The organism is Paucilactobacillus suebicus DSM 5007 = KCTC 3549 (assembly GCF_001434475.1).
GTDB lineage: Bacteria > Bacillota > Bacilli > Lactobacillales > Lactobacillaceae > Paucilactobacillus > Paucilactobacillus suebicus.
This window is the reverse complement of sequence record NZ_AZGF01000004.1, coordinates 1-57,671: the sequence shown is the minus strand read 5'-3', so window position 1 is coordinate 57,671 and position 57,671 is coordinate 1. Positions and strand designations below refer to the sequence as shown.

At 39.9% G+C, this 57,671-nt stretch carries 58 protein-coding genes and 1 riboswitch; of the genes, 18 read left to right on the top strand and 40 right to left on the bottom strand.

The features are described from left to right. Nucleotides 1–548: 548 nt before the first annotated feature. The 3 genes from trpX to FD16_RS02755 are packed head-to-tail and all read left to right on the top strand — an operon-like array spanning nt 549 to nt 3,197. On the top strand, nt 549–1,541 hold the full coding sequence (gene trpX / locus FD16_RS02765) for a tryptophan ABC transporter substrate-binding protein (protein ID WP_010621500.1): 993 nt from the start codon (nt 549–551) through the stop codon (nt 1,539–1,541). Next, complete coding sequence (locus FD16_RS02760) at nt 1,541–2,440, top strand: ABC transporter permease (protein ID WP_010621499.1); 900 nt, start codon at nt 1,541–1,543, stop codon at nt 2,438–2,440. The genes trpX and FD16_RS02760 overlap by 1 nt, the downstream gene beginning before the upstream one ends. Beyond that, entirely contained in the window at nt 2,433–3,197 is a 765-nt protein-coding gene (locus FD16_RS02755; RefSeq protein ID WP_010621498.1) for an ABC transporter ATP-binding protein, read from the top strand. The genes FD16_RS02760 and FD16_RS02755 overlap by 8 nt, the downstream gene beginning before the upstream one ends. Nucleotides 3,198–3,378: 181 nt before the next feature. Here FD16_RS02755 and FD16_RS13235 read toward each other — a convergent pair whose 3' ends face one another. The 7 genes from FD16_RS13235 to FD16_RS02725 form a co-directional block, all read right to left on the bottom strand. Further along, complete coding sequence (locus FD16_RS13235) at nt 3,379–3,513, bottom strand: hypothetical protein (protein WP_268869678.1); 135 nt, start codon at nt 3,511–3,513, stop codon at nt 3,379–3,381. 314 nt (nt 3,514–3,827) lie between these two features. Beyond that, nucleotides 3,828–4,694, bottom strand: coding sequence for an NAD(P)-dependent oxidoreductase (locus tag FD16_RS02750; protein ID WP_010621497.1), 867 nt, complete (start codon nt 4,692–4,694; stop codon nt 3,828–3,830). A 12-nt stretch (nt 4,695–4,706) separates the two neighbouring features. Then, a complete protein-coding gene (locus FD16_RS02745; RefSeq protein ID WP_010621496.1) occupies nt 4,707–5,348 on the bottom strand; it encodes a carbonic anhydrase family protein in 642 nt (213 codons plus the stop codon). 152 nt (nt 5,349–5,500) lie between these two features. After that, entirely contained in the window at nt 5,501–5,824 is a 324-nt protein-coding gene (trxA, locus tag FD16_RS02740; protein ID WP_010621495.1) for a thioredoxin, read from the bottom strand. A 4-nt stretch (nt 5,825–5,828) separates the two neighbouring features. Then, nucleotides 5,829–6,578 (bottom strand): TerC family protein, encoded by a 750-nt coding sequence (locus FD16_RS02735; RefSeq protein ID WP_010621494.1) that lies wholly within the window; start codon nt 6,576–6,578, stop codon nt 5,829–5,831. 22 nt (nt 6,579–6,600) lie between these two features. Beyond that, a complete protein-coding gene (locus FD16_RS02730; RefSeq protein ID WP_010621493.1) occupies nt 6,601–7,509 on the bottom strand; it encodes an RluA family pseudouridine synthase in 909 nt (302 codons plus the stop codon). Then, on the bottom strand, nt 7,509–8,504 hold the full coding sequence (locus tag FD16_RS02725) for a choloylglycine hydrolase family protein (RefSeq protein ID WP_010621492.1): 996 nt from the start codon (nt 8,502–8,504) through the stop codon (nt 7,509–7,511). Before FD16_RS02725 ends, FD16_RS02730 begins: the two co-directional genes overlap by 1 nt. 108 nt (nt 8,505–8,612) lie before the next feature. Between FD16_RS02725 and FD16_RS02720 the strand changes: the two genes are divergently transcribed. Then, nucleotides 8,613–9,530: a magnesium transporter CorA family protein gene (locus FD16_RS02720; RefSeq protein WP_010621491.1), complete on the top strand. Its 918-nt coding sequence runs from the start codon at nt 8,613–8,615 to the stop codon at nt 9,528–9,530. Between the two features lie 143 nt (nt 9,531–9,673). Here the strand turns inward: FD16_RS02720 and FD16_RS02715 are convergent, their stop codons facing one another. Genes FD16_RS02715 through FD16_RS02705 form a run of 3 tightly spaced genes read right to left on the bottom strand, consistent with a single transcriptional unit; the run spans nt 9,674 to nt 11,684 of the window. Further along, nucleotides 9,674–10,735 carry an aspartate-semialdehyde dehydrogenase gene (locus FD16_RS02715; RefSeq protein ID WP_010621490.1) on the bottom strand — a complete coding sequence of 354 codons (1,062 nt, stop codon included), beginning with the start codon at nt 10,733–10,735 and terminating at the stop codon, nt 9,674–9,676. Nucleotides 10,736–10,771: 36 nt separating this feature from the next. After that, nucleotides 10,772–11,239: a MerR family transcriptional regulator gene (locus FD16_RS02710; protein ID WP_010621489.1), complete on the bottom strand. Its 468-nt coding sequence runs from the start codon at nt 11,237–11,239 to the stop codon at nt 10,772–10,774. Between the two features lie 10 nt (nt 11,240–11,249). After that, a complete protein-coding gene (locus FD16_RS02705; protein WP_010621488.1) occupies nt 11,250–11,684 on the bottom strand; it encodes a GNAT family N-acetyltransferase in 435 nt (144 codons plus the stop codon). Nucleotides 11,685–11,799: 115 nt separating this feature from the next. Here FD16_RS02705 and FD16_RS02700 point away from each other — a divergent pair, with 115 nt between their 5' ends. Continuing rightward, on the top strand, nt 11,800–12,681 hold the full coding sequence (locus FD16_RS02700; RefSeq protein WP_076625527.1) for a VOC family protein: 882 nt from the start codon (nt 11,800–11,802) through the stop codon (nt 12,679–12,681). A gap of 1 nt (nt 12,682) precedes the next feature. On the opposite strand, the gene FD16_RS02695 is transcribed toward FD16_RS02700, so the two are convergent. Continuing rightward, nucleotides 12,683–13,342: a histidine phosphatase family protein gene (locus FD16_RS02695; RefSeq protein WP_010621486.1), complete on the bottom strand. Its 660-nt coding sequence runs from the start codon at nt 13,340–13,342 to the stop codon at nt 12,683–12,685. A gap of 237 nt (nt 13,343–13,579) precedes the next feature. Here FD16_RS02695 and FD16_RS02690 point away from each other — a divergent pair, with 237 nt between their 5' ends. Then, nucleotides 13,580–15,712 carry an LTA synthase family protein gene (locus FD16_RS02690; RefSeq protein ID WP_010621485.1) on the top strand — a complete coding sequence of 711 codons (2,133 nt, stop codon included), beginning with the start codon at nt 13,580–13,582 and terminating at the stop codon, nt 15,710–15,712. A 505-nt stretch (nt 15,713–16,217) separates the two neighbouring features. Here the strand turns inward: FD16_RS02690 and FD16_RS02685 are convergent. Next, nucleotides 16,218–17,216 (bottom strand): NAD(P)/FAD-dependent oxidoreductase, encoded by a 999-nt coding sequence (locus tag FD16_RS02685; RefSeq protein WP_029508317.1) that lies wholly within the window; start codon nt 17,214–17,216, stop codon nt 16,218–16,220. Nucleotides 17,217–17,379: 163 nt separating this feature from the next. Between FD16_RS02685 and FD16_RS02680 the strand changes: the two genes are divergently transcribed. Further along, nucleotides 17,380–18,339, top strand: a complete 960-nt coding sequence (locus tag FD16_RS02680; protein WP_010621483.1) for a nucleoside hydrolase — start codon at nt 17,380–17,382, stop codon at nt 18,337–18,339. Nucleotides 18,340–18,831: 492 nt separating this feature from the next. Here the strand turns inward: FD16_RS02680 and FD16_RS02675 are convergent, their stop codons facing one another. Both FD16_RS02675 and FD16_RS02670 read right to left on the bottom strand, forming a co-directional pair. Next, nucleotides 18,832–19,461: a L,D-transpeptidase gene (locus FD16_RS02675; protein ID WP_010621482.1), complete on the bottom strand. Its 630-nt coding sequence runs from the start codon at nt 19,459–19,461 to the stop codon at nt 18,832–18,834. 21 nt (nt 19,462–19,482) lie between these two features. Next, a complete protein-coding gene (locus FD16_RS02670; protein ID WP_010621481.1) occupies nt 19,483–20,130 on the bottom strand; it encodes a hypothetical protein in 648 nt (215 codons plus the stop codon). 134 nt (nt 20,131–20,264) lie between these two features. Next, a riboswitch (TPP riboswitch) is annotated at nt 20,265–20,353 on the top strand. 112 nt (nt 20,354–20,465) lie between these two features. Here FD16_RS02670 and FD16_RS02665 point away from each other — a divergent pair. The 3 genes from FD16_RS02665 to FD16_RS02655 are packed head-to-tail and all read left to right on the top strand — an operon-like array spanning nt 20,466 to nt 23,086. Further along, on the top strand, nt 20,466–21,032 hold the full coding sequence (locus FD16_RS02665) for an ECF transporter S component (RefSeq protein ID WP_010621480.1): 567 nt from the start codon (nt 20,466–20,468) through the stop codon (nt 21,030–21,032). A 9-nt stretch (nt 21,033–21,041) separates the two neighbouring features. Further along, nucleotides 21,042–22,427, top strand: a complete 1,386-nt coding sequence (locus tag FD16_RS02660; protein WP_010621479.1) for an ATP-binding cassette domain-containing protein — start codon at nt 21,042–21,044, stop codon at nt 22,425–22,427. Beyond that, nucleotides 22,427–23,086 (top strand): energy-coupling factor transporter transmembrane component T family protein, encoded by a 660-nt coding sequence (locus FD16_RS02655; RefSeq protein WP_010621478.1) that lies wholly within the window; start codon nt 22,427–22,429, stop codon nt 23,084–23,086. Before FD16_RS02660 ends, FD16_RS02655 begins: the two co-directional genes overlap by 1 nt. 198 nt (nt 23,087–23,284) lie before the next feature. On the opposite strand, the gene FD16_RS02650 is transcribed toward FD16_RS02655, so the two are convergent. Beyond that, nucleotides 23,285–23,953, bottom strand: coding sequence for a YczE/YyaS/YitT family protein (locus FD16_RS02650; RefSeq protein ID WP_010621477.1), 669 nt, complete (start codon nt 23,951–23,953; stop codon nt 23,285–23,287). A gap of 157 nt (nt 23,954–24,110) precedes the next feature. On the opposite strand from FD16_RS02650, the gene FD16_RS02645 reads away from it, so the two are divergent. Continuing rightward, a complete protein-coding gene (locus FD16_RS02645) occupies nt 24,111–25,115 on the top strand; it encodes a LacI family DNA-binding transcriptional regulator (RefSeq protein WP_235778154.1) in 1,005 nt (334 codons plus the stop codon). Between the two features lie 4 nt (nt 25,116–25,119). Here the strand turns inward: FD16_RS02645 and FD16_RS02640 are convergent, their stop codons facing one another. Further along, the gene (locus FD16_RS02640; protein ID WP_010621475.1) at nt 25,120–26,154 is read right to left on the bottom strand and encodes an SDR family NAD(P)-dependent oxidoreductase; all 1,035 of its coding nucleotides are present in this window, start codon (nt 26,152–26,154) and stop codon (nt 25,120–25,122) included. A gap of 114 nt (nt 26,155–26,268) precedes the next feature. Between FD16_RS02640 and FD16_RS02635 the strand changes: the two genes are divergently transcribed. Further along, a complete protein-coding gene (locus FD16_RS02635) occupies nt 26,269–26,805 on the top strand; it encodes a TetR/AcrR family transcriptional regulator (RefSeq protein WP_010621474.1) in 537 nt (178 codons plus the stop codon). 94 nt (nt 26,806–26,899) lie between these two features. After that, nucleotides 26,900–28,876: a cation:proton antiporter gene (locus FD16_RS02630; RefSeq protein ID WP_010621473.1), complete on the top strand. Its 1,977-nt coding sequence runs from the start codon at nt 26,900–26,902 to the stop codon at nt 28,874–28,876. 582 nt (nt 28,877–29,458) lie between these two features. Here the strand turns inward: FD16_RS02630 and FD16_RS02625 are convergent. The 6 genes from FD16_RS02625 to FD16_RS02600 all read right to left on the bottom strand — a co-directional run bounded on the left by FD16_RS02625 (nt 29,459) and on the right by FD16_RS02600 (nt 35,003). Further along, the gene (locus tag FD16_RS02625; RefSeq protein ID WP_010621472.1) at nt 29,459–30,397 is read right to left on the bottom strand and encodes an ABC transporter substrate-binding protein; all 939 of its coding nucleotides are present in this window, start codon (nt 30,395–30,397) and stop codon (nt 29,459–29,461) included. 62 nt (nt 30,398–30,459) lie between these two features. Further along, the gene (locus tag FD16_RS02620; protein ID WP_010621471.1) at nt 30,460–31,449 is read right to left on the bottom strand and encodes a FecCD family ABC transporter permease; all 990 of its coding nucleotides are present in this window, start codon (nt 31,447–31,449) and stop codon (nt 30,460–30,462) included. Then, complete coding sequence (locus FD16_RS02615; RefSeq protein ID WP_010621470.1) at nt 31,446–32,429, bottom strand: FecCD family ABC transporter permease; 984 nt, start codon at nt 32,427–32,429, stop codon at nt 31,446–31,448. Before FD16_RS02615 ends, FD16_RS02620 begins: the two co-directional genes overlap by 4 nt. Then, nucleotides 32,426–33,217 carry an ABC transporter ATP-binding protein gene (locus FD16_RS02610; protein WP_010621469.1) on the bottom strand — a complete coding sequence of 264 codons (792 nt, stop codon included), beginning with the start codon at nt 33,215–33,217 and terminating at the stop codon, nt 32,426–32,428. The genes FD16_RS02615 and FD16_RS02610 overlap by 4 nt, the downstream gene beginning before the upstream one ends. 5 nt (nt 33,218–33,222) lie before the next feature. Beyond that, complete coding sequence (locus tag FD16_RS02605; protein ID WP_010621468.1) at nt 33,223–33,732, bottom strand: flavodoxin family protein; 510 nt, start codon at nt 33,730–33,732, stop codon at nt 33,223–33,225. Between the two features lie 386 nt (nt 33,733–34,118). Then, nucleotides 34,119–35,003, bottom strand: a complete 885-nt coding sequence (locus FD16_RS02600) for an alpha/beta hydrolase (RefSeq protein ID WP_081479599.1) — start codon at nt 35,001–35,003, stop codon at nt 34,119–34,121. A 73-nt stretch (nt 35,004–35,076) separates the two neighbouring features. Here FD16_RS02600 and FD16_RS02595 point away from each other — a divergent pair, with 73 nt between their 5' ends. The 3 genes from FD16_RS02595 to FD16_RS02585 are packed head-to-tail and all read left to right on the top strand — an operon-like array spanning nt 35,077 to nt 37,291. Continuing rightward, nucleotides 35,077–35,994: an alpha/beta fold hydrolase gene (locus FD16_RS02595; RefSeq protein WP_010621466.1), complete on the top strand. Its 918-nt coding sequence runs from the start codon at nt 35,077–35,079 to the stop codon at nt 35,992–35,994. A gap of 14 nt (nt 35,995–36,008) precedes the next feature. Then, complete coding sequence (locus FD16_RS02590) at nt 36,009–36,425, top strand: helix-turn-helix domain-containing protein (RefSeq protein ID WP_010621465.1); 417 nt, start codon at nt 36,009–36,011, stop codon at nt 36,423–36,425. An 11-nt stretch (nt 36,426–36,436) separates the two neighbouring features. After that, on the top strand, nt 36,437–37,291 hold the full coding sequence (locus tag FD16_RS02585; RefSeq protein WP_010621464.1) for a hypothetical protein: 855 nt from the start codon (nt 36,437–36,439) through the stop codon (nt 37,289–37,291). A 513-nt stretch (nt 37,292–37,804) separates the two neighbouring features. On the opposite strand, the gene FD16_RS02580 is transcribed toward FD16_RS02585, so the two are convergent. The 3 genes from FD16_RS02580 to FD16_RS02570 form a co-directional block, all read right to left on the bottom strand. Then, nucleotides 37,805–38,278 carry a hypothetical protein gene (locus tag FD16_RS02580; protein ID WP_010621463.1) on the bottom strand — a complete coding sequence of 158 codons (474 nt, stop codon included), beginning with the start codon at nt 38,276–38,278 and terminating at the stop codon, nt 37,805–37,807. 3 nt (nt 38,279–38,281) lie between these two features. Continuing rightward, a complete protein-coding gene (locus FD16_RS02575) occupies nt 38,282–38,680 on the bottom strand; it encodes a hypothetical protein (protein WP_010621462.1) in 399 nt (132 codons plus the stop codon). Between the two features lie 73 nt (nt 38,681–38,753). Further along, on the bottom strand, nt 38,754–39,764 hold the full coding sequence (locus FD16_RS02570) for a lipoate--protein ligase (protein WP_010621461.1): 1,011 nt from the start codon (nt 39,762–39,764) through the stop codon (nt 38,754–38,756). 350 nt (nt 39,765–40,114) lie between these two features. Here FD16_RS02570 and FD16_RS02565 point away from each other — a divergent pair, with 350 nt between their 5' ends. Further along, nucleotides 40,115–40,561 (top strand): universal stress protein, encoded by a 447-nt coding sequence (locus tag FD16_RS02565; protein ID WP_010621460.1) that lies wholly within the window; start codon nt 40,115–40,117, stop codon nt 40,559–40,561. A gap of 341 nt (nt 40,562–40,902) precedes the next feature. Here FD16_RS02565 and purD read toward each other — a convergent pair whose 3' ends face one another. From purD to FD16_RS02490, 15 genes are all read right to left on the bottom strand, one after another. Continuing rightward, the gene (gene purD, locus FD16_RS02560; RefSeq protein ID WP_010621459.1) at nt 40,903–42,165 is read right to left on the bottom strand and encodes a phosphoribosylamine--glycine ligase; all 1,263 of its coding nucleotides are present in this window, start codon (nt 42,163–42,165) and stop codon (nt 40,903–40,905) included. A gap of 18 nt (nt 42,166–42,183) precedes the next feature. Then, the gene (gene purH, locus FD16_RS02555; protein ID WP_010621458.1) at nt 42,184–43,722 is read right to left on the bottom strand and encodes a bifunctional phosphoribosylaminoimidazolecarboxamide formyltransferase/IMP cyclohydrolase; all 1,539 of its coding nucleotides are present in this window, start codon (nt 43,720–43,722) and stop codon (nt 42,184–42,186) included. Nucleotides 43,723–43,760: 38 nt separating this feature from the next. Next, a complete protein-coding gene (gene purN / locus FD16_RS02550; protein ID WP_010621457.1) occupies nt 43,761–44,345 on the bottom strand; it encodes a phosphoribosylglycinamide formyltransferase in 585 nt (194 codons plus the stop codon). Beyond that, nucleotides 44,338–45,390, bottom strand: a complete 1,053-nt coding sequence (gene purM, locus FD16_RS02545; protein ID WP_010621456.1) for a phosphoribosylformylglycinamidine cyclo-ligase — start codon at nt 45,388–45,390, stop codon at nt 44,338–44,340. Before purM ends, purN begins: the two co-directional genes overlap by 8 nt. Before the next feature lie 20 nt (nt 45,391–45,410). After that, nucleotides 45,411–46,883 (bottom strand): amidophosphoribosyltransferase, encoded by a 1,473-nt coding sequence (purF, locus tag FD16_RS02540; RefSeq protein WP_010621455.1) that lies wholly within the window; start codon nt 46,881–46,883, stop codon nt 45,411–45,413. After that, nucleotides 46,868–49,072, bottom strand: a complete 2,205-nt coding sequence (gene purL, locus FD16_RS02535; protein ID WP_010621454.1) for a phosphoribosylformylglycinamidine synthase subunit PurL — start codon at nt 49,070–49,072, stop codon at nt 46,868–46,870. Before purL ends, purF begins: the two co-directional genes overlap by 16 nt. A gap of 304 nt (nt 49,073–49,376) precedes the next feature. Further along, complete coding sequence (purQ, locus tag FD16_RS02530; RefSeq protein ID WP_010621453.1) at nt 49,377–50,054, bottom strand: phosphoribosylformylglycinamidine synthase subunit PurQ; 678 nt, start codon at nt 50,052–50,054, stop codon at nt 49,377–49,379. A gap of 2 nt (nt 50,055–50,056) precedes the next feature. Further along, nucleotides 50,057–50,320 (bottom strand): phosphoribosylformylglycinamidine synthase subunit PurS, encoded by a 264-nt coding sequence (gene purS / locus FD16_RS02525; protein WP_010621452.1) that lies wholly within the window; start codon nt 50,318–50,320, stop codon nt 50,057–50,059. Next, a complete protein-coding gene (purC, locus tag FD16_RS02520; protein WP_010621451.1) occupies nt 50,320–51,042 on the bottom strand; it encodes a phosphoribosylaminoimidazolesuccinocarboxamide synthase in 723 nt (240 codons plus the stop codon). Before purC ends, purS begins: the two co-directional genes overlap by 1 nt. After that, a complete protein-coding gene (purK, locus tag FD16_RS02515) occupies nt 51,042–52,181 on the bottom strand; it encodes a 5-(carboxyamino)imidazole ribonucleotide synthase (RefSeq protein WP_010621450.1) in 1,140 nt (379 codons plus the stop codon). Before purK ends, purC begins: the two co-directional genes overlap by 1 nt. Then, a complete protein-coding gene (gene purE / locus FD16_RS02510; RefSeq protein ID WP_010621449.1) occupies nt 52,165–52,647 on the bottom strand; it encodes a 5-(carboxyamino)imidazole ribonucleotide mutase in 483 nt (160 codons plus the stop codon). Before purE ends, purK begins: the two co-directional genes overlap by 17 nt. 435 nt (nt 52,648–53,082) lie before the next feature. Continuing rightward, a complete protein-coding gene (locus FD16_RS02505) occupies nt 53,083–53,466 on the bottom strand; it encodes a RidA family protein (protein WP_010621448.1) in 384 nt (127 codons plus the stop codon). Between the two features lie 93 nt (nt 53,467–53,559). Further along, nucleotides 53,560–54,504, bottom strand: coding sequence for a 2-hydroxyacid dehydrogenase (locus FD16_RS02500; protein ID WP_010621447.1), 945 nt, complete (start codon nt 54,502–54,504; stop codon nt 53,560–53,562). An 81-nt stretch (nt 54,505–54,585) separates the two neighbouring features. Then, complete coding sequence (locus FD16_RS02495) at nt 54,586–55,299, bottom strand: DUF4811 domain-containing protein (protein WP_010621446.1); 714 nt, start codon at nt 55,297–55,299, stop codon at nt 54,586–54,588. Continuing rightward, the gene (locus tag FD16_RS02490) at nt 55,296–56,777 is read right to left on the bottom strand and encodes an MDR family MFS transporter (protein ID WP_010621445.1); all 1,482 of its coding nucleotides are present in this window, start codon (nt 56,775–56,777) and stop codon (nt 55,296–55,298) included. The genes FD16_RS02495 and FD16_RS02490 overlap by 4 nt, the downstream gene beginning before the upstream one ends. Nucleotides 56,778–56,995: 218 nt before the next feature. Between FD16_RS02490 and FD16_RS02485 the strand changes: the two genes are divergently transcribed. After that, complete coding sequence (locus FD16_RS02485) at nt 56,996–57,583, top strand: cadmium resistance transporter (RefSeq protein WP_010621444.1); 588 nt, start codon at nt 56,996–56,998, stop codon at nt 57,581–57,583. The last annotated feature ends 88 nt before the right edge of the window (nt 57,584–57,671 follow it).

Sequence of the window (57,671 nt, the reverse complement as noted above, 5' to 3'; positions counted from 1 at the left end):
CTTACAGTTAATAAAATTGATTGCAATGTACACAGCTATCTAAAATTTTCAAAAATCACCCTAATCACTGGCCACCAAAGCACTGATAATGTTTTGCACTAATTATCATAATTATTTTTATAATATTCCTCATCCTGTGAATTATCCACTTAGAGGCTTTATTTGTCAGTATTCTAAAGTATATAAAATAATTTATATAATTTTTTTATATTTATTGTTTTTATGATTCATCTATTGAGTAAATCTTAAAAACGCGTTGACAAGGTTTCTGACTTTCCTTATACTAAAAATCATTAAGACGACATAGGAGAATGGTCAGATGAGTTATCCAACACAACAACTGAATATTTGGTGGCAAAGTCGGTAATTCAGGTTGTGTACTCATCGCGGATACAACCTGATGTTTCAGATTGTATCTGTGCTGACTTTAGCTTACTTTAGTCTGCATGGATTCTCTCATGCAGGCTTTTTTCTTTGAAATAAAGGAAGCCTCATGAGGCTTCCTTTATTTTTTGGGATTAGCAATTATTTCTACGAGGTGAAAAAGGATGAAACGAATGTACACGTTCATCGCGATTCTATTGGTATTTTTGGGATTCGCGTATTTTATGGAAGGCGGCGGTACCACTAAAACTAAAACCCCACACGTTGGGATTTTAACACTAATGCATCAACCGGCGTTAGACCAGATTCACAAAGGGGTTATTAAGGGACTTGCTGACGAAGGATATCATGAAGGCAAGAACGTTAAGGTTGACTACCAAAACGCACAGGGAGATCAAAGTAATCTAAAAACCATGGCCTCAAAATTGGTTAATGAGGATAATGATGTGCTGGTTGGTATCACTACCCCCGCTTCTCAGGCTTTAGCAAACGCCACAACTAAGATTCCAATCGTACTTGGTGCTGTTACAGATCCACACGGAGCCGGTTTAGTTAAGAATAATAAGAAGCCTGGTGGAAACATCACTGGTGTGTCTGATCAAGCACCACTGGCACGGGATCTTAAGTTAATTAAGGAATTTATGCCACATATGAAGACGTTAGGTATCATTTACACTTCGAGTGACAGTTCAGCCACCACTGAGCACAGATTATTTGTTGCACTTTGCAAAAAAGAACACGTCAATGTAAAGTCATATTCAATTTCTAACAGTAACGACTTGAACCAGGTTTCTCAAGAAGCTGTCTCACAATGTGATGCAATTTTCGTGCCAACAGATAATACAATTGCCGGCGCAATGAGTACATTAGTCGCCAATGCCGATGCTGCTAAGAAGCCAGTCTTCCCTGCTGTTGACACAATGGTTAAGGATGGTGGAGTTGCTACCTATAGTATCAACCAATACAAACTTGGTATTGAAGGTGGGAAGCTAGCTGGTCAAATTCTTAAAGGCAAAAAGAAAACGGCCACAACACCTGTTAAGTACATCAAAAATGGTGAACCTACTTTGAACTTGAAACAGGCTAAAAAATTAGGCTTACATGTACCAGCTAAGTTCTTGAAAGACGCTAAAGCAAACGGGGAGGTCTACAAATAATGAGCTTAATTGTTTCCGCAATCGGTCAAGGCCTCCTATGGGCAATCTTAGGCCTGGGACTATTTTTAACATTTAGAATTTTAAACATTGCTGATATGACGGTCGAAGGAACCTTTCCAATGGGTGCCGCAGTAGCGGTCACCGCCATTGTTCATGGCTATTCACCGATGACCGCCACGTTATTTGCCTTTCTTGCGGGCATGGCGGCCGGATTAGTTACTGGTTTGCTATACACCAAGGGTAAAATCGATATTTTATTAGCCGGAATTCTGGTAATGACGGCAGCCTACTCAGTGAACCTAGAAATTATGGGTAAATCAAACACGTCATTACTCGGTCACAAAACACTATTAAGTTCAAAGTTTTTTGAAGCAATGCCTAACTACTTTAACTCAGTATTTCTAGGAATGGTGGTTATTGCTGTAATTACTTTGATCCTGGTATTCTTCCTTCAAACTGATTTAGGACAGGCATTCATTGCCACTGGCGATAATGAAAAAATGGCTAAGTCATTGGGGATTCATACTGACAACATGAAAATTATGGGACTAATGGTTTCAAATGGTATGGTCGGTATCTGTGGAGCATTAGTTGCGCAAAGTAATGGTTACGCTGATATCAACATGGGGATCGGTACCATCGTTATTGCTCTTGCTTCCATCATCATTGGTGAAGTTGCCTTTGGCGAATTAACACTAAACCAACGACTAATTGCTGTGACTCTTGGTAGTATCATTTACCGATTGATCTTATTGGCTGTCCTTCAATTAGGTTTCAGTGCCAACGATCTCAACTTACTGTCGTCATTAGTTCTTGCAATCTGCATGATGCTGCCACAATTCCGTCGGGCGCTTCATTTGGATCGCATATTTAAAAAGGAGGTTAAGTCTCATGACTAAGCCAATTTTAGAATTAAAAGACATTGTAACTGTGGTTAATAAGGGTACCAGTAATGAAACAACCATTCTCAAGGAATTGAATTTGACGATTAATGAAGGAGATTTCATCACAATTGTTGGATCTAACGGCGCCGGCAAATCAACATTATTTAATGTCATTGGAGGCAACCTATCTGCTGATAGTGGTCAAATCTTGTTACACGGAGAAGATATCACGCACGAAAATGAGGAAGACCGAACTCACTTTTTAAGCCGTGTTTTCCAAGATCCAAAGCTTGGCACAGCACCACGGATGACCGTTGCAGAAAATATGTTGCTGGCAGAAAAGCGTGGTGAAAAGCGTCGTCTTGTCCCTCGTCACATGAAGCAACACATAGATAAGTTTACTAAGATTGCTACAACCATGAACAACGGTCTTGAAGAACGGATGTCAACAGCTACCGGTAATCTGTCTGGTGGGCAACGCCAGGCACTGAGTTTCCTAATGGCAACACTAAAGCGTCCTGACATCATATTACTAGATGAGCATACCGCAGCCTTGGACCCAAGAACCAGCAATAATCTTTTACACGCGACCAACGAAAGAATCACTCAAGATCACCTAACTGCTCTGATGATCACCCATCATCTAGAAGATGCTTTAAAGTTTGGTAATCGTTTAATTGTTTTGAATAACGGTACAATTAAGGCAGATTTACGTGGTGAAGAAAAGGATAAACTTACGGCTGAAAACTTATACGAGTATTTTGAAATGTAAATTACCTTTTTTATATTGACTGACGAAAAAAAGTGAAACCGCCTAAATTTTATAGATGAAACGTGATTCAGTAAACTGCTCCACATCAAATAAGGCAGGTAATCAAAATTCCCAAAACCGGAGATTTTCGATTACCTGCCTTATTTGAAACGGAGTAACCCATTTGCTGAATCACTCTTTGTTAGGTTAGTATCATAACCACCGTCACGACGGCCATAATCACAATCCAACAACTGATAATCAGCAGCGTATCTTTTGCTGATTGATGTAATTTAATTTTTTTCTTTTGCTTAACTTGTTTAATCATGGCTGCCATCTGGGATACCGCCTTTCTTGCCTGTGTCGACTTTATCTTATAGCGTAAGTCTACCCGATATATATGTGTTTCATAAGGAAGGTTTAAGAATTTTTTGTGTCCTTTTGATAGAGTCTTTGGATATTGAATATTCGAATGTCGGTTGATAAAAATTGTCAGATTAACTGGTATAATCAATTTTAGTTTTTTATTACTAAAACGCGTTTCAAGTGACTGCTCCACATCAAATAAGGCAGGTAATCAAAATTCCCAAAACCGAGGATTTTCGATTACCTGCCTTATTTGAAACGAAGCAACCCGTCACATGAAACGCTCTACTTTTGCCACCATAGCTTAACCAAGGCCTGGGTTCCATCATCCCCCAATCCCTTTTCATCTACCAACTGCTCATACAACTGTTTGGCCTGCATGGTCGCTGGTAATTCTATTTCCATTTTTTGAGCTTCATCAATCGCAATTCGTAGATCCTTCAAAAAATGTTTTGCAAAGAATCCTGGTGTGTAATCATTACGTAGAATTCTAGGAACGTAGGTCTCCATGCTCCAATTATCTGCACCACCTGAACTCAGTGTTTCCAAAACCATTGGTAAATTCAAATTAGCCTTCTTTGCGTAGACTAACATTTCGGTTAGGCCAGTCATTGTGCCAGCAATCATAATTTGATTAGCCATTTTGGCATGTTGTCCTGCACCATAAGTGCCAAAATAGTTATGTCGTTGGCCAATTGAATTGAAGACATCCTCAAGCTGGTTATAAGCGTCACGATTGCCTCCGACCATAATCGTCAAAGTTGCGTTCTGTGCACCTATATCACCACCGGAAACTGGGGCATCAATTACTTTTAGTCCTTGCTTTTCTGCGTAATGGCCAATTCTTTGTGCTAAGGACGGTGTGCTAGTTGTCATATCAACCAAAATTTGATCTCCAGTTGCCACAGACAAAATACCATTCTTACCAAAATATACTTCTTCTACATCCTGTGGGTAACCAACCATAGTAAAAACTGCTTCCTGGTTTTCAGTAGCTTGCGATGGTGTCTCCGCCCAAATCGCACCACTATCTAATACTGACTTGGCATGTTGTTTTGTTCGATTATAAACAGTCACCTGATTACCTTGCTTGAGCATGTTCTTTATAATTCCTGTTCCCATAACACCCGTGCCGATAAATCCAATTTTCATGATGCGTGCCTCCTAATTATCTAACTCAGTCAGCCAAACATTCCTGTCATTTAACTCTTGTAAATTGCGAGTATTTTTTTGTTCAAACAAGCCATTATATTGATCTAGTTGATTCTGAGAAACTGACAACGGTGTTTGATCTACATACCAACGAACACCTTCCGTTAGCGGCGGAGTGGTTAGTGATCCTAGGTAACGGAAAATAGGTCCTTGCGTGGGTAATAGTTTTTGAATCTCAATTGATTCATCAAAATTGGTCGTCTGTCCCGCTTGAAACGTTGCCAACATCTTATCAAAATCAGGATTTGAATCGCCAAGTTCAGCCATTCTAGCGACCACTACTAATTGGCCAATTTGATCCTGAAACACAAAATGCCATTCCATCGATGCCTTGTGACCATCAATTTGATGTTCCGATGGTGAATGAAAGTGTAGTTGTTGAAATTGATACAGATGATTTTCAATGACAACAAAGCCACTCCCGTTTACCTGAAAGTTGATCTCCATGTCACTAATACTGGTACCAGTCACTGGTTGCCAGTTAAACAGTGCTTCCGGTTCGGTTCGTCCAGATTCACGAGTATTTAATTCGATTGGTGATTGTTGTTTGCCAAATCCGTTTGTCCATTGATCCTGCTTTGAATAATCCAGCATAACTGTTCCCCTTTACTAATTATTATCCATAGTTTACGCCGTTTTAAGAACGTTGGCACAATAAAAAAGATTGCCAGAGATAATTTTCTCGCAATCTTTAGTGCAATTACATATTGATTAACTGTGTTCCAAAAGCTCTTGAGCCATGCTTCTTAAACACTCTCATTTATTTTTTTCTCAACATACCTCGCTAACTTATCTTTTGAAAAAAGACCTGTTAGTTTTTCTTTTGCCGTGCCATCCTTGAACACGACCAGACTGGGGATGCTCATTACTTTATATCTTTCTGCGATATCTTGTCCCTCATCAACGTTCATTTTGACGAAGTTAACTTGATCATTAAATTCTTCTTCTAACTGATCAAGCACCGGTTCCATCATCTTACATGGTGCACACCATGGCGCCCAAAAATCGACAATTGTTAGTTTACCAGTAGTTAAATCATCAAAATTTTTTTTATTGGCAATTTGCGCCATTATGTCACTTTCCTTTCTTTAAACTGCGACGAACAAAATGAATGATCATTGTCACAGCAAACATACATAGCATAAAGATGCCAAATGCCCCCGATGATATTTCGATATCAATCATTGGGATTGTCAAAAATAGCTTAATTGCGATCACAGCGATTAATATATAGGCCATCGGCTCTAGTTCGGGGATTTTTCTCATTAAATTCATAATAATTTCGGCAATCCCCCGCATACATAAAATACCAATCAGTCCACCAATTAGGACAATTACAGGATTTGATGAAATTGCCAATGATGCAAGTACTGAATCAACGGAAAAAATAATATCCATCATTTCAATCTGTACCACCACCGACCAGAACAACGGCAAAATACGTTTGCGTTTTAATTTGTGGGTTCGTATCACTGTTTTAGTGCCAAAAAATTTATGGCTAAAGAACCTGTACACTAGGTACATCAAATACAGTGCCCCAATTACTTTAATTTCCCACAAGTGAATCAGAAAAACTCCGACACCAATTATCAAAAATCGAAACAAATAGGCGCCCCACAGACCATAGAACAGTGATTTTTCCTGTTCTTTAAGCGTGGGTAGTGCTCGTGTTTGCGTTGCTAACACAATTGCATTATCTACCGACAAGAGACATTCAATCATGACCAACGAAAGAATAATCATCCAATCTTGTCCTGAGCTGATCACAGAGGCCCAATTGTTGAGATCAAAGAATGGTCCATAAAGCTTTTCAATTAGTGACAATTAATTCCCCCCTTTAACCAGTTTATATTAAGTGCCATTTTACTATATTTTGATTGAAATAGGTTGGATTTTTCACATTGATTATCTTGCTTTCACTTTCAAACGGAATTACAAGGTGCAACGTGGCTCCGTGTAACAGCATATGCTCCGCTGAAATATCATTATACAATGGATCACCAACAATTGGAGCACCTAGCGATTTTAAGTGCACCCGAATTTGATGAGTACGGCCAGTTTGTAAATTCAGACGTACGAGAGCATGCTGTCTTGACTGTGAAATCACTTTATACTCCGTTAAAGCTTGTTGAGGGGTATCTCCATTCACCTTTCGTTTCCGTTTATCATCTGGATCACGGCCAATCGGTGCACTGATGACACCTGCAATTTGAGGCAAAGTACCATCGGTGATGGCAAGATACTGGCGTTTAATCTGTTTACTACTGATTAAGCGATCTAAAATCGGAACTACCACCGGATTCTTCGCAATAATCACAGCTCCACTAGTTTGTTGATCAATCCGGTGAACCATGTATGGAACCTGATTGCTTTGGGACAAATAAGCAGCCGCAAAGTTCATCAAAGTCCCAGTTTCACCCTGCCAGTTAGGATGTGTCTTAATCCCCGCCGGCTTATTGACGACCATTAAATCACGGTTTTCAAAAAGCACCTGAACAGATTGATGATTATCAATAAGGTATCGTGATTCGTTAGTTCTAAACTCATCCCCTACAAATCTCATCTCAATCTTATCCCCGTTATTGACAGGCAAGTTCATTGTTCGATAACTGCCATTAACAAGCACATTTTTCCGAATTCGTAAGTAGTGCACAATTCGTCGTGGCAATAGCCAATTACCTTCTAACAGATTCCTTAAACTAATTGGCTGATTCAATAAGCTGACAGTTTGCTTGATTATCCATCTATAATTCATTACTCCAGGTCCCCACTATGGTTCAAATCTATAACATGCGGTTGGTTACTTACCTCATACATAATTGGTGTTGTGCGTTTTAACAAATTATCAGTTAATTGTAATTTAGTCACTGTCATTTGGTTGTATGCTTGAAAGTAAAATGAGCGGCTTTCAGAAGTTGTTGCAGATCTGTAAACCGAATACGTCGGTTGATGATCAGTATTTTTAGGAACAGTAACTCCGTCCAATAACCGCCAACTACTGACGAGTGATTCAGATTCATCAGCCGGCTGATTTGCACGTTCCTTAAAGTATGCTGCTCTGATAAAACGGGCACCAGGCGAGTATGAACCAGGTGGAATTGACTTGCCAGACAGACTACCAGTTGTCACCTTAGCAGTATTCAACGGTACATTACCTCTCAAAAATGCAGGTGAAAATTCAACATACTTTTTCAGACGATCTAATTGTTTTTCAAAATGAGGACTATTAGTTACAATCCCTAATGGATTATCAATTACCCGCATAGGGTTTTGAGTGGGTTCAATAACCACGATACGACCAGTTTTGTCAGCAAATGCAAAGTGTAGTTCCGGATATCCATATTTAGTATCGCTATTAGTGTCATCCATTAATTCTACTTGAGGTAATTTTTCAATTAGTTCATCCACACTACGACAATTGCCCAGTGCCCAAAGAACAAATTCAAAGGCCGCTAACTGAGTTTTATCCGCGTTGCGTTCACTCATTAAGCGTGCTCCGTTTGCAAAGGTCAGTTTTTGTCCACACAAACCATACTCATTCACGCCATCGGAAACGTTGGCTCGCATTCCTCTATAATTTCCACCACCGACAATCGCATATTCATTTGAATATGTGTGGTGATTGAAGCGTGTTTGCCACTTAAAATTTCTTGGTAAGTAGATTGGTGCATTTTCAAGTGAAGGCCAGTCCATGGTCCGAGACAACATGTGTGTGCCGTCAATTGCAATTTGATAAATACTGGTGCACATGCTGATCATCCTCCCGTCATTTATTGAATAAGTTAATTGTAAATCAGGCCTTTACTTTCGCCAAATGAAAGTGTTTAATTGATGGCGTCAAACAAGGAGAAAATTTATATGCTAACCATAACCAACGTTAACAACAATATTAAATGGATTAATGTTCAAAATCCTTCAAGTGATGAAACCATCAAACTAATCACTGAATACCAAGTCACTGATGAAATGCTGGCTTACGCAATTGACCCGGATGAACGTGCACGTGTTGAATCTGATCCACAAGCAAATATTACGTTACTGATTTTCGACGTTTATTGTGTGCCAGACGACGATGCATCTTCGCAGACAGCACCAGTCGGCATCATGTTCACAGGCGATAATTTAATCACATTTACAACCGAACAAACTAATTTTGTAACCGAGTTATTGCATGATGAAGTTGAATACCAAAAGAAAAATAAACAGGTTGTTGACCAAATCGACCTTGTGTTGCCACTACTATACCAACTTTCAACGGACTATTTTGCTCCGATTCGTCAAGCTGACTCTCAACGAGTTGAAATTCAACGTTCGTTGCAGCGCCGAACTGATAGAACTGCCATTAACAACTTCGTCAGTATTGAAACTAGTCTAGTTTACGTTCTAACATCTCTTCGTGGCAACGTTACGTTACTTCAAGATTTAAAACGGCGTTCTCGAGATTTAACCACCCAACAGACAAATGACTTAGACGACGTTTTAGTTGAAGCTCAACAAGGTTTGAAAATGGCTCAAATGACGTCTGACATTATTGAACGGGTATCCAACGCCTACTCAAAAGTCTTAGACAGTAATCTAAACAACACCATGCGTTTCTTAACCATTTATTCGATTGTACTGACAATTCCGTCAATCGTCTTTGGTTTCTTTGGTCAAAATGTCCATTTACCATTTGAAAAATCACCCATCGGTTGGGAATTAACGATTATTGTAATGCTCGTTCTTGCGGTCACTACCTTGTTCTTGTTGATGAACAATCATTGGTGGAAGAAGTAGTTTGCTGAGGTTGATACAGTAAACACTGGTAGTTTTAGAGACTGCTCCACATCAAATAAGCACCTTAATCAAAAGCCTCACAGTTCAGAGGCTTTCGATTAAGGTGCTTATTTGAAACGGAGCAACCCGTCTCTAAAAACACTCTATTTTACATGTAATAAATCCATTCTATCCAAGTACTCGGCAATTTCCACCGAATTCCATGCTGCACCCTTCAATAAATTATCCGACACATTCCAGAGGTGGAACGCGCCCTTATTTTCTTGATCAGGCCGGATGCGACCTACAAACGTATCTCGTTTGCCAGCAGCATTGATTGCCTGTGGATAGATTTGATGATCTGGATCATCTTGTAATACATCACCATCAAACTGTGAAATTGCCTCTTGAATACCAGCAACATTTGCATTTTTGTCTAGTACTTCAAAGTACACAGACTCACTATGGGCAATTGGAACTGGTACACGAGTACATGTAGCTGTCACCTGGATATCATTGCTATCCATATCGCCGCCGCACATAATCTTCTTGGTTTCATGGATCATCTTCCACTCTTCGTGGGTATATCCATCATCTTCAAAAACATCAATTTGTGGTAACACGTTAAACGCTTGTTGGTAATGTTTCTTATCACCCTTGACCGGTAGAACTTCTGGTTTATAATCTTCGCCATCCAAATAAGCACGACTTTCATCAAGTGTTTCTTTGATTGCACGGTTGCCAGCACCACTAACAGCTTGCATGGTAGTGACGATCACACGTGATAATCCATATCGTTCACGAATTGGTTCCAAAGACATCACCATTTGAATAGTTGAACAATTAGGATTTGCAATCAATCCATGATGTTCTGCTAAGGCCTCAGAGTTTACTTCTGGTACCACCAATGGAACTTCAGGATCCATTCGAAAGGCCGATGTGTTATCAACAACCACTGCCCCACGCTTGATTGCTTCAGGTGCGAACTTCTTAGACACCGAACCGCCAGCTGAAAACAGAGCCAGGTCGATTCCTGCAAACGAATCTGGGGTAGTTTCTTCAACCGTTAGTTCTTGATCCTTGTACTTTAGCTTAGTACCAGCTGATCGTTTTGAAGCTAATAATTTAAGCGATTTGACGTGCAGTTTAGACTCCGATACCATCTCAATCATTCGGGAACCGACCGCCCCCGTTGCACCGACAATTGCCACGTTGTATTCACTCACAGAAAAGGACCTCACTTATCTAAAATTTAACCTATTCTACCATTTTGTTGGCTTTGAGTCTTCCATTTCGCTTTTTGCGTCACGAACTTCGTAATGCACACCACTTTCATCATTAAAACCATACAAAACTTTAGTGTGATCGTCGTCAAAGTAGCCCATATTTACAGCTCGTTCACCATTAATTTTCTCAACACCACAGAATGATTTCCTAACAAATTCATGAAACCACTTAGAATCCTTAATCAACGATTTACTCTTCTCATTTGCGGCCGTGAGCGTATATCCTTCATCTAGCAAACGTTTAATTAACGCAACCTTAATATATGACTTAAATCCAAATACTCGTGCATCGTGATCATCTACGCGATCCATGGCAGATATAAATTCTTTTTTCTCCCAATAACGAAGCTGACGTGTTGATACTCCAGTCATCTTGCTTAATTCACCAATCTTGAACCTGAGCAAACTGGTATCAATCATATTTGCAATTTTGTTTTGTTCCATCTTTATTCCTCTATTTTAGCCGAAGTTCCATTCTTTTATGCTGAATACCTGCATCTAAAAAGATCGGTCCAACGGTTTCAAATCCCAACGTCTCATAAAAGCCTATGGCAGTGAGTTGCGCACCTAAATATACAAGTTCTGCCTCTCCATCTGCACTAATTTGGTGTAACACATCATTAAGCAGCTCAGCGGCGTAGCCATGGTGCCGAGAATTTTTAATAGTTGCGACACGCTGAACATGAACCTGGACGCCTTCTTTTATAATTCGAAGGGTGACAACCGGCAGTCCACCAACATAGCCAACATAATGAGTTGCAATCGCATCGCCGTCGTCTTTTTCCAACTCTTCTGGTACCTGCTGTTCTTTAACAAATACAGCCATTCTAATCGCTATTGCGTCATTAAACACTTGTCCATGTTTGCCAACCGTTTGCTTAATTTCCACGCCTTCACCCCTCAATTATTCCATCTACCATTGTATCATCAACTGAAACATATTTCGTGCATAAATCATTGATGAAAATTATACTTAGGAAAACGTTAACACAAGGGAAGCGATTATGATGAAAATTCACCATATTTCTACTTTGGCCAGTCAATTTAAGCCTAATTTGAACTTTTATACTAAGGTCTTAGGATTACGGCTCGTTAAAAATACAGTCAACCAAGAAAATCCGAGCATGCGTCACGTCTTCTACGGAGATTATCTCGGATCTCCAGGAACGGTTCTAACATTTTTTATCGTTCCTCTACTTGGGAAGCGCACAGATGGTAATCACTACATTAACAGTGTTACCATGCAAATTCCAAGGGGTAGTTTTCAATGGTGGGCAGCTTGGCTGACAAAAAATGACATTGTCTTCCATCAAACAAATTCCTTACTGACCTTTGATGATCCTGATCAGTTTACGATTACATTAACCGAAGGTCCTGCTATGTTGGCAGAAAAACAAATCAATTCACAATCGCTCGTCCCAGCTGACAAACAAATTGTCCAAATTCTTGGGACTTCTTGGGCTGGACCAGCCATCGTGAACAGTGCCACTTTCTTCCATGATTTTCTTAGCACGAACACTGACGACCAAAAAGTAGACCTTGATAATAACCAATTCATTAAATTAGTGCAAACAAATGAACCTACAAAGAGAACCAGATTTGGGCGGGGAAGTGTTGATCATTTGGCACTTCAAGTTGACAGTGAAGACGAACTATTTGCCTATTGGCAAAAAACAGTTCAACAAGGTTGGCAACTTGAAATTTATCGTGATCGTCATTGGTTTAAAAGTATCTACTTGAGAGACCCCAGCAATAACCGGCTGGAACTGGCTACCACTTCACCAGGTTTCACAATTGATGAGCAACTTGACGATCTTGGTACTAGTCTCGTATTGCCGCCTTGGTTAGAAAATAAGAGAGCGGTCATTGAAGACCAGCTCTCCTAGATTATGTTCGATTATAATATTCTACGGTAACATCATCATCAGTTAGATTCATCTTGGTAACACTGCCATTGGCTGGCCGCACGGTCAAATCATACTGACCTTGACCAAATCGTTCCATCATACTGAGCACTGTGTTGCCATGACTAATCAGTAAAATGTTATCACCATCTTTTAAGCTGTCATTACCTCTAATCAGCGCAAATCCTTGATCAAGGCGTTGCCAATACTCCGCATTATTTTCAGCATCGTGAAACGGGTCCGCATCTTTAAGAAAATCTTTAGCCTTACCAATCGAATACTTACCAACAATCTCCTTAAATGTGTTTAATCCATGTGGGGCACCTGCCATGTACCACGCTTCATCCATGTTAGTGCCTTCATAGTAGCCGTAGAATTCCTCGCGAAAATACGGTGCAACAATTGGTGACTTCACGGAGTCTGCTTGATTGGCAGTTAAAATCATATTGGCTGTATCCTGTGCTCTAGTCGTATCACTGCAATAAGCGGCCGCAAAATGGGTCGATGCTAACTTAGCACCGGCTTTTTTTGCATCATCAATTCCCTTTTGTGTCAGTGGAGAATTACTCCACCCCTGTAATTTATTGTATATATTAAAGTAGGTTTGTCCGTGGCGGACAACGTAGACGTTTAATTGTGTCAATGTAACCCCTCCAATTTCATTATGGACCTCACATCACATTTACCTTACCGCAAGTCATCATAATCCACCATTATTTTTTTGAGATTTGGTCAATTTTACTGGTAAAACGAATTAAAACACTTAACTTTTTATTATATATTCCTTCACAATCGAAACAGGTTCTTCAAGAAGTATGATAAAATATTGATGATTTAGTGCTTTTTTATTTTATTTTGAGAATGTGAGGATCTTAACCAGATGCATAAATTAAATGCGATGAAAGACACTAGAATGGGCTTTTTTACCATTCTTGTCTTTCTTTTTTGGTTAAAAACACTTTTGGCCTACTTCGTTGATTTTCGATTAGGTGCGGAAGGATTTTTCCAATACTTTATTTTATTAATTAATCCATTTGCGACAACTATTTTTCTATTTGGATTAGCGTTTTACTTCAAACGGTCACGTTTCTTTTACCCAGTCCTAATGGCCATCGATATTGGTAACACAGTATTACTGTATCTTAACGTGATTTATTTTCGTGAATTCACCGACTTCATGACCGTTGCAACGATGACCGGATATTCAAAGGTTGACCAAGGTCTCAGCGGCAGTTCACTGGCACTGACCAACGTTCACGATGTTCTGTACTGGATTGATATTGTAATCATCCTTTTATTGATGCTGTTTCGTAAAATTAAATTTGATCCACGCAGCATCAATCATCGAATGGCGTTTGCCATTAGCTCAATGGCAATTGTTTTATTTGGGGTAAACCTATCTTTAGGTGAAATGGATCGGCCACAACTACTGTCTAGAACTTTTGATCGAACATACATCGTCAAATATTTGGGTATTGATGCATTTACTGCATATGATGGCATTAAATCACAGCACACTAGTAACGTTCGTAAGCCCGCTACTAAATCTGAGCTTAAGGACGTCAAGAAGTTTACTGATGCTCACTACGCGGCACCCAACAAGAGCATGTATGGTATTGCCCGGGGACGAAACGTCTTTGTGATTCACTTGGAGAGTTTCCAGCAATTTTTGATTGATAAAAAAGTAAACGGCAAAGAAGTCACGCCATTCTTAAATTCAATCTACCACGGTAATAACACATATGCATTTGATAACTTCTTCCACCAAGTCGGTCAGGGAAAAACTAGCGATGCTGAAAATATGCTGGAAACTAGTACTTATGGACTGTCTCAAGGATCATTATTCGCCACTCTAGGTAGTGACAACACGTTCCAGGCCGCCCCTGCCATCTTAAATCAGCGTGCAGGTTATACGAGCGCTGTCTTCCATGGTAACGTTACCAGCTTCTGGAATCGCAACAACGTGTATAAAAACATGGGGTATCAGTACTTCTTTGACGCCAGTTACTATGATACTTCTGGAGATAAATCAACCGGTTATGGTCTAAAAGATAAGCTGCTGTTTAACGACTCAATCAAGTATCTGGAACAGTTGCAACAACCATTCTACGCTAAGTATATTACCGTCACGAACCATTTCCCTTATGATTTGGATTCCGAAGATGAAGATCCTAACTTTAAGACTGTCGACACGGGTGACAAATCTGTTGATAATTACTTTGTAACTGCTCATTACCTTGATCAGTCGTTGAAAGAATTTTTCACCTACTTGAAGAAAACCGGTCTATACAACAAATCGATCTTCGTAATTTATGGTGATCATTATGGAATTTCGGATTCTGAAAACAAAAAGTTGGCACCTGTGCTTGGCATAAATTCTGACAAGTGGAACGATTTTGACGATGCACAATTGCAGCGTGTCCCACTAATGTTCCTCATCCCCAACTCCGGCAACCATGGTCACATTATTAACACCTATGGTGGTGAAATTGACGTATTGCCAACTCTAATGCATTTGCTTGGTGTCAGCTCGAAGCGCTATATCCAATTCGGAACGGACCTCTTCTCTAGTCAACACGATCAAGTGGTGGCATTTAGAAACCAAGATTTTGTAACTCCGACCTACACTAGCTTATCTGGGGTGGTTTACAATAACAAGACTGGTAAGAAGGCCAAGCTTGACAAGAAACAGCAGACACAAATTAAAAAAGATGGTAACAAAGTCAACAAGGAACTTAGTTTGTCTGATTCATTAAACACTAAAAACTTACTCCGTTTCTACCATCCAAAAGGCTTCAAATCGATCAACGCTTCGAAGTACAATTACTCAAATGGCCTCGATAAAGAGATTAAAATTGAAGATCAATTGAAAGGTAAATCAACGAGTTTGTACTCTGAAAATGGCAACCAGAGTACTGTGAGTGAATACTCAACGGATGCTCCAGAGTTGAATCACTCATCAACGGATTCAAACCGGATTAAGATTACTAACCCGGATGATAATAAGAATTAGAGTGTAAAAAAGCACGTTTAGATGCTGTTGATACAACGAAGAAGCTGGATAATTGCTCGCCCTTTGAGCGATTATCCAGCTTCTTTGTTGTATCATGAGCATCTGTGCTTTTTTACACGTTTTAGCATCATCAGAATATTTTAAGAAAGGTTGCTCCATTTCAAATAAGCAAAGGCAAACACGATTCCTGAACTTTAGGGATTGCATCTGCCTTCGTTTATTTGATGTGGAGCGGTTTTGGAAAACACGTTTTGTCAAGTTTAGTATGTTGTGATCAGGGATCATGTTTGTTACTGATTTTTGTGCAATCGTGTCACAAATACTTGATCATATAGGATTTATTGAATAACCTCGCTACTCAACACTTTTACACAAACTTGCTGAAACGTGATGCAAGAGACTGATCCACATTAAATAAGCCGGAAGATTATGAACCCAAGTTCAGGGTTCCCAATCTTCCGGCTTATTTAAGACGTCACAACCCGTCTCTTGCATCACTCTGTTCTTACTTTTTTCGTGAAGCCAACGAAGTGCTGTGCACTGGTGCGTGCCTATCTGGGTACAACTGCTTTGATACCGCACTAATCGCCGTTGGTGCCTCTCCAAAAGCCGACGCAATCAATTTTATCTTGCCATCATAATTGATGCCATCACCAATCGCATAAACACCTGGTACACTCGTCTGCATATTATTTTTTACCACGATATCGTGGCGTTCCTGTTCTAGATCCAGCGACCAACTCGTCAATGCCTTGTTGTCCGACGTAAAGCCATAGTTTACGATCACATCATCTACATCAAGTTCTTTTTCATCATCCGAACGCATCTTCTTCATCGTTAAATGCAGTGATTGGTCGTCATTTTCTTCAATGTCTTTAAGCAAGTATGGCAATTCTAGTGCAACGCTAGATTGTTTTAGTTTCGTTACTTCATGTTCAAGACCACGGAATTTCTCTCGTCGGTGCATTAAGTGAACTTCTTTGGCTACAGGTTCCAGCATTAATGCCATATCAATGGCGGAATCTCCACCACCAGCAATCAATACTCTTTGATCACGAAAGTCATCACGATGTTTCACCGCATAGAACAATTTTTTGCCCTCAAATTGTTCAGCACTGTCAATTGCTAATCTACGCGGTGAAAATGCACCATTCCCTAAGGCAATAATCACCGTCTTTGAATACGTCGTTGATTTATTAGTTACAATTTTAAATCCACCATCAATTTTAATAACGTCTTCTACTGTTTCTTCTAGACGCTGATCAACTGGTGCTTGAGTCATTTGTTGCTCCAACTGATCAACCAAGTTTTGTCCTGTCACGCTAGCAAAACCAGCAACATCTAAGATTTCTTTTTCAGGGTATAAAGCACTAACCTGGCCTCCCAGTTGTGGCAGGCTTTCAATTAGTTGCGCCTTTAATTCTCGTAAGCCGGCATAAAAAGCTGCAAACATTCCAGCTGGGCCACCGCCGACAATTGTTACATCGTAAAAGTCTTCCATCACTTTTCACCTTTCATCTCTCGGAATTTAAAATTAAATGTCCATTAGAATTATTATAACAAGTTTAGATTAGATAGTTAACTTAACTTTTTGTTTGTCTTTTCACACAAAGTTAGCTATTATTAAGAGTACAGAAAAGGCTTACAAAGCCAATTGGAGGTATTTTATGGCAACAAAAAAGATGATTCTAGATCTCGATACAGGTGTTGATGACGCACTGGCGATCGCATACTCGCTAGCAGCACCCGATGTTGATTTAATCGGAATTGTAAGTTCATATGGTAACTGTCTGGTTGAACAGGCCGGTGAAAACAGTTTAAAGTTGTTGGAATTATTGGGTGCAACTGATGTTCCAGTGTTCTTAGGAGCAAGCCACTCAAGCACAACTGATCATTTTGACGTAATGCAGGTCAGCAAGGACATTCATGGTAACAACGGTATTGGAGAAGTTGATTTACCAAAGGCAAAACGCCCAATTGAAACTCAATCAGCAGTTGATTTTCTGATTGAGTCAGCTCATAAATATAGCAAAGATTTGATCTTCGTACCAACTGGTCCTATGACTAACCTTGACGCAGCACTAACCAAAGATCCGGAGATTGCCGATTTAATTGGTAATGTTACATTCATGGGTGGTGCTTTAACCGTTGAAGGAAATGTTACGCCAGATGCTGAAGCAAATATTAACCAAGACGCTGAAGCTGCTGATCGCGTAATGCGCAGCAACTTAAATATTACAATGGTTGGCCTCGATGTTACTCTACGCACACTGTTAACAAAGGCTGAAACCACTGTTTGGCGTAACTTAGGTACTGATGCCGGCAAAAATTATGCCGACATTACCGACTTTTACATTGACGCGTATTACAAATTGGACATCGACAAAAATGGATGTGCTCTACACGATCCACTAGCAGTTGGTGTGGCACTGGATCCATCATTCGTTCAAACGATTGACTTGAACATGCAGGTCCTGCATGACAAAGATAACTACGGACGAACAGTCGGTGACAACGCCCGTCTGAACGACCCAACAACGAACGTAAAAATCGCGGTCAACGTTGATAAGCAACGTTATCTTGATACATTCATGAATTACTTAACAGGATTGTTTGTAAAACATTAAGATCAGAGTGTGGAAGAGCACGTTTTGAGACTGGTGTATAAGAATAAAAGGAGGATTGATTGTCGCACTTTGACAATTGATTCTCGCTTTTATCTTATACGTTAAGTCTCAGTGCTCTGCAACACGTTTCAGATCAGAGTGTGGAGGAACACGCTTTGAGACTGGTGTATAAGAAAAAAACGAGGATTGATTGTCGCACTTTGACAATTGATTCTCGCTTTTATCTTATACGTTGAGTCTCAGTGTTCTGGAACACGTTTCAGATCAGAGCGTGGACCTGAAACACATTTAGTCTATAAAATATTAAAGAGTTGAGGAAAATCAAATCCTCAACTCTTTTTATAAACCATACTACCAAATCGACTAGTCTAGTCGTGCTCCAAAAGCCAGCTCACTACACTTACCCAACAATCAAATTCATCCCCAAAACCGAGATAATTTTGATTGTTATGTTAATGCTCATGAACTAATCGGCTTCTTTCATAATTATTTTTAGTGCACCACTACCTTCATACCCTCTGGCACATTCTCATAGACCCACTTGGCGTCTGGAATCGTTAACTGCACGCAACCATGTGATGACGCCTTTTTACCGATATTATCTGCTACCGACTTTTTATAGTTACCGTTAGCATCTACAGGCACCGTGTGGAATAAATACTCGCCATGATTTTTCCACGATACGTAGTAATTAGCCCCTTCTTTTTCACTTGCGTTGTAGAAATGGGTTCCGCGTTCTGCTTGGATATGGTAAGTTCCTCGTGGTGTCGAATTATTCTTGCCAGTTGAGCAATACATCGTGTATAAAATCTTGTTATGATCTGCACCATCGCGGATGTAAACACGCTGTTTTTCGATGTTAACATCCAGCCACGCTTTAGGATACTTATCCAAGTCTGGATAAGCTTTTGTCTCAGAAGATTTAGTCCAATCAACTGTCTTACTTTCCTTGCTTGAACTATTGTTCGATGTGGCACTAGACTCACTGCTACTGGAAGCTGCACTACTAGTGTTACTAGACGCACTAGCTCCTGCCATCATCAGATAACCGCTGACGGCAATCAGTGCAATTAACACACAACTAATAATTATTTTGTATCGTGCTTTGATATGTTTAAACAATTTCTCTTTGCCCCTCACATTTTAATTAAAATCTGAATGGCGAAAAATTCTTCGATCCTGCCAATTGATAAACCAGCGCAAATAAGCTGCCTCACTTATTTGCACCCAGATATATCCTAACATCAGTGTCGCAATTGTATCCATTAATCCAACTTGCGCTTTTTGCATTACTATCACAATTGTGAGCATCGCAAAACAGAACAACACTAACATTAAGATCCACCCTGTTGATCGGCGAATCAATGGAATTACCGCAACATATACCGCATAAACAAGTAATATAATGCTGAAAACTGTCCCATTTAAAAACGCAAAGGCTGCGTGACCGTGTATGATCAGATGCAACATCAGCGAAATAATTTTCAGTCCAATCTGCCCTATAAAAAACATCATCAGTACCCACGCTACAATCATCTTGTGCTTTTTACCCCAGAGGACAAACCACAAGCCAATGATATACAAACTACACGTGAGCGGAGCTGACAATACCCCAATTAATATTCCCAAAACATGTGGAATTTCTATGAATTTCAATATTATTTGGCGACAGACTTCATTTAGTAAAACGATGGTGGCTGATTTATGACACAATAACCACACCAATATCAGCAATAGTACAGTAGCTAAGCCGATATTTATCAAACGTTCCCGCGATTTGACAATATACATGAAATCTCATCCTTTTTTGAAGTTCACACCAAGGTATTATACTATTGACGATCTAAATAGTAATCAAAAATCTTGCCATTTAACTGAAAATTAATTGCAATTTCACGGAAAATCAATTATATTAACTGTAAATCATATTACATCTGGGGTGCCTTTTGGCTGAGATATACCCATAGAACCTGCTCTGGTTAGTACCAGCGAAGGGAGATAGAAATAGACATTATTTTTCACGATTTAGTGAATATTTATTGTGCGTCTCTCCGCTGTCGGAGGGACGCTTTTTTCGTTACCCGACGATGCGATTTGATAATTTATTTTTAGGAGGATTCACTCAGATGAATCAAAAGAGAAAGCTTCATGTTCGGGATATTATTTTACTGGCGTTAATTGGTATATTGTTTGGCGCCATTTTTATTGGTACAGACTTCGTCTACAACGCACTAACCGCTATGTTAACACCATTTGGTTTAGCACCAATGGCTAACGATTTAATGATGGGTCTGTGGGTCATGGCCGGTCCACTAGCCGGATTTATGATTCGTATCCCAGGAACCGCATTTCTTGGTGAATTTTTGGCATCAGTTGGTGAAATGTTTTTCGGCGGGCAATGGGGTGCAGCAACCTTGATTTCTGGGGTTGTCCAAGGAATTGCCACTGAACTAGGATTTACCATTACCCGCTATCGCTATTACAACTGGATCACCCTCACCATCACTACAATTACCACGACCATTTTAACTTTTGGCTGGGATATGCTTAGAAACGGATACGCAAAATTTGATTTTCAATTATTAATTATTTTATTCGTTGCACGTTTGATTTCAACATTCATATTTGGCGGCGTCTTTGTCAAAATTATTAATGGGTTACTTAGCAGGGCTCACGTACTAGCAACAAGATAGGACTTATTTATGACGGCAATTAGCGTATCACATCTGACATTTGAATATGATGATCAATTACCCACAATTGAAGATGCGACGGTCAATATACCTAGTAGCAAGTTTTCACTCCTAGTTGGACCATCTGGTTGTGGCAAATCTACACTGTTAAAAATCATTGCCAATCTATATCCAGATTTTGGTGGCACAATATCTTCTGGTAGTGTCAAGATTGAACCCAATCAGCGCGTAGCAATGATGTTTCAAGATCCTAGTCAACAGTTTACACTAGACACCCCGCGGCATGAGATCATCTTTGCACTGGAAAACTTACGGTTAGACCACGATACGATCGACCAACGGATTCAAGATGCTTTAAATTTTTGCAACATAGAATCACTTGCAGATCGTCAATTTGGCACTCTATCTGGTGGTGAAAAGCAAAAGTGTGCGTTGGCAGTGATGATTGCTATGAATAGTGATATTTTTTTACTTGATGAACCATTTGCGAGTGTTGATCCTCAATCCCGTAATCAATTAATTGAGCGTCTCGCAGTTTTAAAAGATCAATATAATAAAACAATCGTGGTGACTGACCACGATCTAACTGGATATGAAGAAGTAGTTGATGAAATGTACCGGTTCGACGTGATCCGTCACAGAATAGAACATTTATCTGAAGACGAAAAGCACAAAGTTCTGGCAGATCATTTTTCCATTCATCATGTGCCGGTCACGCTACCTAGTGATCAAGAACACTCAGTGATCGAACTCAGAAACCTTCAACTAACACGGGGTACTACAACCCTTGCAGATATTGATTCATTTAATTTTTACGATCAGCAAATTACACTGATCACCGGTCAGAATGGTATCGGCAAGTCAACTCTATTCAGTGCGATCGCTAAGTTATTCAATTACAAGGGCGTAATTACGCTTAACCATACGAATATTCAAAAAATCCGTCCGGCCAAATATCACCAGCAAATTGCAATGGTATTTCAAGAAGCCGCCAGTCAATTTGTGGACGTGACCGTCAATGAAGAACTCGAATTGAGTAAAAAGCATCGATTATCTAATTATTTTTCCGATCAAATGATTAACGATGCACTTAATAGTTTGGGACTATCAGGATTTGGCGAAAGAGTGGTATATTCGCTCAGCCAAGGCCAGCAAAAGAAATTACAAATTCTATTGATGTTAATCATCAGCCCCTCAATTCTGTTACTGGATGAACCATTGACTGGCCTGGATGAAAAGTCAATTACTGGTATTTTTGATATTTTAAAAAAAAGCTGTGAGGCCCAGCACCAAACAGTGATCATGATTAGTCACCAGCTGACTAAGTTAAGCCAGTGGGTCGATCATCATGTTCTATTTAGCAACCAAACGTTAACATACCAGGAGGTGATTTAATGAATCCAACAATCAAATTGGCACTCATTCTAATCGCTTCACTGGAAATTTCCTTCACATACAATCTGCCGGCCAATCTTTTAGTTATTTTGATCAGCGTTACCTACTTGTTTTATCATCGAATTCATGGAAAGACACTGGCCTGGCTCGTTATTGTACCAATCATTCCAGCATTTGGTCTGTTTACCACCATTTATTTTTTCAGTAGTCAACATGATTTAGCCACCGCATCAGCGCTCTTTACAAGGATGTATGCCTACGTATTTGCTGGTGCTTCATTTTCACTGACCACTAAGCCACTAGATTTAGCTCACAGTTTGGAACAAAACTGTCATCTACCCTCGAAATTTGCATATGGAACGTTGGCAGCATTTAACATGTTGCCTAAAATTAAACAGACGATTGTCACCATTAAAAGTGCTGCCGCTATGCGTGGCGTCAATCTCTCTTGGTGGTCACCTCATCTTTACTTTAAGGCTATCTTAGTGGCAATTAACTGGTCCGAAAATTTGGCAATGGCAATGATTTCCCACGGATTTGTGGAAGATCAACCGCGTAGTGCGTATGAATTGGTTCAGGTGAAAGCGCGAGATATTACCTGGATGGTTGGACTGTTGATCGTGTTACAGGTACCAATTGTTTGGCAGATTATGAATTAATAAAAACCAGAAATTCGAGATTTTTTCTCGAGTTTCTGGCTTTTTTGATGTTTGTTTTGGTTTGATTTGGTTTTTAAATTTGATTTGCTGAAACGTGTGATGTAAAGCAGATGTCGGCCATGTAAGCCACCAATGCCAATATTCAAACCCAGAATATTCGCATTGGTGGCTTACATTCTGACATCTAACCGCTTTCCATCACACTCTGACGCCGATGTCCACATGATGCTTCAACCTTGGGAACACATGGGTGTCCGACCATTTCATCATTTCTCCTTGTGCCACTAGCGCCAGTATTGTACCAAAATTGACTGCGTAGATTTGATGTGTAAAAATAACCGCTAAAACCGTGACCACTACCGGTGGAATGTAGCTGGCCCACTGCCCCATCACTGATGAATTATGCATGAACTTGAATCTTAAAATGTATGACAAGTCGTCGTTAGGATGCATAATCAGGTTAGAGCGTTGATAAATCGAAACAGCAGCTGAAATCATTGCGATTCCAATGACATCCAAGATAATGTGCGCTGCTAAATTAAGACGTGGCACCCCAATCCAGTCCCAAAAAGTCGTTACGTACTGAACCAAGTAACTAAATGGCACTGTAAACATCAGGTTTGAAATAAACCGGCGCCGATCAAAGTGACCGATGAATAATTGATTAGCAATCGTCACCAATACACCATAGCAAAACATTGTGGTGCCAAGCGGCACTCCAATCCAATTAGCAAGGTTTACCGAAGAAGCCGCCCACACAGCACTGCCCATATTAGTAGAAATTGTCAGTGCAGTCCCCACAGAATTCATGATCAGTGACACAATTAAAAAGAATAATCGTTGTTTAAAATCTTTTAGTCTTGGCAAATTGACACCCATCTTTCTGATTTAGATTAATTTACAAACATTGATAGCTAACATGCTTTATCCTAATCAGTTCAGATGCTTTGTTCAATTTTATTTAGTTGCTAGTTTAAATTAGTTTAAATAGTTTTATGATATACTGTCCGTGATTGGGGATGACATGATGATTAAATTAGAAGATATTGCAAAATTAGCTCACGTGTCTAAGGCCACAACATCGTTAGCATTAAATGATCGACCTGGTGTCAACGAAGCAACTCGGCAGCGTATTAAGTCAGTTGTGAGCCAGTACGGCTATAAGCCACTGCGAAAACGCAATGATGTTTTAAACTTTGATCTTGTAGCAATTAAATCAGCCAATATCCTAACCGCCGACTTTAGTGAACAGCCCTTTTTTGAAAAGATGTTGGCACTGTTCTCGAATGAAGCATCCAATTTTAATGTTCATTTGAATACCAGTATTTTAGATATGCAAGATTTAAGAAAAGGTAACTACTCATTAACCGGTGATGGTGCTTTCTTGATTGGCACCGACTTATCTGAAGAGGCTGCACGTCTAGTACAAGAGTTGCAACCAAATCTAGTCGTTGTAGATACCAACTTTCCAGTGATGGATGCCAGTTTTGTCACCATGGATAGCTACCAAGGAAGTTATAAATCTGCTGTTTACTTAGCCAACCAAGGATTTAAAAAATTGGGTTACATCAAATCAAGTTTCAGAATGTACAATTATGACCAACGGCGCTTGGGATTTGAAGACGGACTAGCCTCTGTTAATTTAAAATTGGATGAGGATAACGTCTATCAATTATCACCGATTAGCACCACCCCACAACCTGATGAGGTATCACCCATCGTGAACAGCTCTCGTTTACCCGAAGTGTTCTTTTGTGAAGACGACTACCTAGCGCTTTCACTGGTCAAAATCTGCCAGCAACATCACTTACGCATCCCCGAGGACATTGCCATCATGGGATTCAATGACAATCGTGAAGATAAGTTAGTGTATCCGGAAATTTCTACCGTCCATGTACCTATGAGAGAAATGGTTCGCCAAAGCCTACTCACACTCACGAAATTATTGAGTGGCGAACTAACCGCTAACGTTAAAATATTTGTTAGTACGAAAATTGTGGAAAGAGGGTCAACGGCAAAATTGGACTGATTAGCTACTCAATATCAAATTTTACCCCAGATAGTTTTTCACCTAACTTCCATAAATCAGTAGCTTGCTGTGAATCAATTGACCAAGGTCGAGCACCAAATTTCGAATTACTATTTGCATCGACAGCCGTACCAATATTAGAGTCCTCAATAAAAACACCACCCTTATCATTAAGTAAGGGACTAGTGGCCGCCCATAATATATCGGCAGCTCCTTGATGGACGTTTTTGAAATAATCATATTCAGTTTGACCATGCAACCGAGCTTCAACCGAATTCTTGGTGCTGATTGCTCGTGTCAACTGAAGATCATTCATCACAAATCCTAAGAACTTTTGTAACTGAGCGTTACGATTAACAAATCTCCCAAGGCCGGTTCCCGGTACTAATCCTGGATGAACCGCAAACGCTCTGATACCATCCTTTTGAGCCCGCCTATCAAGTTCAACTGCAAATAAAATATCGGCAGACTTGGACTGCGCATATGCCACATGCGCATCATATTCGCGTCGCACAAAATTCGGGTCATCGAAGTCAACGCCATTCCAACTTTGAGCTCGTGAAGTAACAATCACAACCCGTGCATTTCCCGCTTTTTTTAAGGCTGAGTACAAATAATTAGTTAGCTGAAAGTGACCGAGATAATTTGTCGACAATTGTGATTCGTTGCCACGCTGATCTCTTCTCAATGGCGCAAACATGATACCAGCGCATTCTATTAATAAATCAAGCTGTTCATGGTGCCGGTTAAAATTCTCTGCAAACTGTTGAATTGATTTACCATTCATCAAATCAAGTTCGCCAAACTCGACATTGTGCAAATTACCAACTGCGTTCTTTGCCTTATCAATTGTTCTAGCAGGCACAATCACATTCGCACCAGCCCTAACCAGTGACTTAGTAACCTGCAATCCAATACCACTATAGCCACCAGTGACAATTACCGTCTTACCTTCTAAATTAATATTTTTCATCACCTGTTTACTTGTCGCCTTCATAGTGAATGGACTGTTAATTGGTTGTTGAGGTGTTTTTGTCATTTTTTTGTCCTCCCTGGTGTTACACTTGTAACGTTTACTGGAATCATGATATACTCACCCAGAAGTAATGGCAAGCAGTTATCCCTGAGCCGTTACACAATGGAGGTATTTGTTATGGCAAACCCATATAGTAAAGAGCAAAAACAACTAAGCCAAGAAAGCTTACAAATTGCGTTATTTTCACTAATGAAAGTTAAAAAGTTCAATGAGATTTCTGTCAGCGAACTATCGAAAAAAGCTGGCATTTCACGAATGGCTTTTTATAGAAACTACGACTCCAAAGAAGACGTTCTTGGCGATTACTTTGATCGTTCAATTTTACCGTTTTATCAATTTTTGAACCAAATTGAAGACAAACAGCCAACTATGATCAGTCGTTCATATTTTGAATATATTGATCTTCATAGTGAACTATTTGAAGTTATCATTAGTAGTGGTGCAGAATCATTGCTCATTAGCCACTTCACCCATTTTGTTAGTAAGTTTTACTTAGATAATGTTTCTTCCATCCCCTTTACGGGTGACTACGCCCGCTATTGGAATAGTTTTGTGTCAGCTGGACTTTACCAAATGACCATTGACTGGATCAAAGACCAAAAGAAAACCCCAATCTCACTTTTGGCACAAGTGGCGAGTAAATTAGCGGGGTAAATTATTTTAACAGACAATTATTTTATTCGTTATTGCTTATTTACAAGGCTTTTCTGTTAAAATTAAGCCAATCAATATTACGAGGCAAAAAATTATGTCAATCATTATTTCAGTCACTTTAATGGTCATCGCCGTTGTGTTTGCTAACATTATCGGCTTAATCTGGGACAAGGTACCTCTTGCAATCTTTCAAATTGCAACTGGCTTAATTTTATCTGGCGTACCAGAGTTTAATATTCACCTAAACACAGAAATTTTTATGTTGGCGATCATTGCACCACTCATGTTCAATGACGGACAAAACCAATCTTTAAGTAAGTTAGGCCGTAACTTATCCACCATGCTTTCAATGGCGGTGGGGTTAGCAATCGTCACAGTCATTATTGTTGGTTTTGTCATGCATTCAGTCTGGCCAATTGCAACTCTACCAGTTGCCTTTATGATGGCCGCAATCATTACTCCAACCGACGCGGTGGCGGTTAGTTCAATTACTCAAAATGTAGTGATGCCAAAACATGTGAATACCGCACTAGAACACGAATCACTTTTTAATGACGCATCAGGAATTGTGATTTTTGATTTAGCACTGAGTAGCATGGTTTCAGGGAATTTTTATGTAGCCACGGGCATTCTTTCGTTCTTAAAGGCCTTCTTTGGCGGATTAATCATCGGCTGGGTGATTGGTATGCTTCTTATCAGCGTGCGAATGTACTTAACACGAAGTCATACCGACGTCAGCGCGATCGTTATTCCGATCAACGTCATGACGCCACTAATTGCTTATTGGGTTGCCGAACAGTTAGGTGTTTCAGGCATCCTAGCTGTGGTTGCAGCCGGATTGGCGCATGGTTTGTTATATGATCGGTTACAACTTACCTCCACTAAATTACAAATTGTATCTAGAACTACATGGGACATCGTTTCTGATGTTTTGAACGGGTTTGTGTTTGTGTTGCTGGGTGCAACCCTCCCCTCCGTTATTGCTTCTTCAAAACTAACCCATATCAGTTTCCTGATTGGAATAGCTGTAATGCTATACGTAGTCATGTTCATCATTAGATTTCTATGGATTAAATTGAACTTTGCCCACGTGAATCAGAAGGATCAGTCTAATACTAAAACTGCACTCCAAGTAGCAACTGGTGGCATCCACGGAACTATTACCTTAGCAATGGCATTTTCGATTCCCGCAACCATTAATGGAACTAGTTTTGCATTACGGAATCAATTGATTTTTATTGCCGCACTGGTTATTTTAATCAGCATCCTTGTTGGAACAATTATTTATCCGATTGTCCTTGAGTCCAAAACGACTAGTTTTTCTGATGATGAACTTAATACGACTCTAAGTGAAATGGTCTATGCAGCACTTGAGTCTTTGCGTGAGAATAATCCTGCATCACGTGAGGTTGAACAAGTCAGCCAAGTGATTAGTAGCCAAACTAATTTTAATAATAGAATTAACCGAAAGGATTACATGCAATTAGCCCAAAAAACTAACGATGTGGTTTTAAAAAAGATCGATGATATGGCTGATCGTGGTGAAATAACCGAAGATGTCCATCAACTTTATCAGAGAATTATTGGACACCAAGCCGTCACAAATGGGCCAACGGGTTTTCGTGGATTTTTAAAAATTGCCAATCGTCAAATCAAAAGATATTGGCACCAACGTAAATTTCGCAGGATGCGTCGCAAAAAAGGTTTTAAGCCGCCAGTAAACCGTGAATTACATGGTAATCAGGAAGAAGTAAAAGCACAACGCCAGCAATTAGTTGATGCGATGAAAACAGTTAATCAAGCCGTGATTGACTACCTTAATTCGATTCAGACTAGTGATAATATCAACCTTGTTAATCTAGTCAAAAATTCGTATACTCAGCGAAGCCAGCAACATGGTAGCCAATTAGACGAAGATCTCATCGCTTCACTTTACATTGAAGTATTCCAAGCCGAGCATACATTTGTTCAACAGGCCTTAGCTAAACAAAAAATCGTTCCAGAAATGGCCAATATGTTGAATGAACAAATTTCAACTGATGAACTGGTTTATATGCAAGGTAATATTTAGGTTGAAAGCTCAATGCCGCATGAGGGCGTTGAGTTTTTTTAGTGTTCGGAAATTGTAAATGCTAGTGATATGGCGAGTGGCCCCATTAATCTTAAGTTCATCTCTCGCGCCACTTTTTTTGCTGAAACGTGTAAAAACACGCAGATGCCCATGATATAACGAAGCCCCACACCAATCGTAAGTTCATCTCTCGCGCTACTTTTTTGCTGAAACGTGTAAAAACACGCAGATGCCCATGATATAACGAAGCCCCACACCAATCGTAAGTTCATCTCTCGCGCTACTTTTTTGCTGAAACGTGTAAAAACACGCAGATGCCCATGATATAACGAAGCCCCACACCAATCGTAAGTTCATCTCTCGCGCTACTTTTTTGCTGAAACGTGTAAAAACACGCAGATGCTCATGATATAACGAAGCCCCACACCAATCGTAAGTTCATCTCTCGCGCTATTTTTTTGCCAAAACGTGTAAAAACAAGCAGATGCTCATGATATAACGAAGCCCCACACCAATCGTAAGTTCATCGATTAGTGTGGGGCTTCGTTATATCACCAGCATCTTAACGCGTGTTTTTACAATCTAGTTGGCTTTAATCATTGCATTCGTCACCAGCTTCATCTGTCCCTTTACCGCTGCTGGATCGTAATAATACATTTTATTGAATGGCAACTCAATTACGTGGCCGTCCTTAACTGCCTTTAGGTTTTCCCAAACCGGATTACTCTTCAAATCAGATACAGCTTGGTCGTTACCCTTTGATGTTGAACTGTAGCTCGTAAAGAACACCCAATCTGCTGAGTACTTGTCTAGCGACTCTGTTGAAATTTGCTTATACCCTGCACCGTTTTGAATCTTTTGAATTGAGCTTGGCAACTTGAACTTCAAGGCTGTGATAAGTGCCTCGCCACCACGACCCCAACTGCTACCATCGACATACAACTTATTGTCTTGCATTTCGTACATGCCAACCGTTGTTTTGGCTGGGTCAATACCAGCCGCCTTTAGTTTTGTCGTTTCAGTCTTAGCTGTGTTCTTCAATTCATTAGCAACCTTTGTTGCCTGCTTTTGACGATTAAGAATGTTACCAAATTTCTTTAATGTTTGGTAAACGTTGCCAGTTGAACCATATGGAATATAGACAACCGGTGCAATTTTCTTCAGTTTTTTAACGTCCGATTCATTATCAGTAATAATCAGATCAGGCTTTTGTTTTAGTACAGCCTCACTGCTTAGACTGTTACCCAAGTTTTTGATACCCTTTACTGTCTTTTTGCTCAAGTAAGGATTAGACAAATCCATGCTGGTCGATCCACTAACATGAGCACCCAATGACAGAATTTCACCTGTATACACCGTTGAAACAACTCGTTTTGGATGAACTGGTACCTTCACTTTGCCATCTGCAGTTTTGATTGTCCTTGTTTTATCAGCACTACTTGATTTTGCCGTTGATTTACCACATCCCGCAAATAATAGCGTTGCCATCGCAAGTACTGTTACAACTTTCCATTTTTTCATTTTAATCAATCCCTCTCTACTCTTATTTTTTAACTAACATATTTCTCTGCACTACTCAGCACTTAGTATCTAAACAATTGATACAAGAAGTATGGCATCGTAATAACTGCCACTACCAGTCCAACTGGTAATACAGACGGTAAAAATAAATTATTGGCAACCAATGTTGATAACAACATAATTACACAACCGATTAAACATGTGACAGGTAATAATACCTGAATTTTGCTGCCACACATTTTTCGGGCGATATTTGGTGCCATCAGACCAACCAGACTAATTGCACCGCCCACAGATACCGCCACCGCTGCCATACCAATTGCCATCAGCATGAGCATCCGTTTCACAAATTTTACATTTACTCCCAGGCTTAACGCCGTGAGGTCTCCTAACATAAGAACACCCAGTTCACGACTAAACCCACTCGTAATAGCAATTAAAATCACCGCTGCAATTGCATACCCAGTCAAAAAGCCGGGATCCAAATTCCAAAAGCTACCACTTAACCACACTAGTACTTTATCAAAGTCGAACTTATTGAGGCTCAATTCCACCATCAGAATAATTCCATTTAATAGCGCCGTCAGAGCAACACCACCTAGCAATATCTGCATTTTGGAACCTTCCCGATTCATGATACCAACAATTAATAAACTAATTAACGCTCCAAACACTGCAGCCACTGGTAAATATGTATCGACATTAATTGCTTTAATAATTCCTGCCAGCCCAATTAACACGACTGCTCCCAAGCTTGCTCCAGCATTAACACCTAGAATACTTGAGTCGACCAATGGATTATAGGTCAATGATTGTAAAATCAGCCCACTAATTGCTAAACAACTACCGGTAGTTAATGCTGCCACAATGTACGGCATTCGCATATCCCAAATAACGATGTTGGCGATTCGATCTGATGAATCACCAAACAGTGTTTTAATGGTGGTTAACAACGACAGATGAATGTCACCAATTGCTAATAATGCCAGACTCAGTACGATTAATAGCAAAATTGCCATTGTATAACTACCAAATATTCTTTTCATACTCATATTTGGGTCACCCTTGACCCTTTCGCAACAATGATGAACAAGAACGCACCACCAAATATTGCACTTAATGCTGATAGTGGTAATTCAGTTGGTGCCGCCAACGTTTTTGCAATTAGGTCAACAACCAGCATAAAGATCCCGCCTGCAAGCATAGTTGGAACAACGTTTCTTTCTAATGCATCTGGATGCAGATAATTAATCACTTGAGGAATCCCTAGGCCAACAAAGCCTATATTACCGGCAACCGCAACGCTAATACCTGCACAAATCACGACCATCAGAGATGCAATGATCCTAGTGACACCCGGTTTAGCTCCTAAGGAACTGGCCGTAGCATCATCTAACACTAATAACGTCAAGCTTTTACGTAACACTACGACCAGAACGATTACTACGATAATCCCCACTGTCAATAACTCAACTTGAGAATACGTGGCGCCACTAAAACCACCAACCAACAAATTGCGAAATTGAACTGAACTATTGGTTAACAAGCTTACAGCATAGGCAATACAACTAATAAAACTAGCAAAAACCGTGCCGCCTAGTATAAACCTAAGGGGATCAATACCCTGTTTAGTCATTGACAGACCAAGCACAATTAAAAAGGTTATTAATGCACCGCAAATACTTAACCACATTGTATTAAAAACAGACAGACTGATACCAAACAACGACCCAATCATCAGCGCCAACATTGCACCTGCATTGACACCTAAAATAGATGGATCAGCAATCGGATTCTTCGACAGTGCCTGCATTAGCTGCCCACTAAATGCTAACAGGGCACCAACCAGTACAACTGACAAGCTACGTGGTAACCTGATCGTCCACATAATCTTGGTTGCCATTAAATTTGGATCTGCCCAAAGCTGATTTAAGCCGTACCATTGAACTCCGCCACACAAATTAGCCACAAAAGCTAGAATCAAAATTAATAGGAGTACTCCGTTAATCCACGTTAATTTTTTTGTTTTCATTGATTCACCAGCGTTTCATAGTCCATTAGCTGTGGATACTGGCATGAGCTTTGAAATGTAATTTTCGCTTTAACCTGGAAAATATCCGCTAATAATTCTTCTGTCAGTACTTCCTTCGGTGTCCCAGTTTTAACGACTTGGCCCTCGTTAATACAAATTAGTTGATCACAGTATTGGGCAGCTTGGTTAAGATCATGCAAGACTAGTACAACCGTTTTATCTTGTGTATGGTTGAGATGCTTAAGTAGATTAAGCACATCTAGTTGATGAGTTAAATCTAAATAAGTAGTTGGCTCATCAAGCATGATTACCGGGCTATTATGAGCCAATGTCATTGCAATAAAAGCACGCTGACGTTGACCACCTGACAAAGCATCAATACGTCGATTAGCTAATTCAGCAACTTGTGCTTCTACCATTGCCTTTTTAATCTGTGTTTCACCATGTTCGTCCTTACCAAATAAGCCGTGACAATATGCGTACCGCCCAAGCTTAACCATACTTTTAACGGTTAAATCGCCAGGAACAGTAGGTGCCTGCTCCAGATAAGCAATTTGTTTAGCTCGTTGTTTAGGATTCAGTACATCAATGTCTTGGCCCTCCACGGAAATTCTACCGTGTTCAATTGGTTTGATACCACTGATTGATTTTAAAATTGTTGATTTACCACTGCCATTGGGGCCAATTAATCCTGTAATTTGTCCACTATGAATATGAACTGATTGATTGGTGAGAACATTTCGTTTCCCATAACCAACAGTAATTTGATCACCAAATATTGCGTCCATCGCCATTACCTCACATTAACGAATGTATGTAGTTGTTCTTGTTGCTTATGTAACGCTGAGGTATAGTCCGACGGTTGAACCACTTTACTTGTATCAACGTAAATCGTATCCTGGTAGTCCATCTTTAGAAACTCACATAGTTGAGACACGGCTGGTGCGATTCCTTGTGCGGTTTGGTCCGGAGTCTGTGTCCCGTTGACAAGCAAATACACTGGAATATCGGTAAAATCAAATTGACGGGCAACCATCGTGCAACGATCCAAAAATGTTTTTAGCAACCCAGTCATGTCCGACCAGTAAATTGGCGTACCAATTAGCAGAGCATCTGCATGTGATACTTCACTAACCACATCCATAAATTCATCGGTTTTAGCATGTCGTTGCTGGCCTAGCTGAGCAATCTGGTAATTCACTAAGTTCCAGTCCACCTTTGATTGTCCGTCTAACAAATATTGTGCTAATTGATATGTATGGCCCTGCGCATTTGGACTGCCATTAATAAATCCCCATTGCATAAATTCATCCCCTAACATTATAAATTAGTGTGAATTATTCTGTAATTTCTAATAAAAGTCAAGATTAACTGATTGCATCCACCCTTTTTATTGCCTGATTTTTTAATCATTTGATTACTGTAATCTCCACTAACTAATACCAACCATTACCTCACTTAAATCAGATATACCAGTGGTTGAAGTCATCCATAATAACTAAAAGTTTCTTAGCTTTTAACACCCCTGAAATCACGTCAATGAAGATTGTCAATTAATATTACAAAACTGTAACAAAATCAATTCGAGAACCATTCTAACTTAGGTTTAGAATGGTTCTAAGTTACGTTATTTATAGATTTGAACAAAAAAAGTGTAATTCCATAATCGGAAATTACACTCCACAAAAATTAATGCACATATTTATCTAAGAAAGCTTTAACATGTTGCTCATAAGCTTTCGGTTTTGTCTGGTATGATCGGGCGTGACCCGCTCCTTTTACCAACCACATTTCCTTAGGTCCGTTTGTCGCACGATAATTGGCGTAAATCATCTTAGTTGGCACAAATTTATCTTTCGTCCCATGAATAAATAACATTGGCCGTTTGTTTTTAGCCAACTGTTTTACAGAACTGGCTTGTCCAAAGAAGTATCCTGCACGAACCCGCGTTATCAGACTGACTATGTCCACCAGTGGAACACGAATAATCGTTGGTAAATGATACAACTGTTCCGCCTGATAGTTAATTTCTGTCTTAACATTGGTATAACCACAATCCTCAATGAACGCCTTAACTTGGTGTGGTAAGTGTTCACCGCTCACCATCATCGTCGTGGCACCACCCATGCTGACACCAAACATGACAATTTTACTATCTGGGTTTTTAGCAATAATCTTTTTAATCCATTTCTTATCATCAAGACGATCAGGCCAGCCGTAACCAATATAGTCCCCCTGACTTTGTCCCTGCCCGCGGGCATCTCGTGCAACCACGTTATACCCCAGTTCATGAAACAGGTATGCATAGGCGCCCATATCTTCCTTGCTCCCGTTAAATCCATGGGCAATCAACACAGTTTTATTACTTTTTTTAGCGGCTGGAATATAGTCAGCGACTAACTTATAATCGCCACCCGCAGATTTCATCGTCCATTTTGTTTTATGAACTTTTTCAAACCATAATTTTTGATGATATAATGGATCTGTCTTTTTTAAAGGAGTTTTCTTACTCAAAAAACTCTTCGGTCCCGGCACAACGGCGACGTGATAAAAATACAATCCAGCACCTAGCATTCCACCGCCCAGTGCCACAATTAAAATTGCAATCGTCCAGTACCAATATTTTTTCTTCAAAGGAGCACCTACCTTGTCTAACGAATTTCACTTTCAATCTAGTGATAACCATACCACTATTTATGCCAAAAAATGGATCCCAACACAAGCCCCAATTGGAATTATTCAAATAATTCATGGTATGGCTGAACATATAAACAGGTATGAGGAATATGCAGAACACCTTGTAAAACAGGGTTGGCTGGTTGTTGGCGATGATCACCTTGGTCATGGTCATAGTTCTCCAAAACAACTTGGATTTTTTGGTTTATCACACCCAGTTGAGCACCTGCTAACTGATGAAGTTACTTTGCTAAATAAAATGAAATATCAGTATCCAGAACTACCATATGTTATTTTAGGTCACAGTATGGGATCAATGATGGGACAAGCCCTGTTGCCAAAAATTGGTGATCAAATAGATGGTTGCATTCTAACCGGTACAACCGCTTCACACCCTGAACTTGGACCAGTATGGCCACTGGTTAAGTTATCAAATATCACAGTTCCACACAAAACAGGGACATTTTTCGATAAACTAGCGTTTGGTAGCTTTTCTAAAAGATTTAACAAACATGTTAAGTATTCGTGGTTGACGCACTCCAAAAAAATCCTTAAACAATACACAGATGACCCGTGGTCTGGTTTTGTATTTACTTATAACGGCTTTTACACGCTGTTTTCACTTACCAAGATGGCCACAACTAGTACATGGTTTAACGGCATTCCTAAGAATTTGCCAATTCTATTTGCTAGCGGAGCACATGATCCGGTCGGTAAATTTGGTCGTGGCCCGCAAAGACTATTTAATCAACTAACTAATGCACATTTTTCACATGTTACATTACATTTATTTGATCAGATGCGGCATGAAATTTTAAATGAAACAAAGCGTGGCGACGTATACGAATTTATTGATCGTTGGTTAGATAAGAATGTTAAAATGAGTTAAAGGGATGTGATGAGATGTTTCCGGAACGTTTAAGAGCCCTCCGACGAGGAGAAAATATTACATTAAAACAACTAGCTGAAGCACTGAATGAAAACCTATCAGGTGATGAAAAGGCTAATACACCATCTCAGATTGGCAATTGGGAGCGTGGAATCAGGACGCCCTCGTACATTGAGGCTAAGAAACTAGCCGAATACTTTGATGTCAGCTTAGATTATTTGACTGGCAAGACTGAAAAAGATGAATATGACCTCAGCAAGCTGTTTTTATCGGGTAAGGAACTAACGTACAATCATCGTGTTTTATCTAGTGAAGATCGTTATGAAATTTATCAATTAATCGACGGCTACTTATACGGTAGAACTCACCGCAAGGATACTGATAAGTTCTATAGCAAGCAAGAAGAACTTGATCTTAACTTAAACGACTAAACGAGGTTGCCATGAATCCAAAGCAGCGAAAAAAATTAAAAAAAATTATTAAAACTCACAAAAAATCAATGCCTAGCAGTTACATCCAACAATTAACGAAGTATGCAGAATTATTTGATGGAATTCCTGCCGTCAAATATCTCATCAACAATGTTATTGAAAGTGACCGACTATTAAAGAATGGATTATTACCACAGCCACTACCACAATTACTGCTACCTGATGATATTCAAGATACTATTTTCAAGAAAATATCAGATCAGTATCCCGCAGGAGATAAGGCTGGAGACGATTTGTGGAATCGATTTAATGAAGCATTACCAAAACTTGACAAGTTGTTACGGTCATACCGGGATTACCTTGAGACAACGTATGGTATGTGGTCATATACAAGTGCCCCATTTGTCAAAGATCTCGCAGATTACATTAATCAAAAGCCAGTGCTAGAAGTAATGGCAGGAAATGGATACATATCTAAAGGACTTAAAAATCTAAATTCAAATCAGACTATTTACACCACCGACAGTCAGGCATGGACAAAGGAAAACGAAACAGGTAAACATCCTGTCACGGAAATTGAATCACTGGATGCCATTGAGGCACTGAATAAGTATGGACAATATGTATCATTTGTCGTTATGTCATGGGCACCCGACAAACAAACAACCGATTGGCAATTGTTGCAATTAATTAGAGAAAAATATCCTCAAATCACACTAATTACGATTGGTGAAAAGAATGGTGCAACGAATTCGAAAGAGTTCTGGAGTAATGCCAAGTTCATAGATGAGGAACAAGCTGAAAGAGTAAACCGCAATTTAAAAACCTTTGATTTGATTGATGAGAGAGTTTATTTTGTAAAATAGAGTGTGGAAAACATACGGGTTGAAGCTGTGGTATAAGGAAGAGTTGGGGATTGATTGTCGAGCTTTGACAATTGATTTCCAACTCTTTCTTATACCTCAAGCTTCAGTATGTTTGGAACACGTTTCAAATAGAGTGTGAAAAACACACGGGTTGAAGCTGATTTATAAGGGCTGAATGAAGATTAATTGTCGATTTTTGACAATTGATTCTCATTCAGCCCTTATAAGTTAAGCTTCAGCGTGTTTGGAACACGTTTTATCAAAGGCACCATAAATTAAAAAAAGGCCCCAAGATCTTTCGATCTCGGGGTCTTTATGTGTATTGATATTATCTCAGGTTAAGAACGCTCCACAACGTATGATAACCGAACACCCTACATAATCCGGTAGGTAAATGTGTCCCACGCCAAAATGTCACTAGCCGCTTGCGCGGAACAATTCAAAGAATTGCCTGACTTCTCGACTCATCGCATAGATACATGCTAACATCTTTTAAACTCTGCCGCAAGTACCCTATTTTTCATCTTTATTAGCTAAATTATCGGATAAAATAGTTAATTGCTCGTCAATCCACTGCATTGCGGCAGTTGTCACACTATCAGGATCATCAGCTAACGCTGTCGCAGACGCAAGTCGATCAATTCTCAGACCAGATCGATTCAACTCCGGAGATTCACAGATTAAATAAACATTAACAGGCAATGTATCTGTGACATTTAAGATTTTAGAAATCGTTTTGCCATTTTCAAATGGCAAATTAATAATTCCTGTTTCTAACCGGACACTAATCGGATCTTCAACATTCTTAACGTCAAATTGCCATTCATACTGTGCTAAACGGTTGTCATTAATGCTTGATTGTAATGCTACGATTCCTTTTTTTATCACAGTAACCTTTGACAAATCACTCTGTGAAACGTCAACTGTCTGCTTTTCATACTGTTCATCTGTGACCTGATCGATAAAAGTCTGTACATTAAATTCCATAAGTTACTTCCTTCTAATTCTGAAGTTAGATTGGCGTGCGCGCATCTTAACGGCGGCGGTCACGCAAATTATATTAATGATTAAGCCTACTAAGCTTAACGCATCAACAATGGTTTTGACAACCATTCCCGTATTAGAATGGTAGTTAACCTCAATAAACGCTCCCAACAACGCCAATGTGAATATTAACATAACAAAGATTGTAACGTACACAGAAATTCTCATATCCAGCGAACTGATAATCGCCATTGCTAAAAATAGAACTAATGCAATGCCTAAATGTTCCCAAACCTCAGCACTCGCCAATGATACATTTGTCTGTACGTACATCATCGCACTGACCACGCAGTAAATTACTAATGATACAGTAGCATATGAAATAACTCGTCTTGCTTCTTTCAAATAAATCGCTCCAATTATTGTAGTGATTTTATTTTACTATTATTTTAACGAAAGGGCTACCAATAACCTGTGATTATGCGAGCAAATCAACTAATTCGTCAGTAGTAATTCCAACAATATACTTTTCAGTATGAGCTTGATCAAGTACCTTCTTCAGTGTTTCACGGTTATATTGAATACCCTTTAGTTGAGCAGCCAACGCTGTCACATCTTCTGGGCCAAAGAAATCACCATAGAACTTAATATCAGTAATTTGCCCATCATCAACCGTTAGTCGTGCATCAACAGTGCCCATGTCAAAATGCTGACGTTTTTGAACAGTAAATGCTGGCGACTTACCGTAAACCCAATTCCAGTTGTTATAATACTGTTCATAAATATCGTCAATCTTAGCCTGTTCTTCCTTGGTGACGACATATTCTTTATCCTTAATTGCATCAAGACTATCAACGTGGAAAAGTTCTTTAAGTAAGATATCGCGGAAGTCTGGAACGGTTAAATCTTGGTATTGATCGGATAGATATGGTTTTAGATTAGTCACACGCGAACGAACTGATTTAATTCCCTTTGATTTAATTTTATCTTCAGGAACATTCAACGCTGAACTAACAACATTTAGATCAACATCTAACATCAATGTACCGTGAGAAAATGTTTTACCATTTCTAGTGTACATGGCGTTACCAGAGAATTTCTTACCATCGACTAAGATATCGTTACGTCCACTGACTTCTGCAGAAGTAGCACCCATTTGGTGTAATGCATCAACGATCGGTTGAGTAAACGATTTAAAATCACCAAATTCTTCGCTACTACTGTCTACCACAAAGCTAAAGCAAAGATTACCGAGATCTTGATAAACAGCTCCGCCACCAGAAAGTCGACGAGTAACACGGATGTTATTTTCCTCAACGTATTTTTGATTGATTTCTTCCATTGTGTTTTGATTACGACCCACAATAATACATGGTTCCTCATAATAGAACAGTAGCAATGGTTCACCAAAATCCTTGTTATTCATTAGGTACTGCTCAGTTGCCAAATTACGGCCAATATTGTGTGATGTCATTGAAACGTAGCGCATAGTCCAAGTCTCCTTACCTAAATGTTTTAATAGACTGTTTGAATAAAAATGTCATTCAAACGGTTTTCAAAAACAGCTTACCACTTACTGGAAACGATTACAATTGTTTCTATATCAACGTTTTCAATAATTTATGGTTAATCTACTTAGTGAAAAATATTCATGATATCAGACGCTTTATGGCGTAATTATCAATCTTTTTAAACGATTTTTGATCATCTATTCACACTAATCATAGACGTATCGCTTAATTTTGTAATTTATCCAACTTTTTAAGGACTTTTACTTACAGAAAACGCAAACAATAGTATAATTAAGGTACCAATCCAAATAGAAAGAAGATCTGCCTTATGTTGCAACAGTACAAGAATGTTTTGGCCCCGGTAGACGGCTCCAAGGCTACCTCTCAAGTAATCGACAAGGCCATCGATATTGCTAAGCAAAACAATACCCACCTAGATATCTTGAATGTGGTTGAAGTGAACCAGTTTTCAGATAGTTACGGAGGTGCCGTTAGCGGTGATGTAATTTACAGTTTGGTTGAAGAAATCGAACAACGCTTGAACGACCTGAAGCAAAAAGCTATCGATGCCGGTTTAACCGATGTCAGCATCCATGTACGTTTTGGTAACCCAAAGACAGTTATCGCCCGCGAATTTCCAGCTGACCATGCAAACGAATTAATCGTGGTTGGAACAACTGGCCTATCGGCGGTTGAACGTTTCATGGTTGGTTCGGTTACAAGTTATGTTAACCGAAACGCTAAGTGTGATGTGTTGATTGTGAAAATTAAGTAGAGCGTTCGTTAACTCGGGTAGCTCGTGTAAAATAACGTCAAAGATCCATTAGGACTCAACTTGTCCTGGTGGATCTTTGACGTTATTTTGTGACGAGCTGAGTTGATGAACGCGTTGTTGTAGTAAAAATTGAGATAATTAAATGGTTCCATAAAAATGAAATAGAAGTCTCACATCTTTTTTGTGTGATAGCATCTTTTTTTCTTAAGGGTAATTACTATATTTTCTGAAACGTGTAAATTAACGCAGAAGCCCATGGCATAACCAAAAAAATCACTAATCGTAAAGTTCAACGATTAATGATTTTTTTGGTTATGCCAACAGCTTCTGACCGCGTTAATTTACACTATACCCTTGTCTCCAATATCCGTCCGATACCGCAATCCGGCCAACTTCTGTGCATCTAGCCAACGATAAACTCGTTGCTGTGCTGCTGGAATATCTTGATCGTGGGTTAGAACACATAATACTCGTCCCCCATTGCTGACCAGCTTCCCCTGGTCATCCAGCTTGACACCCGCATAGTTAACCTTCAAATCGTCTGGCAACTTTGCGATTACCGATAAATCATCCCCGCTTCCCGAGGATAACGGATAGTGTTCTGTACTGACCACAACCCCAAGATAAGTATCCTCAGTCTGCCATTGTGCAGTGACAGGTTGATTATCAATCAAGTCCATCAATAATTGGTAAAAATCACTTTGTAACTGCGGTAGTACCACAGCAGTTTCTGGATCTCCAAACCGAACATTAAATTCAATTACCTTGGGTCCTTGATTGGTATAAATCAATCCAGCATACAAAATACCGCGAAATGGTGTATCGTTGGCGGTCATTTGATTAATAACCGGCTTCAAAATGTTTTTCATACTATTTGTGGCCAAGTCCGCAGGAAATTGTGGCAATGGACTATATGCACCCATTCCACCAGTATTTGGTCCCTTGTCCCCATCATAAGCGGCTTTATGATCCTGTGCCAATGGCATCGGCACAATTTGATCGCCACTGACAAACGCCATGAATGAAAATTCTTGACCACTTAAAAACTCCTCAAAGATGACTTCAGTTGTGTCAAATTCATGCTTCCCCAGCATTTCATGAACGGTCGCTTCGGCCGTGTTGTGATCATTAGCGATCACAACACCCTTGCCCGCAGCTAATCCATTAGCTTTGATAACGATCGGATAATTAACTGTTTTTAGTGCCGTTAGTGCCGATTGTTCATCTGTAAAATCTTGGTAACTTCCCGTTGGAACGTTGGCTTGATTCATAATCTGCTTAGCGAACTTTTTTGAGCCCTCCAACTGAGCTGCTGCCTTATTTGGTCCGAAAACCTTTAAGCCAGCATCTTCAAACACATCCACAATGCCCTGTTGTAAGGGTAATTCTGGCCCAATAATTGTTAAATCAACATTTTCTTGCTCTGCAAAACCCACTAGTGCATCAAAAGCTAATTCATCGATTGCAACGCAATTAACTGAATCCTCAGCCATTCCAGGATTGCCTGGCGCACAATAAACTGTATCTACTTGTTCACTTTTTAAAAGTTGACGGCAAATGGCATGTTCCCGTGCCCCGCTACCAACGACTAATACGGTCGCCATAGTTAATTACTCTCCATTCTAGTGTCTGAAGTGGCGACGGCCTGAAAAGACAAGCGTCACACCCATCTTATCGGCCATTGCAATGGAATCTTTATCTTTGATACTTCCACCTGGTTCAACAATTGCCTTAATGCCATGCTTGGCCGCATATTCAACAGAATCATCCATTGGGAAGAACGCATCAGATGATAAAACAGCATGACCGTATTCAGAAGATTGTTCAGCCTGATTAATAGCAATTTCAACTGAGCCAACTCGGTTCATTTGGCCGGCGCCAATACCAAGTGTTTGGTTGTCAGTTGCAACAACAATTGCATTACTTTTAACGTGTTTAGCAACAATTTGAGCGAATTCCAATGCCTTTAATTCTTGTTCGGTTGGTTGACGTTTTGAAACAACCTTAAACTCATCAGCTGATTCAACCACAGTATCCTGTTCCTGACGAAGTACACCGCCCATAACGGATACTGTTTCAAGTTCTTTAGCGTCTAAGCGTTTGCTAAAATCAACCGTCAATAGTCGTAAATTCTTTTTCTTGGCCAATATTTCATAAGCATCGTCATCAAAGCTTGGCGCAATAATAATTTCAAGAAAAATTTTGTGCATTTTCTCGGCTGTTGCCAAATCCACATTGCGGTTCAATAAAATGATGCCACCAAAAATCGAAGTCGAATCAGCAGCAAAAGCTCGATCCCAGGATTCTTCGATATTGTCACCTAAACCGATACCACATGGATTCATATGCTTGACGGCCACCGCAGTCGGTTGATCAAATTCAGCAATTGTGCGCAACCCAGCATCAGCGTCTTTAATATTATTAAATGATAATTCCTTACCATGCAGTTGTTTTGCTTGTGCAATTGAATAAGGTACTGGAATTTCATCTTGATAAAAAGCGGCTTGCTGATGACTGTTTTCACCATAACGCAGCTCTTGCTTTTTGGTGTATGTCAGAGTAACGCTATCTGGAAATTCATTTTGATCATCACGGCCAAGGTACTGAGCAATCAAAGTGTCATAAGCAGAAGTATGACGGAACACCTTCAATGCTAATTGCCGACGAAATGCCAGATCAGCAGTATCATTACTGATTGCATCCAACACACGATTGTAATCAGCTGGATCAACGACTGGCAAAACACCAGCAAAGTTCTTGGCAGCTGAACGAAGCATACTTGGACCACCAATATCAATTTGTTCAATGGCTTCTGGTTCAGTTACCCCAGCAGTTAAAATAGTTTTCTTAAATGGATATAAATTAACCGCAACTAGATCAATCGGATCAATCTTGTGAGCTTTTAGTGCGGCCATGTGCTCCGGCAAATCACGACGAGCCAGCAAGCCACCGTGTATGACAGGATGGAGTGTCTTGACCCGACCATCGAGCATCTCCGGAAAGCCAGTCACATCTTCAACGGCCGTCACCTTAATTTGAGCCTGCTCAAGCGCTTTTTTTGTGCCACCGGTTGATAAGATTCGGTAACCACGTTTGATTAATCCTGCAGCAAATTCAACGATACCTGTTTTATCAGAAACACTTAATAATGCTGTTTTCATGTTTGTAATTCTCTCCTTATCCATTTAAAATCACTATTTTATGCGTCAATCCAACCTTTTGACTTGAGAACTTTACAAAAGCTTTTGAAATATAATTCATGTTCTACTTCATGAATTCTGGCTTCAAGGTGATCCACAGTTTCATCATCCAGAATCTTGACGGGTTCTTGTGCAATAATTGGACCACTATCAACCCCAGAATCAACGTAGTGAACCGTTACTCCAGTAACTTTAACACCTGCAGCATACGCATCATCAATCCCATGAAGGCCAGGAAATGATGGTAGCAAGGCCGGATGAATATTAATAATCAGCTTGGTATACGCATCAAGCAAAACGTTAGTGACGATTCTCATATAGCCAGCTAACACAAGCATTTGAACTCCATCTTGTTTTAATTGGTCCAAAATTGCCTGCTCGTATACCATTTTGTTTTCAAATTCTTTTACTCGATGAGTCCAAACTGGAATACCACGGTCTAACGCTTTTTGAATCACTGGTGCCTTCGGTTGATCGCAAATCAAATGAGTAATTGTGACCGGCAATTTGTTTTCTTTAATATGACCATATAGCGCCTCAAAATTAGTACCATTGCCAGAGGCAAAGATTGCAATTTTAATCATCTTCTACCCCCACTAGCTGCACAGCTGGTTGATCTTTGGCACGAGAAGTAATGCGACCAATATGATAATAAGGTTCATGTTGATTAATTAATTCAGTGGTAACTGAATCCAAATCATCAGGATGAACAGCTAAGACCATGCCAATTCCCATATTAAACGTCTGATATCTGTCGTTAACACTTAGCTTGCCCAAATCGGTTAATAATTTAAAGATTGGGGCGGTTGGCCAGGTATCAATGTTAATTTCAGCCTGTAATTGATCTCCGAGCATTCGCGGCACGTTTTCAATTAAACCACCACCAGTAATATGGGCAGCACCTGCAATTATTTTTTGATTCAATAATGGTTTCAAAACGTTGGTATAAATTCTTGTTGGTTTTAACAATTCTTCGATTAGTGGATGGCCAATGGATGGAACAATCTCATCGAAATGATAGTCGTTATCGCTAAACAGTAATTTGCGAACTAATGAGAAGCCGTTACTGTGTAGACCGCTGGATGGCAGACCAATCAAATAGTCGCCTTTATGCGCACCTCCAGGGGTCAACAGATCATTCTTTTTGGCCAACCCAATCGCAAATCCGGCCAAATCAAAATGGTGTTCTTGGTAAATACAGGGCATTTCTGCCGTTTCGCCGCCTAAAAGTGTCATTTGATGATTTTGACAAGCATCTAAAACACCCTTCAAGATTTGATTAACTTGATCTTCATCCAGTTCGGACAAGGCCAGATAGTCCAAGAAAAATAACGGCTGTGCTCCTTGGGCTAACAGATCATTAACACACATGGCGACCAAATCTTGTCCAATTGTGCTAACTTGATTTGCCTGAGCGGCAAGTAACACCTTAGTTCCAACTCCATCGCTACCGGCAACCAACACTGGTGCATCAGTTAACTGATCTTCACTTAATTGGTAACAGCCGGCAAAGCCACCAATACCACTCAAAACATGATTGTCTTGCTTACCCATTTGTTGTTTTAATGAATCAACAACTGCTTCGCCAGCCGCAATATTGACCCCGGCTTCTTCATAAGCATTCTTCATTGCTTGGATATCCTCCCCGTCTAGATAACTTGATGTTGTTTAACGGATGCTGATAAAGCATGGTCATCCGCCGTTTTCGGCGTTTCAAACCCATCCTCGTAATCATAAAGCGGGGTTGGATATTTGCCATCGAAATAAGCGACGCATAACCCATCATTTGGTTCATCCTGCTTCAGGCCAATCGATTTAATCAATCCTGGTAAACTGAGAAAATGCAACGAATCGGCACCAATTTTTTCACGCATTTCTTCAACGGTGTTGTTAGCGGCCATTAATTCACGTGTATGTTCAATATCAATTCCATAGAAACATGGGTACTTTAATGGTGGCGAACTAATGAGTAGATGAACCGATTTTGCACCGGCAGCCTTGAGCATTCTAACAATGTAGCGACTAGTAGTACCACGGACAATTGAATCATCCACAAGCGCCACTTTTTTACCTTCAACAACCGCGCGGACAGCAGATAATTTCATCTTAACTCCCTGTTCACGCAACTCTTGAGTGGGTTGAATAAAGGTTCTGGAGCTATATTGATTCTTAATTAAGCCCATTTCATCTGGAATTCCCAATTGTTGAGCAACACCAGAGGCGGCAGACAGTGAAGAGTTGGGCACACCAACTACAATGTCAGCGTCAACTGGGTTTTCTAGTGCCACCTGACGTCCCATTTGTTGACGAGCCAAATGCACATTTACACCGTAAATATTAGAATCTGGGCGTGCAAAATAAATATATTCCATCGAACAAATTGCCAATTGTGTGTCATTCGTATACTTAGAAATATGACAACCGCTGTCGTCAATTTGAACTAATTCACCTGGTTGAACGTCCCGTAAGAACTTAGCCCCAACAACGTCTAACGCGCATGTTTCACTAGCGACAATGTACGAGCCATTTTCTAACTGACCGATAACCAGTGGTCGAAAGCCGTTTGGATCAAGAGCGGCATACATTGCATCTTTTGTCAGAATCAGATACGCAAAGCCACCACGAATTTCACGAAGACTAGCCTTTAAGCGATCCGCAAATTTTGGCTGTTTTTGTCGTTGAATCAAGTGCATTAAGACTTCAGTATCGGAGTTCGATTGAAAAATAGCACCGTCAGATTCCAACTTGCGCCGCATGCTGACTGCATTCGTTAGGTTTCCATTATGTGCCAGTGCAATGTCTTCATCCAGATAGTGGAAAACCAGTGGTTGAATATTTTCAATGCCACGACTACCTGCAGTTCCGTAACGCACATGGCCAATGGCACTGCGGCCAACTAATTCATCTAAATATTCTGGTCGATCAAACACATCGGATAACAAACCTAACCCTTTGTGAGCTAGTAGGCGGCCATTTTCAGATTTGACAACAATCCCGGCACCTTCTTGGCCACGATGTTGAAGGCTGTGCAAGCCAAAATATGTGCGTTGTGCTGCCTGGCTATCATCCCAAACACCAAAAACACCACATTCTTCGTTCAGTCCTTTTAATTCAGCTGGCATGCGAGTGCCTCCCTCCAGGTTTGTTTTGTCTTAGCTAAATCAAGATTTATGTCTTGATCATTCGTTCTGATTAACAACTGTGAACCACCAACTTTACCAATCAATGCTCCATTTTCACCAATCACTTTTTCTGCTGCCGCTTGATTTTCAGGAGCCACAGACACGATAAAGCGTGATTGAGTTTCGGCAAATAAATAGTTTTGCGGCATGTCAACGGCGACATCAATGCCAACATTGCCATTAAAACTACTTTCTGCCAAACCAACCGCCAAACCGCCCTCTGCTAAATCATGGGCACTTTGAAGTAAATGACTATTAATCAAGTTAGTGACTAGGTCTTGTTGCTGTTTTTCGTAGGTAATATCAAAATCAAACAAACGACCGCTAACTTCTTGTTGTTGCATTTTTTGAATTTCCGTTCCGTTGAAATCACCATTTGTCTGGCCCAGCACATAGATTAAATCGCCTTCGTGCTTGAAATCAATGGTGGTGATCAAGTCAGATGATTTGATTAAGCCAACCATCCCCACCATTGGCGTTGGGTAAATTGGTTGCTTATTAAACTCGTTATATAGCGAAACGTTTCCTGAAATAACAGGTGTTTCAAAGATCTCACAAGCTTCTGCCATCCCCTTAGTAGCCTGTTCAAGTTCGTAATAAACTTCTGGATCCTCAGGACTACCGAAGTTCAAACAGTCTGTAATACCTAATGGAATGGCTCCACTAGCAACGATGTTACGTGCTGCCTCACTCATGGCAATCTGGCCACCATCATGTGGTTCAAGGTACAAGTAACGTGGATTAGCATCTGTGGTCATTGCAAGAGCCTTATCAGTTCCTCGTAAACGAATCACCGCAGCATCGCCACCCGGAGCGACAACCGTGTTAGTTTGAACCATTGAGTCATAGCGTTCATAAATTGAATGCTTGCTAGCAATGGTCGGTTGTGACAACATCTGAATTAATGTTTCATTTAAATCATTGATTGTTGGTTCAAATTGACCAGCAGCCTGATCAAGACGAGCTGGACGTCGGCTGGGTTTGTGATAAACCGGTGCTTCATCGACCAGTGCGTGAACTGGAACGTCAGCAACTAATTGATCATGTTGATATAGTTTGTATTGAGTACTGTCAGTCACATGACCAATTTGGACAGCCTCTGATTCATACTTAGCAAATAAATCTTCAACTTCTTGTTCATGACCCTTTTTAATACATAAAAGCATGCGTTCTTGAGATTCAGATAACATTAATTCGTAAGGAATCATGCCAGCTTCACGTTGAGGAACAAGGTCCAAATTAAGTTCCATACCGTATCCAGCTTTAGCACCCATTTCAGCGGATGAAGAAACTAGTCCGGCGGCACCCATATCTTGAATCCCCACCAAAATGTCGGTATGTTCGTGGATTAATTCTAGGCAGGCTTCCATTAGTTGCTTTTCAGCAAATGGATCACCAACTTGAACAGCAGAACGTTGGGATTCTTGCTCATCACTGAATTCTGCCGATGCAAAAATCGCACCTTGAATCCCGTCACGACCAGTTTTAGCACCGACATAATAAATGGGATTGTCATCACCAGCAGCGGCACCCTTTTGTTGATCCGCATTATCTAACAGGCCGACACACATCGCATTCATCACAGTGTTATGTTTAAAAATATCATCAAACGTGGTCTCACCACCAACCGTTGGGATTCCCATGCAGTTACCATAGTCACCAATACCGGCAATTGTTTGGTCAACTAAGTACTTCGTTTGTGTGTCATCTAATTCACCAAAATGAAGGCTATCAAGCATGGCTACAGGACGTGCACCCATTGAAAAAATATCACGCACGATACCACCGACACCTGTAGCAGCGCCTTGATAAGGTTCGACAGCGGTGGGATGGTTGTGACTTTCAGCCTTAAAAACGACTCCCTGACCATCGTCAATATCAATAATCCCGGCACCCTCGCCAGGTCCTTGTAAGATTCGCTTACCGGTAGTTGGAAATTGCTTTAATAGAGGCTTTGAATTCTTGTAAGCACAGTGTTCACTCCAAATAGCAGCAAACAGTCCGGTTTCAGTAAAATTAGGTAAACGTCCCAAAAGTTTTTCAACCTGAGAAAATTCATCGTCGCTCAATCCCCATTGCTGGTAAAGTTTCTGAGCTTTAATATCAACAGGTGATAGTTCGGTCATCATGGTGTATGTTCTCCTTTTTAGAGTGTGAGTCGTCCCGGTTCAATGCGGTCATATAAGGTTAATTATCATTGATTACGGTTTTGGTAATCGGTGATAATTGGCCTTATATGTCGAGCATTGGGGACGACGAACACGTTTTAGAGTGTGAAAAGCACCGGGTTGATGTGTTACAAATAAGATGAATTAACATCGATCGTGTTCTTTGCGATCGGTGTTAATTTAGCTTATTTGTTGTGCATCAGGTGCTTTTCACACGTTTCAGTCAATAAGTATCTATTTAAAAACTCTCTAATACCAAACAAAACTAACCCACAGCCATCTCCACACTCGCCACCAAACTCTCAAACAAAAGCTTTCCATCTGCCCCGCCAAGAATTGATTCACTTGCACGTTCTGGATGTGGCATCATACCAAGCACATTGCCTTGTTTATTAACAATCCCCGCAATATCGGCAGTACTTCCGTTAGGATTATCTTGATAGATAAACACGATTTGGTTGTTTTGCTTTAATTCAGTTAAAGTCTCATCATCGCAATAATAGTTGCCTTCGCCATGAGCAATTGGAAACATAACTGTTTGATCTTTTTCAAATTGATCGGTAAATAATGTTTGGTTATTAACAACGCTGAGTGGTTGCGGCTTACAAATAAAATCTAAGCTCATGTTGTGCCGTAAAGCACCAGGCAACAGTCCGGCTTCAGTGAGAACTTGGAACCCGTTGCAAATTCCGATCACAGGCTTTCCAGTGTCCGCAAAGTGTTTCACGTCTTCCATAATCGGAGAAAAGCGGGCAATTGCGCCGCTTCGTAAGTAATCGCCGTATGAAAATCCACCCGGTACCAAAACTGCTCCTGTGTCCGCCGGCAACTGTTGTTCACGATAGTCAATAAACTCTGGCGTAACTTTCAATACATCCCTGAGAACATAAAACAAATCCCAATCACAGTTGGAACCTGGAAAACGAATAATCGCGTACTTCATGCTTAATCCTCCGCTGTTTGAGTTACAGATTCAATTTCGTAACGGTAAGTCTCCATATTGACGTTTGCTAAGAGCTCATCGCACATTTTTTCAACTTCATCTTCAATAGAACGGCCATCGTCCTTAATATCAATCTCAAAATATTTACCAACCGTTACAGTTTCAACATTTTGATAATCAAGCCGGTGAAGTGCGGTCTTAACGGCCTCGCCTTGTGGATCCAAAATTGATGGTTTGTAAGTAATGTAGACTTTAACGTGATACATTATGCTTCCTCCTGTGAGTTGTTAAGACGATCAAGGACTTCTTGATAAACAGTAACAAGATCACCAGTTTGTTTTCTAAACACGTCTTTATCAAATGATTCACGGGTCTTCAAGTCAACTAACCGGCATGAATCAGGTGAAATTTCGTCAGCCAAGATAATTTCACCATCAGCTGTTTTACCAAACTCAACCTTGAAATCAACTAATTCAAGACCAGCTTTTTCAAAACGTGCCTTCAACAATGTGTTGATCTTTAACGCAAACTCTTGTAACTTTTCGCTTTCACCAGGTTTGATAATTCCTAATGCAATTGCTTGATTAGTGTTAATAAATGGATCATCCAGTTCATCTGACTTATAGAAAAACTCAACGACTGGCTTATCAAATTTTTGTAGGTATGGGGTAGCAAACTTACGTTGGAAACTACCAGATGCGGCGTTACGAACAACGGTTTCAAGTGGAATGATAGTAACTTCCTTGTTGATTTGCTCGTTGTCAGAGATCTTCTTAACGAAATCGGTGTGAATACCATTATCGGCAAGCATAGTGAACAACAAAGTATCGATATTATTATTCAAGACGCCTTTGCCCACGATGTGATCCTTACGCTTACCATTAAACGCAGTGGCTTGATCCATGTATTCAACCCAAACGTAACCTTCTTCATCAGTGTTATATAGGCGTTTAGCCTTACCTTCCTTAATCAACGTTGTCTTTTCCATTATTGTTCTGCCTCCCAGATGCCTTCTGATTTTATTTGTCTTAGTGAATCTTCAATATTGCCTAAGATCGTAATATGTCCCATCTTACGATCATGCCGGCTTTCTGCCTTACCATAATCGTGAAAATGCCATTGGGGTCTACTTGACAATCTTTCTCGCGCCGGTTGTAAATGTTGACCTAGCAAGTTAACCATCACTGCTGGTTCGTTCAAAACCGGTTGAGGAATCTCAAGACCACAAATGCTACGAATGTGAGCTTCGAATTGTGAAACGTTGCATGCCTCAATTGTGTAGTGACCCGAGTTATGCGGTCGTGGTGCCAGTTCATTAACCATCAAACTACCATCTGTCATCATGAAGTATTCAATGCCAAGCACGCCACGTAGATCTAAACCTTCTGCAATTCTCTTCGCCAACTGTTTGGCGTGCTGACTAACATGATCATTAACTCGTGCAGGAATAATGCTCTTGTGTAAAATGTGATTATGGTGAATATTTTCAGAAACCGGAAATACCTGAATTTTGCCACTAGCGCTGCGTGCCACCATTACTGACAGTTCCTTAGCAAAGGTTTGCCGCTTTTCAAGGATACAAACAGCATCACTAACTAATTGCTTTGCGGCTGGAATATCATCAGGTGAATTTAGGTCCTGTTGTCCATGGCCGTCATAACCGCCATCCGCAGTCTTCAATATACTGGGATAGCCAATTCTATCGATCGCTTTGATAAGCTGATCTTCGGTTTCAACCGCTTCATAATCAGTGACCGGAATATCATGATCAAACAAAAAATTCTTCTCATTGATACGGTATCCAGTGATTTCAAGAAGTTTGGTACCCTGTGGTAATGCCGCAAACTTCTTAGCCTCATTCAAACTGTCAACATCAACATTTTCAAACTCATACGTTAAAACATCGCTTCGTTTGGCAAGTTCTAATAATGCTTGATGATTATCATATTCAGCGGTGATTTGAAAATCAGATACTTGAGCCGTCGGGCTGTCCGGCGTTGGATCTAAAACACCAACCTTGTAGCCCATCTCCTTGGCAGATAGTGCCATCATCTGACCCAGTTGACCACCGCCAACAATCCCAATTGTGGCTGGTGGCAACAGTGGTGTCTCAGAATTGTTGCTCACTATCAATCGCCTCCTGGGTTTGTTTTTGTCGAAAGGCTTTCAGCCGTTCGCTAACTTCTGGTTCGGTAATGGCCAGCATTGCTGCAGCCATCAACGCTGCATTTTTGGCTCCTGCCTTGCCAATTGCCATCGTGGCGACTGGAACTCCGCTAGGCATTTGTGCAATTGACAGCAAAGAATCCATTCCATGAAGTGCATGACTTTCAATCGGTATGCCAATCACTGGTAAAACGGTATTCGCAGCTAACATGCCTGGTAAATGTGCTGCGCCACCTGCTCCTGCAATAATAATTCCAAATCCTGCATCTTGAGCACTTTGGCCGAACTCTTGGAGCTGAGTCGGCATTCGATGCGCCGAGATAATATGACGTTCATAAGGTAGTTTCAACTGGTCGAGTAAATCAGTGGTTAACTGCATCGTTGGCCAATCCGAAATTGAACCCATCACAACCGCAATTTTTTTCATGAGATATCCTTTCCTCAATCCATCATTTTTCACTCTCAGTGTACCAACCGAAATATCATTCGTCAATCAATTTTCCAAACATTTTTTTACTTTTTTTAATTATTGTTCGTGTTTTGCTTATGAAAAGGCTTTTTTTAGTTGGTAAAACGGTTTATGTGCGTAAAAATGTGAGACCGGAAAAGTAATTATTTGTGGTTCTGTTATTTTAAAACCGAGGTGGGTATTTTTATGTGACGATGTTTTAGGTTATCATCTTAATAAAATTTAAATATCTATTACTTATTTTGATTAACTAGCCAATTAATCGAGACTAAACGTGTTCCAGAAGCACTGAGGCTCAATAAATAAGGCGACCATGTAAATCAATCGCAAAATTCACGATTAATCTACATGGTCGCCTTATTTATCAGCCTCAGCCCATGCTTTTTCCACACTCTATTTTGTTGCCACATACTCCACTTCAATCAATGCGCCTGCTGGTAACTTAGCTACCTCGACACACGATCTTGCTGGTAGTGTCTCACTGTCTTTAAAGAATGTTTCATATAACCCATTGACTGTACTAAAGTCATTGACATCATTTAAAAAGATGGTCGTTTTTACTACATTGGCTGGAGTTAGTCCCGCTGCATCCAACACTGCTGCAATATTCTTAAATACTTGCTGTGCCTGATCTTCAATTGTTGATCCGGCAAAATCGCCAGTCTCTGGATTCAATCCGACCTGTCCTGATCCATATAATACATCATTAGTTAATACCGCCTGAGAATACGGTCCTAACGCTGCTGGTGCGTTTGGTGTTGCAATCACTTTCTTCATTCAATAATCATCCCTCATATTTATTCTTGCAATCATCTTACTCCTCTAAATTAGCTCAATCAACGTTAAATCTAATTATTATCTAATCATTTTTTAATTTACTGCATATTTTAACTGAACGCCATTAAATAAATCAATCGCATTTTGAGCTACCATTTTAGCAGTCTTGATCTCTGCCTCTATTGTGAAACCGCCAATATGTGGCAATAATACAATTTGATCATGGCCTAACAAGATACTATCTTTTGGCACTGGTTCTTGTGCGGTCGTGTCTAGTCCTGCACCACCCAGTTGTCCATTTTCAATGGCTTCAACCAAATCAGGTTCATTAATTAATGCACCACGAGAAGTATTAACAATGATGGCACTGTCCTTCATCTTGCTAAACAAATCTTTATTAAACATCCCCGTCGTTGATGGCGTTGCTGGCAGATGGAGTGAAACAATATCGGATTTTCTCAATAGGGTTTCTAAATCAACATACTCCCCGTACTTCGGCTGGTGTTGGTGATGTGCAGTCACTAAAATTCTGGAACCAAATCCAGTCAGCATCTTTTCGGCTGCTTTTGCAATATTTCCATAACCAACCAAACCAACAGTACTTGAACTCAGCGTGTGGCTTAACAATTCGAGTGGATACATTTTACCGTCAAACTTATACAATTGTTCTCTTGCTTGTGGAATATGTCTAACTGTTTCCATCATCAAACCAAGCGCAACTTCGGCCACAGAAACCTCATTTGCACCTGGTGTATTTGCAACCAACACATTATGCTCAGTGGCTACTGACAACGGGATTTTATCATACCCAACACCGCGCCGAATAATTAGTTTTAAGTTAGGTAATTGGTCGAACCACTCTGACTTGAAGTAGTTGTCGTCCATTATAATAACTTGTGCATCTCCAGCATTTGTTAAAAACTGTTCTTCTGTATCACCGGTGCCACGCACGACTGTGCATCCATAATCATCAAGCATCTTCATTCCGGCCTTATGTAGTCCTAAACGGCCATATATATAAATCTTTTGCTGCGACATATGCATCCCCCATTATTTCCTTATTATTGATAAGTGTATCATAAAAGATTACCTACAACGCATTGTGAAGGATGCACCTTTTTATTTAATAGCCTGCTTTAACGCCTGTATTTCAAACTGTTGCTGAAGATGACTGGCAAGTTTAGCTTGCTGTGCTGCAGTCATTTGCGGATCTTTCATCATGGCGGCCTTTAACTCAGTTTCAACATACTGTTTTCCTTGTCCAGTCATTTGTGTCTTGAATGCACTACTCTTCATTAATTTTTCAAGCTTAGTTGCCTGGCTAACACTTAACTTTAACCAAGTCCTTGGAATATAGAAAGTATTCACCCGCTTTACAATTTTATGATTCATTCCTGACCACATAAATAAGTCGGCGTAAAAATCGTTTTTATACTCCCATCTAGTTGTGTTAGTCGTCACCGCGGCAGTTTGAGAATTGGTCGTTTTAATTTTATTATAAGTATATTCATCCGCCTTAGTATGCGATGGTGTTTTCTGAGACTGCTTCTTATCGTAAATGTATACATTATTTTTTCCTGATGTCCCCACCGGTTTATATAACAATAAATTGAGCAACTTTGAACCAGATGCAGAATAGATTTGTTGATTAGTTTGCGTCGTTACTTTTTTCATACCGTAATGATCATGATAGTTAGCAACCATCACAACACAGGATCCGATCAACACAATTCCAGTCAGCGAAACGGCTAGAATGCGAGTACCCATTCGATTTGTAAACATGAAAGCCAAGAAAAACAAAATCGCAGCAAGCACTAGAATGATTAATATCATGCCTTTGCGCCTCCTTTAACTTCCTTAGCCTCATCTGAGATCACATTTTCGTTAGGTAACAGGAAGGTACATAACAGGCCTAATATACAAAATCCAACCGCAATCCAAAATGCAGCTTGATAACCGTTCATTGTTGCGTTAATTGCCTTAACCTTGTATTCAAACGGTGTTTGCTTCAACAATCCTTTTGCAGGCATGTTGTTTTTAGTGACATTTGTTAAAACGGATACAAGTAATGCTGTCCCAACGGACGTAGCAACTTGTCGAATTGTGTTGTTAGCCGCTGTTCCGTGTGAAATCATGTTAGTCGCCAAGGCATTCATTCCGTAAGTGGTAATTGGCATGGTAACCATTGAAATACCAAACATTCTGATAGCATACAAGAATACGACATAGATAATTGGCGTATTTCTTGTCAAAAAGACAAACGGCAAAGTGCTAACAGTCAGTAAGAACATGCCACACATTGCTAAACGTCGGGCACCGTACTTGTCAAATAACGTTCCTGTTACTGGACTCATGATCCCAACCATCAAAGCACCTGGCAACATAGTTAGTCCGGAATGGAACGCAGACATGCCATGAACAATTTGAAGGTATAGTGGCACGATCATACCAACACCCACCATTGCCATCATCACAATTGAACTAAGGACAGTTGCGAGTGAAAACTGAAAGGATTTGAAGACTCGCATTTCAACAAATGGAGTATCGATTCTTAGTTGACGAACAACAAACAAGGCAACTAAAACAACACCAATCACAATGGTCCAAATCACTTCCGGATCAGACCATCCTTTATCACCAACGGTCGAAAATCCGTACAACATACTGCCAAAACCAGCAGTTGAAAGAACCAGTGACCAATAATCAAGCTTGGGATTTGACGTTTCAATAACATCTTTCATAAAGAAAAAACTACCAATAATTGCGATTGCCATAATTGGAACAATCATTCCGAACAAATCTCGCCAACTAAAGTTATCAATGACCCAGCCGGAGAGTGAAGGTCCAAGGGCTGGAGCAAGCCCAACGACAATACCAGCCATTCCCATTGCGGTACCACGTCTCTCTGCTGGAAAGATGGTCAGCATAATTGTTTGTAACAGTGGCATTGTTACCCCGACACCAACGGCCTGAATCAAACGACCAGCGAATAAGACAGCAAAACTTGGGGCAATCCAAGCTACAATCGTTCCAATTTCAAATACAACCATGGCAACGATGTACAACCATTTAGTTGGAAACCGATTACTCAAATATGCACTAACTGGTATCATTACTCCGTTAACCATTAAAAATCCTGTAGTCAACCATTGTACCGTTGATGTAGAAATGTTGAATGCATTCATCAACGTTGGAAATGCTGTCGTCAGGATCGTTTGGTTCAACACCGTACAAAACACACCGACCAATAAAACAATAATTAACATAATCCGATTATATGGTTTTCCATGAACATCCACTGCTTTACTCACCAAAAAGACCTCTTTTATAAAATAATATTGCGCTTACATTAGTCTAAAGGATAGTCCTCTAAATAATATTTGTCAAATAGTTTAACAAACGTGTTAATAAATATAGTATTGAATGTATATAATACAGAAAATAAGAATGTCATATCTTGTGATAATTGCTATGGTTTATGATTCCAAAATGTGCGATATTATAAGTAACTATTTATTTTGGAGTGTTTATGTTTAATCAGTTAATTATTGATATCACAGCTTTTATCAGCACCAACTTAGATGACTTATTTGTCCTAACCTTCCTTTTTTCAATCGCAAAAACCAGTAAGGATCGGATCACAATTGCCACTGCCCAATACTGTGGATTAGTTGTTCTGACGTTAGTTGGTACCATCATTGGCAAGCTAATCAACGGAGTGTCACCACATTTAATTGGTCTGATCGGCGTGATTCCAATTATCATGGCAATACATCTACTGTTAAAACGCTTTAGAAAAAGCTCAGACATGGGTGAAGACGTTCCACAACAGAGTGTCATTTCGTTTATATTTGTTATCTCAATTACGATCAGTAATGGTGCTGACAATATCAGTGTCTACGTGCCCCTATTCAGTCAATTTAATATTTTAAGATATTCATTCATGTTAATTATCTTTGCAATAATGACATTTATCTGGGTTCTCATTGGTTATAATTTGGCCCGACTGCCAATTATCAGAAATACACTGGCTAAAACTAACCAGATTGCAATTCCAATCATTTTATTTTTAATTGGTTGTTACATCATTAGCAAAAACGGATTACCATTTTTTTAATAGCCAAAATAATAATGTTTTGTTCATAAAATATCAGGCGCTAAATTTTCATTGTACAAAAAAGGTTCTACAATATTTGGTACTGATA

Excerpts from the sequence above, each read along its gene's own strand:
- purN (WP_010621457.1), bottom strand. The coding sequence starts at position 44,345 with ATGATTAAAATTGCAATCTTTGCCTCTGGCAATGGTACTAATTTTGAG.
- FD16_RS02720 (WP_010621491.1), top strand. The coding sequence starts at position 8,613 with ATGCTAACCATAACCAACGTTAACAACAATATTAAATGGATTAATGTT.
- FD16_RS02565 (WP_010621460.1), top strand. The coding sequence starts at position 40,115 with ATGTTGCAACAGTACAAGAATGTTTTGGCCCCGGTAGACGGCTCCAAG.
- FD16_RS02600 (WP_081479599.1), bottom strand. The coding sequence starts at position 35,003 with ATGCTAGGTGCTGGATTGTATTTTTATCACGTCGCCGTTGTGCCGGGA.
- purE (WP_010621449.1), bottom strand. The coding sequence starts at position 52,647 with ATGAAAAAAATTGCGGTTGTGATGGGTTCAATTTCGGATTGGCCAACG.
- FD16_RS02505 (WP_010621448.1), bottom strand. The coding sequence starts at position 53,466 with ATGAAGAAAGTGATTGCAACACCAAACGCACCAGCAGCGTTAGGACCG.
- FD16_RS02570 (WP_010621461.1), bottom strand. The coding sequence starts at position 39,764 with ATGCGCTACGTTTCAATGACATCACACAATATTGGCCGTAATTTGGCA.
- FD16_RS02580 (WP_010621463.1), bottom strand. The coding sequence starts at position 38,278 with ATGGAATTTAATGTACAGACTTTTATCGATCAGGTCACAGATGAACAG.
- purF (WP_010621455.1), bottom strand. The coding sequence starts at position 46,883 with ATGCCAGCTGAATTAAAAGGACTGAACGAAGAATGTGGTGTTTTTGGT.
- FD16_RS02640 (WP_010621475.1), bottom strand. The coding sequence starts at position 26,154 with ATGACAAAAACACCTCAACAACCAATTAACAGTCCATTCACTATGAAG.
- FD16_RS02630 (WP_010621473.1), top strand. The coding sequence starts at position 26,900 with ATGTCAATCATTATTTCAGTCACTTTAATGGTCATCGCCGTTGTGTTT.
- purS (WP_010621452.1), bottom strand. The coding sequence starts at position 50,320 with ATGTATCACGTTAAAGTCTACATTACTTACAAACCATCAATTTTGGAT.
- FD16_RS02645 (WP_235778154.1), top strand. The coding sequence starts at position 24,111 with ATGATGATTAAATTAGAAGATATTGCAAAATTAGCTCACGTGTCTAAG.
- purM (WP_010621456.1), bottom strand. The coding sequence starts at position 45,390 with ATGAAGAATGCTTATGAAGAAGCCGGGGTCAATATTGCGGCTGGCGAA.
- FD16_RS02485 (WP_010621444.1), top strand. The coding sequence starts at position 56,996 with ATGTTTAATCAGTTAATTATTGATATCACAGCTTTTATCAGCACCAAC.
- FD16_RS02625 (WP_010621472.1), bottom strand. The coding sequence starts at position 30,397 with ATGAAAAAATGGAAAGTTGTAACAGTACTTGCGATGGCAACGCTATTA.
- FD16_RS02620 (WP_010621471.1), bottom strand. The coding sequence starts at position 31,449 with ATGAGTATGAAAAGAATATTTGGTAGTTATACAATGGCAATTTTGCTA.
- FD16_RS02585 (WP_010621464.1), top strand. The coding sequence starts at position 36,437 with ATGAATCCAAAGCAGCGAAAAAAATTAAAAAAAATTATTAAAACTCAC.
- FD16_RS02500 (WP_010621447.1), bottom strand. The coding sequence starts at position 54,504 with ATGTCGCAGCAAAAGATTTATATATATGGCCGTTTAGGACTACATAAG.
- FD16_RS02710 (WP_010621489.1), bottom strand. The coding sequence starts at position 11,239 with ATGGAACAAAACAAAATTGCAAATATGATTGATACCAGTTTGCTCAGG.
- FD16_RS02610 (WP_010621469.1), bottom strand. The coding sequence starts at position 33,217 with ATGGACGCAATATTTGGTGATCAAATTACTGTTGGTTATGGGAAACGA.
- FD16_RS02660 (WP_010621479.1), top strand. The coding sequence starts at position 21,042 with ATGACGGCAATTAGCGTATCACATCTGACATTTGAATATGATGATCAA.
- FD16_RS13235 (WP_268869678.1), bottom strand. The coding sequence starts at position 3,513 with ATGGCAGCCATGATTAAACAAGTTAAGCAAAAGAAAAAAATTAAATTA.
- purH (WP_010621458.1), bottom strand. The coding sequence starts at position 43,722 with ATGAAAACAGCATTATTAAGTGTTTCTGATAAAACAGGTATCGTTGAA.
- purQ (WP_010621453.1), bottom strand. The coding sequence starts at position 50,054 with ATGAAGTACGCGATTATTCGTTTTCCAGGTTCCAACTGTGATTGGGAT.
- FD16_RS02605 (WP_010621468.1), bottom strand. The coding sequence starts at position 33,732 with ATGCAATGGGGATTTATTAATGGCAGTCCAAATGCGCAGGGCCATACA.
- FD16_RS02615 (WP_010621470.1), bottom strand. The coding sequence starts at position 32,429 with ATGAAAACAAAAAAATTAACGTGGATTAACGGAGTACTCCTATTAATT.
- FD16_RS02690 (WP_010621485.1), top strand. The coding sequence starts at position 13,580 with ATGCATAAATTAAATGCGATGAAAGACACTAGAATGGGCTTTTTTACC.
- purC (WP_010621451.1), bottom strand. The coding sequence starts at position 51,042 with ATGGAAAAGACAACGTTGATTAAGGAAGGTAAGGCTAAACGCCTATAT.
- FD16_RS02730 (WP_010621493.1), bottom strand. The coding sequence starts at position 7,509 with ATGAATTATAGATGGATAATCAAGCAAACTGTCAGCTTATTGAATCAG.
- trpX (WP_010621500.1), top strand. The coding sequence starts at position 549 with ATGAAACGAATGTACACGTTCATCGCGATTCTATTGGTATTTTTGGGA.
- FD16_RS02670 (WP_010621481.1), bottom strand. The coding sequence starts at position 20,130 with ATGTATATTGTCAAATCGCGGGAACGTTTGATAAATATCGGCTTAGCT.
- FD16_RS02655 (WP_010621478.1), top strand. The coding sequence starts at position 22,427 with ATGAATCCAACAATCAAATTGGCACTCATTCTAATCGCTTCACTGGAA.
- FD16_RS02590 (WP_010621465.1), top strand. The coding sequence starts at position 36,009 with ATGTTTCCGGAACGTTTAAGAGCCCTCCGACGAGGAGAAAATATTACA.
- purD (WP_010621459.1), bottom strand. The coding sequence starts at position 42,165 with ATGGCGACCGTATTAGTCGTTGGTAGCGGGGCACGGGAACATGCCATT.
- FD16_RS02750 (WP_010621497.1), bottom strand. The coding sequence starts at position 4,694 with ATGAAAATTGGATTTATCGGCACGGGTGTTATGGGAACAGGAATTATA.
- FD16_RS02680 (WP_010621483.1), top strand. The coding sequence starts at position 17,380 with ATGGCAACAAAAAAGATGATTCTAGATCTCGATACAGGTGTTGATGAC.
- FD16_RS02725 (WP_010621492.1), bottom strand. The coding sequence starts at position 8,504 with ATGTGCACCAGTATTTATCAAATTGCAATTGACGGCACACACATGTTG.
- FD16_RS02760 (WP_010621499.1), top strand. The coding sequence starts at position 1,541 with ATGAGCTTAATTGTTTCCGCAATCGGTCAAGGCCTCCTATGGGCAATC.
- FD16_RS02745 (WP_010621496.1), bottom strand. The coding sequence starts at position 5,348 with ATGCTGGATTATTCAAAGCAGGATCAATGGACAAACGGATTTGGCAAA.
- FD16_RS02755 (WP_010621498.1), top strand. The coding sequence starts at position 2,433 with ATGACTAAGCCAATTTTAGAATTAAAAGACATTGTAACTGTGGTTAAT.
- FD16_RS02700 (WP_076625527.1), top strand. The coding sequence starts at position 11,800 with ATGATGAAAATTCACCATATTTCTACTTTGGCCAGTCAATTTAAGCCT.
- FD16_RS02635 (WP_010621474.1), top strand. The coding sequence starts at position 26,269 with ATGGCAAACCCATATAGTAAAGAGCAAAAACAACTAAGCCAAGAAAGC.
- FD16_RS02495 (WP_010621446.1), bottom strand. The coding sequence starts at position 55,299 with ATGATATTAATCATTCTAGTGCTTGCTGCGATTTTGTTTTTCTTGGCT.
- FD16_RS02665 (WP_010621480.1), top strand. The coding sequence starts at position 20,466 with ATGAATCAAAAGAGAAAGCTTCATGTTCGGGATATTATTTTACTGGCG.
- trxA (WP_010621495.1), bottom strand. The coding sequence starts at position 5,824 with ATGGCGCAAATTGCCAATAAAAAAAATTTTGATGATTTAACTACTGGT.
- purL (WP_010621454.1), bottom strand. The coding sequence starts at position 49,072 with ATGATGACCGAACTATCACCTGTTGATATTAAAGCTCAGAAACTTTAC.